This is a genomic window from Janthinobacterium sp. GL_088, assembly GCF_057837845.1.
This window is the reverse complement of sequence record NZ_CM174453.1, coordinates 5,820,660-5,877,560: the sequence shown is the minus strand read 5'-3', so window position 1 is coordinate 5,877,560 and position 56,901 is coordinate 5,820,660. Positions and strand designations below refer to the sequence as shown.

The following is a 56,901-nucleotide window of genomic DNA, read 5'->3' as shown; positions in this document are numbered from 1 at the left end:
GGCGTGGCGTTTTCCCGTCAGGCGCCAGACGCGCCGCACGCCATCGATGCATATGCGCACGCCTGGTCGCACGGGCAGCTGATCGTCGACGACGTGACCCTCGGCGATTTCCTGGCCGACCTGGCCCGCTACCGCCCCGGCGTGATTCATTGCGCGCCGGAGGTGGCCCAGCTGCGCCTGTCGGGCGTGTTCCCGCTGGCCGACACCCAGCGCATCCTGAACATGCTGCCCAACTCACTGCCGGTGCAGGTGCGCAGCCGCACGCGGTATTGGGTCAGCGTCGAACCGGCGCCGTAGTACCCACAAAATATATTTGCAGCCGGACTGCCCGTTTTTTGTTTTCGCGGCACCTACAGAGTAGGCGCCTGTTTTTTACCGTCTGATGACGCCACCACTATCAGGAACTTGCATGTCGCACGCTTTGCCTTTTGTCAGTTTGCCATCGTCTCACTCCGCACTGCGTCCGCTGGCGCAGGCCGCGGCGGCCTTGTGCCTGGCCGCCAGCCTGCCGGCGCTGGCGCAGCAGGCCGCGCCTGCCATCCCTGCTGCCGAACAGACCATGCTTGGCGTGTCCGTCACGGCAGGGCGCGATGCGACGACGGAAGGCAGCGGCTCCTATACGACGGGCGTGAGCAATACGGCAACCAAGCTGAACCTGTCGCTGCGCGAAACGCCGCAGTCGGTCAGCGTGCTGACGCGCCAGCAGATCGACGACCTGGGCATCACGACACTGGACGACGCCGTGCAGTCGATCACGGGCCTTGTCATGCAAAAGGGCAACTTTACGGGCGATTCAGGCAGTTTCAGCGCACGCGGCTTTCCAGTCGAGAACATCCTGTTCGATGGCTTGCCTACCAGCCTGGGCGCGAACGGCACCTTCAATGGCGACAATGACGACCTGGCCATCTATGACCGCATCGAAGTGGTGCGCGGCGCCACGGGCTTGATGACGGGCAGCGGCACGCCCAGCGCGGCCATCAATATGGTGCGCAAGCGCCCGACGGCCACGCCGCAAGCGTCATTCTCGGCCAGCGTCGGCAGCTGGAGCAACTACCGGCTGGAAGCGGATGCGGCCAACGCGCTCAACGAAGCGAAGACCCTGCGCGGACGCATCGTCGCGACGGTGCAGGACAAGAATGATTTTGTCGACGTGCTGCATGGCCGCAATCACCAGCTGTACGGCATCATCGAGGCCGATTTGCGCCCCGACACCACCTTGACCCTGGGCGCCCACTACCGCAAGACGGATAACGACGGCATCGCGACGGGCGTGGTGACGGCCGCCGACGGCAGCTTTTTGAACTTGCCCCGCTCGACCTACCTGGGCACCGACTTCGATGACTGGCGCCAGACCGATAAAACCATCTTCGCCGAGCTGGAGCACCGCTTCGCCAACGGCTGGAAGGCCAAGCTGGCCGCCACGCGCAAGACGCCCGAGATCGACACGACGTTTTCCGGCATCAACCGCCGCGGCGACACCCTGCGCTTCAATTCGCAAAGCTACCGCGCCGAGCTGGCCAACACCAGCTATGACGCGTATGCCAGCGGCAGCTACAGCCTGTTCGGCCGCGAACACGAGCTGACGGTCGGCGCCAGCCACCGCCGTTCGTCGAAAAACAGCTATGGCGGCTGGGCCCCGTACAGCTGGGGCGCGGCGGCGCCGGTGCTCGACCCGTTCAACTGGGATGCGGGCAGCGTGGCGCGTCCCGTCATCAATTACGCGCAGTGGCGCACGGCCAGCATCACCGAACAAAGCGGCGTGTATGCGGGCACGCGCATGCGCCTGGCCGAGCCGCTGTCACTGGTGCTGGGCGGGCGCGTGAGCTGGTACAAGGACGATGCCGGCTACTCGGTGGCGCGCGAATTCACGCCCTACGCCGGTGTCGTGTATGACCTCGACAAGCAGCATTCCGTGTACGCCAGCTGGACCGAGATCTTCCAGCCGCAAGCGTCCACCGACGCCAATGGGCAGCCCCTGAAGCCGGTCAGCGGCACCAACTATGAAGCGGGCGTGAAGGGCGAATACTTCGGCGGCGCCCTCAATGCCAGCGCGGCCGTGTTCCAGATCCGCCAGCAAAACCGCGGCGTGGACGACCTGGCCGGCCCGAATCCCTGCCCTGGCAGCACCTGGGGCTATTGCCAGCGCGCGTCGGGCGAAGTGCGCAGCGAAGGCGTGGAGCTGGACGTGGCGGGCGCGCTGACGCCCGACTGGCAGCTGTCGGCCGGTTTTACGTATGTGAAGGCGCAATTTACGCGCGACAGCGATCCGGCCAATATCGGCAAGGATTTCAACAGCCGCTATCCGCGCCAGCAGCTCAAGCTGGCCACCAGCTACCGCCTGTCCGGCGCAGCGCAGGGCTGGCGCATCGGCGCTTCGGTGTACGGGCAGGGCGCGACCGAGTCGAAGGAAGGCGCCTACCATCTGCGCCAGGGCCGCTACGCGATCGTGGGTCTGAACGCCGCGTGGCAGATCGACAGCCGCGCCGAGCTGCGCCTGAACGTGAACAATGCGCTCGACAAGCGCTACTACCAGAGCATCTACTCCGATGTGGTGGGCAACCTGGTGGGCACGCCGCGCAACCTGATGCTGACCTTGAACTACACATTGTAAATAACCGCTTTTGAATGATCTATCTTGATGAAGGATGCATGGCTTATGGAAGTGCAGTTGAATCTGGCCCGCGATGGCGCGCGCCAGCGTATGCCGCGGGGAGCGCCGCGATGATGAAATCGGCCCACATGATGTTGTTCTCGCGCGTGCTGGCCGCCGTCTTTGGCGGCTATGCGCTGACATCCGGCGTGGCCGTGCTGCTGGCCGCCGTGCTGCCGCTGTCGCGCGCCGAAGCCGTGCTGACGGCGACCCTGAGCGCCTTCGTCGTCTACACCTGCGCCGTGATCTGGGTCTTTGCCGTGCAAGACCTGCGCCGTGCCTGGCTCGGCATGCTGCTGCCGGCCATCGTCTGCGGCGGCATCGGCATGCTGCTGTCGCGAGGTGCCGCATGAACGCCGTCAAGGTAGACAAAGTGGTGAAAACGCCGCAGCAGGGCGGCTTGCGCCAGGCCATGGCCTGGCTGCATACGTGGAGCGGCCTGTGGATTTCCTGGCTACTGTTCGCCATTTTCCTGACCGGCACCCTGGCCGTCTTCGACGACCCGATCGGCCACTGGATGACGCCCGAACACGCGCTGGAAGAGGCGGCGCACGCGAACGATCCGCCGCTGCCGAAGGTCACGGACCGCGCGCACCGCCTGGAACTGGCGCTCGACTTCATGGCGAAGGAACACCCGAAGGCGGACATGTGGGAGATATGGCCCGTGCAGCGTCCCGGCCACGGCCTGTCCGCCTACTGGTTTCAGCCCAGCGGCGGCTATGGCTCGGCGGACCTCGATCCGCTGACGGGCGCCGTCATCGAGCATGCGCGCGAGGCAACGGAGCGCGACACCATCGGCGGCCACCATTTCGTCGATTTCCATTACGAGCTGCATGCGGGACGCATCGGCGTATGGATCGTCGCCATCACCACCATGATCATGCTGGTGGCGCTGGTCAGTGGCGTCATCACGCACAAGCGCATCTTCAAGGATTTCTTCACCTTCCGCCCGGCCAAGGGCCAGCGTTCGTGGCTCGACGCGCACAACGCGGTGGCCGTGCTGACGTTGCCGTTCCAGTTCATGATCGCCTACACGGGCCTGGCCTTCTTCAGCGATGACTATGTGCCGGCCCCCGTGGTGGCGCAATACGGCATGGATAATCCCAAGAAGGCCTTTTTGAGCGACTGGAACGATGCGGGCAAGCCTGCGCGCTCGGGCCAGCCGCTGGCCATTCCCGCGCTGGAATCGTTCGCGCTGCGCGCCGAGCAGGCCATCGGCCAGGAAATCCGCGCCGTGGTGCTGGACAATCCGAACGATGCCTCCATGCGCGTCTGCATGTATGGCTGGAACGAGGACGCGGATTTGCTGGAACGGATCAGCGCCAATTCGGGCCGGGCCTGCTATGCGCTGGCCACGGGCGAGCAGGTTGCCTTGCGCCTGCCGGGCGAGTCGGACACGGGCGGCGCGGGCCTGACGCGCTCCGTCATGTCGAACCTGCACATGGTCGGTTTCGGCGGCACGCCGATGCGCTGGCTGTACTTCTTCTGCGGCCTGGCCGGTACGGCCATGATGGGCACGGGGGCGATCCTGTTCATGGTCAAGCGCCGCCAGAAGTCCGGCGGCGAGTTCGGCGCCTACACGCAGCGCGTGTACCGGGTCATCACATGCCTGAACGTGGCGGCGATCGCCGGCTTGGCCATCGCCTGCGTGGGCTTTCTGTGGGCGAACCGTTTGATCCCCGTCGGCATCGAGCAGCGCGCCGGCTGGGAAGTGCGCGCCTTCTTCGGTGTGTGGTTTGTGATGCTGGTGCACGCCTGCCTGCGCGGGGAAAAGCGCGCGTGGATCGAGCAATTGGGCTTGCTTGCTGCCCTGTGCCTGCTGCTGCCTGTATTGAATGTCCTGAGTACGGGCGACAACCTGGCGGCGCAGATCGCGCGCGGCGATTGGGAAAGCGCCGGCGTGGAACTGGGCAGCATGGCTTTCGGCCTGCTGGCCGCCTGGGGCGCGTGGAAAGTCCACAAGCGCAAGGAAAAACCGCTCAAGAAGGCTGCACCCAAGGAAAACGCTGCGCCCACGGCCAGCCTGCAAGTCAATACGGAAGGACAGTCATGATCACTACCATCCTTTGCGCGCTGGGCCTGTCGTATGCGGGCATGGCCAGCCTGTCGCTGGCGATGGACCGCCACCATGGCCAGGTCTGGGGCAGGGACGCGGCGCCGAACGTGCGGCGCGCGCTGCAACTGGCCGGTACCGTCCTGCTGGCGCTGGCCATCTGGCCCTGCGTGGCTGGCTGGAGCGCCACCGTCGGCGTGGTTGCCTGGTTGGGATTCATCGGGGCCGGCGCGCTGCTGGTGGCCCTGCTGCTGCCATATGCCCCCCGCTTGCTGTTTCGTAGTTCCCTGCTGGCAGCCGTCGCCGCGCTGGCAGGTCTTGTGACGTTCCTGCGGTGATGTTCACCGCCATTTTCAAGGATAGACCGATGTACTTTTCACGCCTGGCGACACCGATTGATGTTTTGAATGTATTGAAAGTGGTTGCCTGATGGCGGCCCGTCTGCCTTCCCGCCGCGCCCGCATCCTGGGCGGCGTGGTCTTGCTGGCGCTGTTTGGCGCCGGCGCCCTGTGGGCCACGCGCGGCCCGGCCACCGTATTCGACACGGCGCCCGTCAAGCGCGGCAATATCGAAGCGAGCGTCACGGCCATCGGCACCTTGCAGCCGCAAACCTATGTCGACGTGGGCGCGCAAGTGTCGGGCCAGATCACGCGCCTGCACGTGCAGCCCGGCAGCGCCGTGGAAAAAGGCCAGTTGCTGGCCGAGATCGACCCCAGCGTGCAGCAAGCCACGGTCGATGCGGGTCGCGCCGCGCTGGCGGGCTTGCGTGCGCAGCTGGCCGACCAGCAGGCGCAGCACCGCCTGGCCGGCCAGCAGCATGGCCGCCAGAAGCAGATGGCCAAGTTCGACTCTACGCCCTTGGCTGACCTGGAAACGGCCGAAGCCACGCTGGCCTCGGCCGGCGCCAAGATCGACCACCTGAAGGCGCAGATCGACCAGACCCAGGCCAGCCTGAAGGCGGACGAGGCGCGCCTCGGCTATACGCGCATCTACGCGCCGATGGCCGGCAAGGTGGTGGGCCTGGACGCGAAGGAAGGACAAACCCTGAACGCCACGTACCAAACGCCGAACATCCTGCGCATCGCCGATCTGTCGGCCATGACGGTATGGACGGAAGTATCGGAAGCGGACGTGCGCCGCGTGCGCCCGGACATGCCCGTGTACTTCACCACCCTGGGCGGCGACCAGCGGCGCTGGAGCGGCAAGGTGCGGCAAGTGCTGCCGGCCCCGCCGGTGCCCGGTGGTGCTGCCGCCGGCACGGCCCTGGCGCCGTCGACCAGCAAGGTGATTTTATATACCGTGTTGTTCGACGTGGATAACGCCGATGGTGAACTGATGCCGCAGATGACGGCGCAAGTGGTGTTTGTCACGGCCGCGGCGAACAATGTGCTGGCCGTGCCCTTGCCGGCCCTGAAACCCTCGACGGAAGAAGGCGCCAAGCCGGGGCAGTTCACGGCCCGCGTGATGGATGCGGACGGCAAGGTCGATACGCGCGCCGTCACCGTAGGCGTGCGCAACCGCCTCAGCGCGGAAGTGCTGCAAGGCTTGCGCGAAGGCGAGTTGCTGGTCACGGGCGAGCAGCCGGCCGGCAACGGCAGCAGCAGGTTCCAGCTGTGAGCGCGATGAGTGAGGCCGCGTCGCTGGGGCAACCCGGGCAGCCGGAGCAGGCGGCGCCATTGATTGAGCTTGCCGGCATCCGCAAGCGCTACGGCGGCCATGACGGCGCGCCGGCCGTGGAAGTGCTGCGCGGCCTGACCCTGTCGATTGGCGCCGGCGAATTCGTCGCCATCGTCGGCGCCTCCGGTTCCGGCAAGTCGACCCTGATGCATTTGCTTGGCTGTCTTGACCGGCCCAGCGACGGCATTTACCGCTTCGCCGGCCAGGATGTGGCCAGCCTGAATCCCGATGAACTGGCGTGGCTGCGGCGCGAAGCGTTCGGCTTCGTCTTCCAGGGGTATCACCTGATCGCCACCGAATCGGCGCGCGAAAACGTGGAAGTGCCGGCCTTGTATGCGGGCATGCCGGCGGCCGCCCGCCACGCCCGTTCGGAAGCGCTGCTCAAGCGCCTGGGCCTGGGCGAGCGGCTCGATCACCGGCCGAACCAGTTGTCCGGCGGGCAGCAGCAGCGCGTGTCGATCGCGCGCGCGCTGATGAACGGCGGGCGCATCATCCTCGCCGATGAACCGACGGGGGCGCTCGACAGCAGCAGCGGCGCCGAAGTCATGGCCCTGTTGGGCGAACTGGCCGACGCGGGCCACACCATCATCCTGATCACGCATGATCGCAAGGTGGCGGCCCAGGCGCGCCGCGTGATCGAGATCAGCGATGGTGAAATCATCGCAGACTCGGGCGCCATCGCCATTCCCGCCACGTCGACGGCCTTGCCGCCGCTGGACATGGCGCGCGCCGCGCACGATACAGGTGCGTCGCTGGGCACGGAATTGCTCGACGCGGCGCGCGCCGCCTGGCGCGTGCTGTGGATCAACCGCTTCCGCACGGGCTTGACCTTGCTCGGCATCGTCATCGGCGTCGCCTCGGTCATCGTCATGCTGGCCATCGGCCTGGGCACGCGCCAGCAAGTGATGGCGCAACTGGGCGCCTTCGGCTCGAATCTGCTGTACATGGCGTCGCGCGGCGAAAGTTCGCGCATCCCGGGGCGCAGCATCACCCTGGCCGATCTCGATGCACTGAAAGACGTGCCGGGCATTACCCACGTGCTGCCGAATGTCACGGGCAACAAGGTGATCCGCCATGGCAACCTCGACGTGCAGACCTATGTGCGCGGCACGGGGCCGGCCTTGCCGCAGATCCAGACCTGGCCCGTGGCCAAGGGCGGCTTCTTTACCGAGGAAGACGAGCGCGAGATGGCCACCGTGGCCGTACTGGGTGCGCACCTGGCGGAAAAGCTGATGCCCGACGTGCCCAATCCCGTGGGGCAGAGCATCCTGATCGGCAATGTGCCGTTCCAGGTGATCGGCGTGATGAGCGCGAAGGGTGCACTGACGGGCGAGAAGGATGAAGACGACGTGCTGCTGCTGCCGTTTTCCACGGCCGGCATTCGTGTCTTCGGTCAGCGCGAGCCGACGTACACCGTCATGGCGGTGGCCGACGTCAAGCGCGTGACGGAGGTGGAGGCGGCGGTCGACGCCACCATGTTCGAGCGCCATCGCATCCGCGACTACGGCATCAGCAACGCGGCCGCGTCGATCGCCGCCGAAGCCAAGACGCAGGACAACATGACCATGATGCTCAGCCTGATCGCCGCCGTCTCGCTGGTGGTGGGCGGTATCGGCGTCATGAACGTGATGCTGATGACGGTGCGCGAGCGCACGCGCGAAATCGGCATCCGCATGGCGACGGGCGCGCGCCGGCGCGACATCCTGCGCCAGTTCCTCACCGAAGCCGTGCTGGTGTCGGTGGTGGGCGGCGTGGCCGGCATCGTGGTCGGCGTGACGGTGGCCGGCTTGCTGCTGGTATGGGACGTGCCGGTGATCTTTTCCCTGAGCGCCATCGCCGGCGCGTTTGCCTGCGCCGTGGTGACGGGGCTGGTGTTTGGCTTCATGCCGGCGCGCAAGGCGTCGGGCCTCGACCCCGTCGTGGCGCTGGCTGGCCAGTAAGGCCGGCTGTTGTAAAAACGCCGGCGCAATGCCTGCCATCGCGGCCAGGCATTGCGCCGGCGTTGTTGTTTCGGCTAAAATGAGAATAATTCTTATTTGCATTGGTGCCAGGCGCCTGACAGGAAAGGATGCCCATGTCGGCCGCCGACTTCGCCCTACAGCAAGACCACTCTTCTCCCACGCATGCCGCCCAGGCGCTGTACCAGCAGCACCACGGCTGGCTGCATGGCTGGTTGCGCTACAAGCTGGGCAATGCCGCCGACGCGGCCGACCTGGCGCACGACACCTTCATCCGCATCCTGGCGCGGCGCGACCTCGGCGCCATCAGCCAGCCGCGCGCCTACCTGACGACGGTGGCGCGCGGCATCCTGATCAACTGGTACCAGCGCCAGGCGCTCGAACGCGCCTATCTTGACGCCATCGCCCTGCTGCCCGAAGCGCAAGCGCCTTCATGCGAAGAGCAATTGCTGATCCTGGAAACCCTGCACCAGGTCGACGCCATGCTCGACTCCCTGCCGGCCGTGGTGCGGCGCGCCTTTCTGCTGTCGCAGCTGGAAGGGCTGACGTATGACGCCATTGCCGTACGGCTGGACGTGTCGCTGGCCAGCGTGAAGCGCTATATGAAGCAGGCGTTCCTGGCGTGCCTGCGGCTCGATGGCGACTAGCTTGGGGACCCGTGTCCCCATCGATCCGCGCGTGCTCGAGCAGGCGGCTGACTGGCTGATGCAACTGCACTCGGGCGCGGCCAGCGCGCAGCAGCGGCGCGAATGCGAACGCTGGCGCGCAAGCGACCCGGAACATGCGCGCGCCTGGCAGCGTGCCGAAGCGCTGCTGGGCAAGCTGGGTGGCCTGCCGCCGGAGTTGGCCATGCCGGCGCTGGACCGGTCCCGCGCATCGCGAACCTCGGCGCGCCGCGCCGCGCTGCTGAAACTGGCGGCCCTGCTGGCCGTGGTGCCCGGCGCCTGGCTGCTGATGGAGCAGCAGGGCTGGCGCCACGATTACCGGACGGCGACGGGCGAGCGGCGCAACATCGTGCTGGCCGATGGCAGCCGCATCAGCCTCAATACGGCCACCACCCTGGACGTGCAATTCGATGGCGCGCAGCGTCTGCTGACCCTGCGGCGCGGTGAAATCGCCGTGCAGACGTCGCCCGATCCACAAGGCCGTGCGTTTTTCGTCGCCACGGCCGAAGGCCGGCTCGAAGCGCTGGGCACGGTATTTTCCGTGCGCCAGGAGGAGGGCCGGACGGCGCTGGCCGTGCGGGAAAGCCGCGTGCGCGTGCTGGCGCACAGCGGTGCGCAGCACATCATTGCGGCGGGTTCGCAGGTGGCCTTCACAGCGGCGGCTATCGGCGAACCGCGAGCGCTGGACGCCGGAGAGCTGGCGTGGCAGCGCGGCATGCTGCTGGCCGACGCCATGCGCCTGCACGATTTTGCGCTGGAACTGGGCCGCTACCGGCCCGGCATCGTGCGCTGCGATCCCCGCGTGGCCAATGTGCGCGTCTCGGGGGCGTTTCCCATCACGGATACGGATGCGGCGCTGGTGATGCTGGTGTCGACCTATCCCGTGGCGGCGCGCACGCGCCTTGGCGGCTATTGGGTCACCCTGGATGCGCCTGAATAAATAGTTTTCAAAACCTGACACTTTTTTCGCGCCGGGCTGGCAAGGGGAAGAAGATCCCATTGCCATGTAAAGGAAACGTCATGCCCGCAGCTCCCTTCCGTTCCATCGTTTTTCTCTCCGTCCACCTTGCCATGCTGGCCATGGCGGCACCCGCCCATGCGGCGTCGCTCGACGCGCCCGTCGCGCGCAGCATCGAACTGCCGGCCGGTCCTTTGGGCCGCAACCTGTCCACCGTGGCCGTCGAAGCGGGCATCGCCCTGTCCTTCGATCCGGCCCTGACGGCGGGGTTGAACAGTCCCGCGCTGAGCGGCAGCTATACCCCGCGCGCAGCGCTTGCGCGCCTGCTGGCCGGCAGCGGCCTGGAAATCACCGGCCGCAGCGACGGCAGCTATACTTTGCAAAAAGTTGCGCCCGCGACACCTGCAGCCGCTGCTGCGGCTACCACCGCCAGCGCCGCCGGCGAGCAAACCCTGGCCGCGATCCGCGTGCGCGCGCGCCGCTCCAGCGATGGCAGCACGGAAGGCACGGGTTCCTACACGAGCCGCGTCACCAGCATCGCTTCCAAGGGCGACCAGTCGTTCCGCGAAATTCCCCAGTCGGTGTCCGTGGTGACGCGCCAGCAGCTCGATGACCAGGACGTCAAGGATATCGGCGGCGCCATGGCGCTGACGCCGGGCATCACCTCCAAGCGCGTGAACGGCCACGCCTACAATTTCTATTCGCGCGGCTTCCAGATCGACAGCATGCAGATCGATGGCGGCGCCCCCTTCAATATCGGCAGCTATACCGCGACGGCAATCCAGGATATGGCGATGTATGACAGGGTCGAGGTGATGCGCGGCGCGTCCGGCCTGCTGGCCGGTGCCGGTGATCCGGGCGGCATCATCAACCTGGCGCGCAAGAAGCCGCTCGAGCACCGGCAACTGACGGCTGCCTTGTCGGCGGGCAGCTGGAGCAATTATCGCGCCGACATCGACGCCACCGGGCCGCTCGCGTATGACGGCCGGCTGCGCGGCAGGGTGGTGGCCATGTATGAAAATGATGGCTCCTTCATGCGCCACTTCCGCACGGAAAAGGCGCTCGTGTACGGCGTGCTGGAAGCGGATCTGCCCGCGGGATCGCTGTTGACCGTGGGCGCTTCGCAGGCCAAGCGTGATACGACTGGCAGTGGTTCCGGCTTGCCCCGCTATGCGGACGGCGCCGATGTGCAGTTGCCGCGCTCGACCAACCTGAGCCAGCCCTGGGGTTATGTTGACAACGAGGTCACGGAACTGTTTGCCCAGCTCGAACACCGTTTTGCCGCTGGCTGGAAGCTGAAAATCAATGCCAGCCATGTCGAGCAGAGCTCCAAGGGGCGCGGCACGTTTACCACTGGCGCCGTGGAACCTGGCGGCAGTGATGGCGTCGTGTGGGCCGGCACGCGCAACAATGCCTGGAATCACCAGAATGTGCTGGACCTGAACCTGACGGGCAATTTCGGGCTGCTGGGACGCACGCATGAGTTGCTGCTGGGGGCAGACCGGCAGAAGGTCACGAGCTACTGGGATTCGGCCCGGCAGACGGGGGCCGGCACTACCCCGGCCAATCCCTTCGATCCCGATGCCACGCCCTGGACGGGTGGCGATAATGGCCCTGTCTGGTACCGTTTCCATCCATGGGAGCAGGAACAATATGGCGCTTACGGCACCGTGCGCCTGCATCCCAGCGACCAGCTACACGTGGTGCTGGGCGCGCGCCTGGCCCGCTACAAGTTCAAGCAATACGTGGCATCCCTGGACGGCGACACGGGAAGCTGGTCGCCCGATTCGGACAGCCGCTTCAGCGAGCCGACCAAGCTGACGCCGTATGGCGGCATCATTTACGACCTCAATCCACAGTGGTCGGCGTATGCCAGCTATTCCGCCATCTTCAAGCCGCAGGCGCTGTACAAGGCGGGGCCAGTGCCGGGCACCTCGCTCAAGCCCATCACGGGCAAGAGCTATGAAGGCGGCCTCAAGGGCGAATTGCTTGAGGGCCGCCTGAATGCCACCTTCAGCCTGTTCCATGTCGAACGCAGTGGCGAGGCCGTGCTGGACCCTGGCTATCCGGAAGAAACCGACCTGTATGCTGGCAATTGCTGCTATTTGCCGCAGGGCAAGGTGACCAGCCGCGGCGTGGATATGGAAGTGGGCGGCGAACTCTTGCCCGGCTTGCAGGCCGCCGCCGGCTATACCTTTAACCACAGCAAGAATAACAGCACGGGCTTGCCTTTCAGCAGCATCACGCCCAAGCATCTGTTCAAGCTGTCGACGGCGTACACCTTGCCTGGCGCCTGGTCGGCCTGGAAGGTGGGCGGCAATGTCGCCATCCAGAGCGCCAACTACACGAGCGGCACGGTGGTCACGCGCGATGGCGGCGAGCAGGACTTCCAGTTTACGCAGGGCGGCTATGCCGTCTGGAGCGCTCTGGCGCAGTACCGCATCGATCCCCGCTGGTCGCTGGCCCTGAACGTCAATAACGTCTTCGACAAGCGCTACTATGAAAAGACGGGCTACACGGGGGGCGGCAACTGGTATGGCGCGCCACGCAATGCGAGCCTGACCCTGCGCGCCACGTTTTAAGCAGGATGGGCTGGCTAGGGCAAAAAAATGTTGCCCTGGCTCCAACACGCGGTACTATCTCCTGATAATAAAAGCAGTGTTTCGCGTGCCCTTGCGGGCACACACCAACCACCACAGGAGAACCCGATGCAGAAAAAATCAACTTTGAAGACCGGTATCGCAGCCGCCCTCGTGCTGGCCTTCGGCATGGGCGCCGTGCAGGCGCAGGCGCAGGAAGTCGTACGCCTGGGCAATCTGAAATTCGCCCATTACGGCGCCGTGTCGTACATCAAGGAAATCGCGCCCAAGTGCGGCATCAAGGTCGAAGAGCATATCTTCGCCAAGGGCCTCGACGTGATGCAGGCGATTATCGCGGGCGAGCTGGACGTGGGGGCGACGGCGTCGGAAGCGGCCATTTCCGGCCGCGCCGGCGGTGCGCCGATCTATGTGGTGGCCGGTTTTGCCAAGGGCGGCGCGCGCCTGGTTGCGGGCGCCGGGCAAAAGATCGCCAGCGTCAAGGAACTCAAGGGCAAGCGCGTGGGCGTGACGCGCGGCGGCATCCAGGAAGTGTTGCTCTTGGCCGAGCTGTCGCAGGCGGGCCTGACGTATTCCGAAACCAAGGGCAAGGATGTGCAGCTGGTGTTCCTGGCCTACGCCGACTTGAACCAGGCGCTGATGGGCAAGAATATCGACGCCATGATGCAGTCGGAGCCGCAATCGTCGCAGGCCATCAACAAGGGTTTCGGCAGTGAAGTCATCAAACCGTACGACACGCCGATCGGCGAGCCCGTGCGCACCATGGTGATGACGGAAAAGTTCTACAAGGAACGCCGTCCCGTGGCGGAAAAATTCATGCGCTGCTTCGTCGAAGCCACCAAGACCTTTATCGACAACAAGGCGACGGCGGAAAAGTACGTGCGCGAAGTGGTGTTCCGCGGCCAGATCACGAAGGATGACTTCGACGACGCGATCAGCAATTCGCCGTATTCGTATGACATCTCGCCCGAGCATATCCAGATCACCACGGACGTGATGGTGAAAACGGGCGTGGGCCGCATGACGAAGCCGCCTGTGGCCAAGGACTGGGTCAAGACGGACTTGCTGGAACAGGCGAAAAAGAGCCTGAACGTGAAGTAAGCCGGATATTGGCAATACCCGATGGCCCGCTTAAGCGGGCCATCATTTTTTTGCGGCATACTAATATATATAAGCAGGCGGTGCGAAAGATTGCCGAAATCTTGAGGGTGCGCCACCCCGTCATGCCTCAGGCGCGATATCATGGCAGGCTTGCGGCATTGGTTGGCGGCGTCGTGCCTGTCACCGGGCTGTCGCCTGAATCGCGCTTGTCGGCTATGGTGTAAACTTAAACTATGCAGATCTATTTCTTTTTCATCGCCGCCCTGTTGTACGCGGTGTGCGCGGTGCTTCCCTCGTCTCGTGCCCGGCTCATTGCCGGCCTGACCGGCGTCGCCTGGCTGGCGCACGCCGCCACCCTGTGGTTCGACCTGATGGCGCCGGGCACTTTGCGCTTCGGTTTTTCCGCCATGCTGTCGGCCGCGCTGTGGGTCTCGGTGGGCGCCTACTGGATAGAGAACCGCAACTTCAGCCTGGACGGACTGCGCCGCATGGTCATGCCCAGCGCCGTCCTCGCCATCGGCCTGGCCTGGGCCTTTCCTGGCAGCCAGGTCAACATGGAAGGCAAGTCAGCCGTCTTCGGCTGGCATATCGCCGTCGCCGTGCTCGCCTACAGCACTTTGACGATTGCCGCCTTTCACGCCGTGCTGATGGCGCTGCAGGAATCGCGTCTGCATACGCGCAGCGAAAGCCGTGGCTTCATCGGCACGGCGCTGGACCAGTTGCCAGCCCTGCTGACGATGGAAAAGCTGCTGTTCCGCATGATCGGTCTGGGTTTTATTTTGCTCAGCCTGACTGTGCTGTCGGGCATCGTGTTTTCCGAGCAATTATTTGGCAAGGCGCTCAACTGGGATCACAAATCCGTGTTTACCATGCTGTCGTGGCTGCTGTTTGCCTCGCTGCTGGCAGGGCGCCGCTTCCGCGGCTGGCGCGGCAAGACGGCCCTGAGCTTTACCCTGGCCGGTTTCGCCACCTTGTTGCTGGCCTATGTCGGCAGCCGTTTTGTACTGGAAGTGGTTTTACACCGAGGATTCGCATGACACGTGTTTTATTCTGGCTGGCGCTGGTGTTTCTGGTGCTGTTTGCTATCCGCAGCAAGATTCGTGGCATGCAGCAACGGGCCCGTGCGCAACAGCAACAGCGGCCGAATCCGTTTACGCCACCGGTGCGGCCGCAGGAATTGCCGGATGCCGAGCTGATGCTGTGCTGCGCCCATTGCGGCGTGTACTACCCGGCCTCGGAAAACGTGCAGGCCAAGGGCCACGACTACTGCAGCCACGCGCACGCCACGGTGTAAGGGCGGGCCCGCAGGTTCGCGCGCGTTGCTCATCCGTATCGTAACGTCCTCCGGCATCCGTCCGGCGTAGCATCTGCAACAGGCGGTTCGCCGCCGCCATTGCAGAAAGGCGCGCCTCATGTCCCGTCCCAACCCCAGTCCGCATACCGCTGCCAGCATGCCGCCGGCGCCACAATTGAGCGGCAACTCGCTGCCCATGCAGGCGCTGCGCGCGCAGATCGGCCGCATCGCCCGCTGTGGCGCGCCGGTGGCCATCCGCGGCGAATCGGGCACGGGCAAGGAACTGGCGGCGCGCGCCATCCATGCGCAGGGCGCGCGCGCCAGCTTCCCGTTTATCGCCGTCAACTGCGGTGCCATTCCCGAAGCGCTGATGGAAGCGGAATTCTTCGGCTGCCGCCCGGGCGCCTATACGGGCGCGCTGCACGAACGCCAGGGCTTGTTCCAGGCGGCCCATGGCGGCAGCCTGCTGCTCGACGAAGTCGATGACCTGCCGCTGACCATGCAGGTAAAACTGTTGCGCGTGCTGCAAGAGCGCCGCGTGCGCAAGCTGGGCGGCAGCAGGGACGAGGCCGTCGACGTGCGCATCCTGTGCGCCAGCCAGCATGGCCTGGCGCGCGGCGTGGCCGCCGGCACGTTTCGCCAGGACCTGTTTTACCGCCTGCATGTGATCGAGCTGGCGCTGCCGCCGCTGCGCGAGCGGCGCGGCGATCTGCAGGTATTATGTGAGGTGATCCTCGCGCGCCTGTCGCCGCACCGGACCGTGAGCCTGGCGCCACCGGTGCTGGCGGCCCTGGCCGCGTACGCGTTTCCCGGTAATGTGCGCGAACTGGAAAACGTGCTGGAGCGGGCGCTGGCCTTTGCCGACGGCGGCGTGATCGCGCTCGACGGGCTGGCCTTGCCCTCCGCGGCGGGCAGCATGCCCTTGCGCGCGGCAGCGGCATTGCCGGATTTGCCGGAACGGCAACTGTGCCTGCCCGGCACGGCGGCGCATGGCGTGGCCAAGGTCCTGCCGCTGGACATGTATTTGCGCCAGGCCGAGCGCGACATGATCGTGCTGGCGCTGGTGCAGGCGCGCTACCACCGTGCGCGGGCGGCGCGCCAGCTGGGCCTGAGCGTGCGCCAGTTGCGTTACCGCATGCAGAAATTGACGATACAGGAAGCCCTATTTGATGAGCGCATGGATGATAGATGAAGACGGCTGGTGCGACGGCGCGTTGCGCTATGACTCGCCGTACCACGATGCGCGCCCGGACGGGGTGCATGTCGATTTGCTGGTGATCCATAACATCAGTTTGCCGGGTGGCCACTTTGGCGGACCGCATGTGTCGGACTTGTTTACGGGCCGGGTAGATTATAATGCCGATCCTTCTTTCGCCGACCTGCGTGGCTTGCAGGTGTCGGCGCACTTTTTTGTGCGGCGCGATGGTGCGCTGTTGCAATATGTTTCTACTGATCAACGTGCCTGGCATGCGGGCGCGTCCACCTTCGAGGGACGCCCGCAGTGCAATGGCTATTCCATCGGTATCGAAATGGAAGGCGCGGACGATGTGCCCTTCCAGCGGCGGCAATATCATGTGCTGGCGGCGCTGACGGCGGCACTGGTGGCGCGCTACGGTCTGTCCCAGGTGCGCGGCCACGAGCATATCGCGCCGGGAAGGAAGACGGATCCGGGGCCGTTTTTCGACTGGTATTTTTACCAAGAGTGCTGGCTGGAAACCTTGCGCGGGCAAGCTGCGTTAGCGCTTACTTCGCGGGGATTGGGCTTTCCATCCATGCCCTGAAAAGTCAACCGAAATCGTATATGAAAATACAAAAAATTACGCCCGCGGATGCCGGAAAACTATTGCATCCCCCTCCGATGGGCACTACAATTAGTGCAGAAGTTGGATGTAAAGACTATATGTAGTGCCATCACAGACGTTTTCAGAATTATTGTCAAAGCTACCCGGATTGCTGATAAAGCACTGGAACTGGCGGTTTATCACCCTTGATCGTGTTTTGCGCCAGCCGGGCAGTGCGGTGTGGCGAGATGGATACTGACCTGTTTTATGCATTATAAATTTACTATTTAGCAACAAATACCTGAAGAAACCCTGACCATCGGGCGTTCTATTCAACAACACACGCGGCAGCAAAACTGCAGGCTGACTTTAGCTGACAACGGGAGCTTCAATGCAATCACCACAAGATATTTCCATCCATCCAACGCCAGTATCGCCAGCGCCAGGCGCGGCCAACAGCGTAGCGAGCACGGGCGCGGCATTGGGCGACTATCGCATCATCCGCCGCAACGGCGCGGTGGTGGCATTTGAGCCTTCGAAGATCGCCATCGCCATGACCAAGGCGTTTTTGGCCGTTAACGGCGGCCAGGGCGCAGCCTCGGCACGCATCCGCGAACTGGTGGAACAACTGACCGACGGCGTGGTCGCCGCGCTGGTGCGCCGCCATCCGGGCGGCGGCACCTTCCATATCGAAGACGTGCAAGACCAGGTGGAACTGTCGCTGATGCGTTCGGGTGAGCACGACGTGGCGCGTGCCTACGTGCTGTACCGCGCCAAGCACATGGAAGAGCGCCGCCTGCAGAAGGAAGCGCAGGGCGCTTCCGCGCAAGTTTCCGCACCACAATTGAACGTGCTGGATAACGGCGTGCGCCGCCTGCTGGACATGCAGGAAGTGCGCGACCTGATCAACGCCGCCTGTGCCGGCCTGGAAAAGCACGTCGATGCCGACGCCATCCTCGCTGAAACCGTGAAAAACCTGTACGACGGCGTGCCTGTCGAAGAGCTGCACAAGTCGGCCATCCTGGCGGCGCGCGCGCTGATGGAAAAAGACCCGGCCTACAGCCAGGTCACGGCCCGCATCCTGCTGCACACGGTGCGCAAGGAAGTGTTCGGCAAGGAAGTGCCGCAAGCGGCCGCTGCCGCCGAATACCTGACGTATTTCCCGCAATACATCGCCAAGGGCATCGCCGCCGAGCTGCTGAACCCGGTACTCGCCAGTTTCGACCTGGAGCGTCTGGCAAAAGCCATCGTCGCCGACCGCGACTTGCAGTTCGGCTACATCGGCCTGCAAACCCTGTATGACCGCTACTTCCTGCACATCCAGGACGTGCGCATCGAAATGCCGCAGGCGTTCTACATGCGCGTGGCCATGGGCCTGGCGCTGAACGAAGCGGACCGCGAAGCGCGCGCCATCGAGTTCTACAGCCTGCTGTCCTCGTTCGACTTCATGAGCTCGACCCCGACCCTGTTCAACTCGGGCACCCTGCGTTCGCAGCTGTCGTCGTGCTACCTGAGCACCGTCTCGGATGACCTGGAAGGCATCTACGACGCCATCAAGGACAACGCGCTGCTGGCCAAGTTCGCCGGCGGCCTGGGTAACGACTGGACGCCAGTGCGCGCCCTGGGCGCCCACATCAAGGGTACCAACGGCAAGTCGCAAGGCGTGGTGCCGTTCCTGAAAGTAGTCAATGACACGGCCGTGGCGGTCAACCAGGGCGGCAAGCGCAAGGGCGCCGTCTGCGCCTACCTGGAAACCTGGCACATGGATATCGAGGAATTCCTCGACCTGCGCAAGAACACGGGCGACGACCGCCGCCGCACGCACGACATGAACACGGCGAACTGGATTCCCGACATGTTCATGAAGCGCGTCATGGAAAAAGGCGATTGGACCCTGTTCTCGCCGTCGGACACGCCAGACCTGCACGACAAGGTCGGCAAGGCCTTCGAACAGGCTTACCTGGGCTACGAAGCCAAGGCTGCCGCCGGCGAAATCCGCGTCTTCAAGAAGATCGCCGCGCTGGACCTGTGGCGCAAGATGCTGTCGATGCTGTTTGAAACGGGCCACCCATGGATCACGTTCAAGGATCCTTGCAACATCCGCAGCCCGCAGTCGCACGTCGGCGTCGTCCACAGCTCGAACCTGTGCACGGAAATCACGCTGAACACGGGACCTGACGAAATCGCCGTCTGCAACCTCGGCTCCGTCAACATGCCGGCGCACATGAAGGAAGGCAAGCTCGATCACGTCAAGCTGGCCAAGACCGTGCGCACCGCCATGCGCATGCTCGACAACGTCATCGACATCAATTACTACGCCGTCGAGAAGGCGCGCAATTCGAACATGCGCCACCGTCCGGTCGGCATGGGCGTGATGGGCTTCCAGGACTGCCTGCACATGATGCGCATCCCGTTCGCCTCGGACGCCGCCGTGTCGTTTGCCGACACCTCGATGGAAGCCGTCTGCTACTACGCCTACCTGGCGTCGACGGAACTGGCCGAAGAACGCGGCCGCTATGAATCGTACGCCGGTTCGCTGTGGGACCGTGGCATCCTGCCACAGGACTCGGTGAAACTGCTGGCCGAAGAGCGCGGCGGCTACCTGGAAGTCGATTCCTCGTCGGCCATGGACTGGACCCCGGTGCGCGAACGCATCGCCAAGTTCGGCATGCGCAACTCGAACTGCGTGGCGATCGCCCCGACGGCGACGATTTCGAACATCATCGGCGTCTCGGCCTGTATCGAGCCGACGTTCCAGAACCTGTACGTGAAATCGAACCTGTCGGGCGAATTCACCGAGATCAACGGCTACCTGGTGCGCGACCTGAAGGCACGCGACCTGTGGGATGAAGTCATGATCTCCGACCTGAAGTACTTCGACGGCTCGCTGGTGAAGATCGACCGCATCCCGCAAGACCTGCGCGATATCTACGCCACCGCCTTCGAAGTGTCGCCAAGCTGGCTGGTGGAAGCGGCTTCGCGTCGCCAGAAGTGGATCGACCAGGCCCAGTCGCTGAACATCTACATGGCTGGCGCCTCGGGCAAGAAACTGGACGAGACCTACAAGCTGGCATGGCTGCGTGGCCTGAAAACCACCTACTACCTGCGTACCATCGCCGCTACCCACATGGAGAAATCGACCTCCAAGACGGGCGCCCTGAACGCCGTGGCAGTCGACGGCGGCATGTCGGCCAGCGCGCAAAGCGCCCAGGCAGCCGTCGTGGCGGCAGCAGCGGTGGCCGTGGCGCCGGTAGTGGCAGCGGCAGCGGACGACGCCGATGGCGAAGCTTGCTACCTGCGTCCGGGTGATGACGGCTTTGAAGAGTGCGAAGCCTGCCAGTAAGATTTTAGTTGTCAGCCCGGCACGGTCGGGCTGATTCAATGTTGTCAATGTCCGCATTGTCCGATACAACGGGCCTGTTGCGGATCGCCGGCTCGCCGGCATGGAAAGGAAGAAGAATATGTCGTTGTCATGGGATGATGAAACCACGTCGGCAGCTGTGCCGCGTCCGGCGCAGCAAGCGCCACTGGGTAATACCGAATTGAACCTGCCGGCAGGTGCCGAGCCGTCCGAAGCGAACGCCGAGCAAGTGGCGCGCCGCGTGAATGCCGACGACAAGCGCATCATCAACGGCAAGACGGACGTCAACCAGCTGGTGCCGTTCAAGTACAAATGGGCCTGGGACAAATACCTGGCCGGCTGCGCCAACCACTGGATGCCGCAGGAAGTGAACATGCAGCGAGACATCGAGCTGTGGAAGAACCCGAACGGCCTGACGGACGACGAGCGTCGCCTGGTCAAGCGCAACCTGGGCTTCTTCGTGACGGCCGACTCGCTGGCCGCCAATAACATCGTGCTGGGCACCTACCGCCACATCACGGCGCCCGAGTGCCGCCAGTACCTGCTGCGCCAGGCGTTCGAGGAAGCGATCCACACGCACGCCTACCAGTACATCGTCGAATCGCTGGGCCTGGACGAAGGCGAGATCTTCAACGCCTACAACGAAGTCAAGTCGATCCGCGACAAGGATGAATTCCTGATCCCGTTCATCAACACCCTGACCGACCCTGCGTTCGTCACCGGCACGGTGGAAAACGACCAGAAGCTGTTGAAATCCCTGATCGTCTTTGCCTGCCTGATGGAAGGCCTGTTCTTCTACGTGGGCTTCACGCAGATCCTGGCGCTGGGCCGCCAGAACAAGATGATGGGCGCTGCCGAGCAGTACCAGTACATCCTGCGCGACGAATCGATGCACTGCAACTTCGGCATCGACTTGATCAACACGATCAAGATGGAAAACCCGCAGCTGTGGACGGCCGAATTCCGCGAAGAGATTAAAGTGTTGTTCATGCAGGCCGTGGAACTGGAATACGCATACGCGGAAGACACCATGCCGCGCGGCGTGCTGGGTTTGAACGCGCCGATGTTCAAGGGTTACCTGCGCTTCATCGCCAACCGCCGCGCGCAGCAGATCGGCATCGAGCCGCTGTTCGCCCAGGAAGAAAATCCATTCCCGTGGATGAGCGAAATGATCGACATGAAGAAGGAGCGTAACTTCTTCGAGACGCGCGTGACCGAGTACCAGACAGGTGGTGCGCTGAACTGGGAATAAGCCTTTTTCAGTCAACGCCAAAAAGCGCCGTCATCGTGACGGCGCTTTTTTTTCGCGTGCATGGCGGCGGCAAAATGCGTCCATCATCGGGCCATGCGACGCGGCTTGCGCCAGGATTTTCGGCTGCCGCAACTGGCCGCATCGCGGGCTCAAAAAATCATTTCCGGAGACGCTGGCGGCGGCATTTGCCACGCGATTGTGCGATAGCACGCGTAACGTGCAAAAAAGCGGGCGAAAACGTGTCGTGCCGGTTGCGCATTGACAAGGTTTTCGTGTACTTTATGAGATTGCAAATGCGAGCGTTAGAATGCGGGGTTTTTTAACCAGCGCGGTAGCGAAAAAACCTCGCAAAACAGGGATACAGATTTACACGGATATGCACAAAACCACACCGTTTTCGTCTGCCGCCGTGCCCGAATTTTTTCAGGCATGGCGGTTTTTTATTTGACGCATGGGTGTTGTGGCGAGCGCGATGCGAGGAGCGAAAAAACGCACGGCATCGAAAACGAATGACCGAATTCAGACTTTGCCACCAGCTGCGAGATAAAGCAGGGTGGCACCGACGATGGCTGAAGTGCTGCAAACGTGAGGAGTTGCAGCAGTTCAGCTGGTGCCGAATTCATTAGCGCAAACGACCGTTTGTGCCGATGAATAATTCGCCTGGCCTATCCCTGTGGTGGGTCGGACGGGTTTAAATCTTGTAGCTTAAATTTCTCATCTCAGATGAAGGAGAGACAAATGGCAACAGCCGCTAAGAAATCAGAAGTAAAGAAACCAGCCGCCAAGGCTGCTCCTGCCGCGAAGAAGCCGGCAGCCGCAGCAAAGACGGTTGCCGCTAAACCAGCTGCCAAAGCCGCAGCGAAACCAGCCGCAAAACCAGCCGCCAAAGCCGCAGTCAAGCCTGCAGCAAAAGTGGCTGCCAAGCCAGTAGCGAAAGCCGCAGCGAAACCAGCGGCCAAGGCAGCAGCAAAACCGGCAGCCAAGCCGGCAGTGAAAAAAGCTGCAGCGAAACCTGCAGCCAAGGCAGCAGCCAAGCCTGTCGCGAAAAAAGCCGCAGCCAAACCGGCAGCCAAGCCAGCAGCAAAAGCCGCAGCAAAACCAGCCGCCAAAGCAGCAGCGAAGCCAGCAGCAAAAGCTGTAGCCAAGCCAGCAGTGAAAAAAGCCGCAGCGAAACCTGCAGCCAAGGCAGCAGCGAAACCGGCCGCCAAGGCAGCAGTCAAGCCAGCAGCAAAAAAAGCCGCAGCAAAACCAGCAGCCAAGCCGGCCGCCAAAGCAGCAGCCAAGCCAGCAGCTAAGCCAGCAGCAAAAGCTGCAGCCAAGCCAGCAGTGAAAAAAGCCGCAGCGAAACCGGCCGCCAAAGCAGCTGCCAAGCCAGCAGCGAAAAAAGTCGTCGCCAAGCCAGCAGCAAAAGCTGCAGCGAAGCCAGCCGCCAAGCCAGCAGCCAAGCCAGCAACTAAGGCTGCCGCCAAGGTAGCAGCGAAGCCAGCAGCAAAAGCGGCAGCCAAGCCAGCGGCCAAGGCAGCAGCGAAGCCGGCAGCAAAAGCGGCAGCCAAGCCAGCGGTCAAGGTAGCAGCGAAGCCGGCAGCAAAAGCGGCAGCCAAGCCAGCGGCCAAGGTAGCAGCGAAGCCAGCAGCGAAAGCAGCAGCGAAACCTGCCGCCAAGGTCGCAGCAAAACCTGCAGCCAAGCCAGCGGCCAAAGTAGCAGCGAAGCCGGCTGCAAAAGTTGCAGCCAAGCCAGCTACCAAGGTAGCAGCGAAGCCGGCAGCGAAAGCAGCAGCGAAACCTGCCGCCAAGCCAGCCGCAGCGCCAGTTGTGGCAGCCGCACCAGCAGCAGCGCCGGCAGCAGCTCCAGCGGCACCAGCCGTCGTGGCAGCCAAGCCAGCCGCCAAGAAGGCCGCGCCTAAAAAGGCCGCACCGAAGAAGGCAGCTCCTGTCGCCAAGCCGTCGGCGCCTATCGCACCTGTAGCAAAAACCGTGTTGGCACCGGCTGCAGCCTGGCCATTCCCAACCAGCACCCGCCCATCGTAATTCCTGCGATACGGGTGCCTGGATGAGGCAACACGCCGCTGTGTGACTCAATCACACAGCGGTTTTTTTTTGGAGAATTAGTCGTGCTGATCGTTATCCTTACATTGATCGTTGATACCATCGCTACCTTGCTGGGCGGCGTGTTGCTGCTGCGCTTCTGGATGCAGGCGGTGCGCGTGCGGCCGCCCTCGTCGGTGGCGCAATTCACGTTTCAATTGTCCGACTGGCTGGTGCGCCCCCTGCGACGCGTGGTGCCGGGCGTGGGCGGGTATGACTGGGCCAGCCTGATCGGCGCCTTCCTGATCGTTCTGCTGGCCAGCTCGGTGCTGTTTATTGCCGGCCATCCCGTCGAAGTGGTGCTGCTCAAGTCGCTGCAACGCTTCCTGCAATGGATACTCTACGGTTTCATGGCCTTGCTGATCATCGAAGCCATCTTCAGCTGGGTCAACCCGCATGCGCCGCTGGCGCCGTTTGTACGGGCCCTGAACGAGCCGCTGCTGCGTCCGATACGCAAGGTGGTGCCGCTGGTCGGCAGCCTGGACCTGTCTTTGCTGGTGGCTTTGATCTTGCTGCAGATTGCGCAAGTGCTGGTGGGGATGATTATTGTACTGAGGTAAAGCGAGAAGGTCGGCTTGGCGCTTGGGTGCAAGCCGACCGGGTTACATATTAATAGCGGTAACCAAACGCCGCTTCAAACTGGTCGGCGATGCTCTCTGGCGTAAACACATGGTTTTGCGCGCCCTGGGTGGCGATCTTGATGGCGCCCAGCAGGCTGGCCAGGCGGCCGCTGGTTTCCCAGCCCAGGTCGTTGGTGATGCCGAACAGCAAGCCGGCACGGTAGGCGTCGCCGCAACCGGTCGGGTCCAGCACTTCTTTGGCGGTCACGACAGGAATGTCGATGCGCTTGCCGTCCGTATAGATTTCCGATCCTTTTTCGCCGCGCGTGACGATCAGCGCTTCCAGGCGGCTGGCGATGTCCGGCAGGGTCAATCCCGTGCGTTCCATCAACATTTCCATTTCATAATCGTTGGCCGACACATACGTGGCTTTGTTGATGAAGTCGATCAACTGTTCGCCGTTGAAACGTGGCAACTGTTGGCCTGGGTCGAACATGAAGGGGATGCCCAGCTCGGCCAGGTCGGCGGCGTGCTTGAGCATGCCCTGGTCGCCATCGGGCGAAATGATGGCGACCTTGGCCGGGCCCGCATTGGCGATCGGGTTTTCATGCGCAAACGCCATGGCGCCCGGGTGGAAGGCATTGATCTGGTTATTGTCCGCGTCGGCCGTGACGAAGCACTGCGCGTTGTAGCTGTCGGCCTTGATCAGGATGTTGGCGGTGGAAATGCCCAGCTTTTGCAGGCGCTCCAGGTAGGCGGCGCTATCTTGCCCCATGACGCCGACGATGCGCGGTTCGCCGCCCAGCATTTTCAGGCTGTAGGCGATGTTGCCCGAGCAGCCGCCGAACTCCGTGCGCATGGTGGGCACGAGGAAGGAGACGTTCACCTTGTGCAACTGGTCGGCCAGCAGGGATTCGCCGAAGCGGCCAGGGAATTGCATGATGGTGTCGGTGGCAAGCGAGCCGCAGATCAGCGATGTTTTGGTCATGATAGTGTCTGTTAAGGGTAAAAGATGGCGATATGGTAGCCAGACGCCGTGAGCTGGTCTAATGCAAAATACAGTTTGATGGTTTGTTCCGAGCGCGGCGCAAACCCCGCACTCACGTCGATCGTGGCCGGCAGGTAGTCGCGCGGCGCGATCACGCGGCGCAAGACCGGCTTGTCGTTGGCGTCGTTGAGTATCAGTTCGATGCTGGGCCAGGCTTGCACGCTGCGGCCCTGGTTGCGCAGCAGCGAGACGTACGAGAAGGTTTGGTCCTTCAAGGTCTGCAACTCGCCTTGCTCGATGGCCAGCGCCTCGATCTGTGCCGGCAAGTCGACCTGGCAGCCACTGAGCTTGCACAGCGCGACCAGGGTTGGCTTCCACTGCGGAAATTGCGCCGCCAGCGGATTGCGGAAGGTGGTCATTACTTGCAGGAATAGCAGCAAAAGCAGTACTGTCGAGCCGAGGGCCATGGCGACGCGCAAGGCCTTGCCGCTCTGTTCGCGGCGCCGGCCCAGGGTCACAAAGGCCGGTTCGTCGTCGGCTGGCGGCTGGACGGGGTCTTGCTGCTGCTCTGCCGCCTCCGGCGCAACGGGAGCGGCGGGCAACGGCGTGAAGGAATGGTCGGCCAGCGTGGGTTCCTGGCGCGCGGGCACGGGCTTGTCCAGACTGATCTTTTCGGCCGCAGGCATCACCGGTGCGGCGCCAGCTTCCAGATTCGGTTCGCGGCGGCTGTCGCGCAAATACGTGGCGAAGGCGGGCGCCTCATCGACCTGGCGGCGCTTGAAGGGCGCCATCGGCCGGGGTAACGGTGGTTCGGGCAGTGCTGCCGGTGCTTCTACCGGTGTTGCTTCAGGTTCAGGTATGTCGAGCGGTATGTCGAGTGGTGCGGCGGCCGGCGCCTCGTCGGGCAGGGCCACGTCGAGGTCCAGCTCGATGTGTTCGCCATCGTCTGCGTCGTCCTTGAGCTGCGCCGTTTCCGGCAGGATGCCGAACGGGTCGAACGAGGTGTCGAAGTCGAGGGAATAGATGGGTTCGTCGTCCGTGGCGGACGGCAGGCTGGCGTCAAGCGGGTAATCGGTCGGCAGCGGGGCGGCAATGCCGGGGGCGGAGGTTAAAAACGGCGATGCTGCGGCTGGATCGACCAGCGCGGCATTGCCGTCAAACACTTCCCTGCACGTGCCACAGCGCACGATGCCCCCACGTAACTTCAACTGGTCAGCAGCAACCCGAAATATCGTGTTGCAATGGGGGCATTTGGTGGCGAGGGCCATTGCTGTGCTTATGCACCTTCCGCGCGGGGCGCAGGCGCTTGCGTGGTGCCTAGGCGGCCATGCAGGGCCACCCAGCCGTCTTGCTCGGCCCACACACCCAGCTGGATGAATGGTGCATAGGCAGCGGCCACTTCTTCCGCCTGGCGTGCCAGCACGCCGGACAGGATCAGGGCGCCGCCGTCGGCGACACGGCCCGACAGCATCGGCGCCATCAGCTTCAATGGGCTCGACAGGATGTTGGCGACGACGATGTCAAACTTGGCCGTGGCGTGTGCCGAGGTGGCAAACGTGTCTGGCAAGAAATATTCGATGTCGCACTGGTTGCGTTCGGCATTATCGCGCGCCGATTCGATCGCCTGCGGGTCGATGTCGACGCCGGCCACCGTTTGCGCACCGAGTTTCTTGGCCACCATGGCCAGGATGCCGGAGCCGCAACCGTAGTCGAGCACGGTCTTGCCTGGAGCGGGGTTCGCTTCCAGCCATTCCATGCACAAACGCGTGGTCGGGTGGCTGCCCGTGCCGAAGGCCAGGCCTGGGTCCAGCTCCAGGATCAGGCCGTCAGGATCCGGTGCCTCGTGCCAGCTGGGTACGACCCAGATATTCTTGCCGATGTGAATCGGCGCGAATTGCGACTGGGTCAGGCGCACCCAGTCCTGCTCTTCCACGGGGCGCATGGTAAAGGCGGGAACTTCCGCCATGCCGACCGCTTGGGCGGCGGCGGCCACGATGGCGGCTTGGTCGGCGTCGACGTCCGTCAGCGCCACCACGCGGCTGCGTTCCCATGCCGCTTCCTTCGGTTCCATGCCGGGCTCGCCAAACAGGGGCTGCTCGGCATCCGTGCCTTCATCGGCGTCTTCCACCGACACCGACAGGGCGCCCGCTTCCATCAACGCGTCGGACATGGCCTCGGCGTTGTCACGGGCGATTTCGATGACGATTTCCGTCCAGCTCATGCGCCCGCCTTGATTTCGGATTTCTTGGCGATGCTGGGGCTGCCGCCATTCAGGTTCTTGCCCAGGTCCGGCATGTCGGCCAGTTTCTGTTCCAGATAGTGAATGTTGGTGCCGCCTTCGATGAAGCGCGCGTCGATCATCAGTTCGCGGTGCAGGGCGATATTCGTGTTGATGCCTTCGACCACCATTTCGGACAGGGCGATCTGCATGCGGCGGATCGCTTGCTCGCGCGTGGCGCCGTAAGCGATCACTTTGCCGATCATCGAGTCGTAGTGCGGCGGCACGTAGTAGCCGGCGTAAGCGTGCGAGTCGACGCGGATGCCAGGGCCGCCCGGTGCATGCCACGACACGATCTTGCCTGGCGATGGCGTGAACTTGAATGGATCTTCGGCGTTGATGCGGCACTCGATGGCGTGGCCCGACAGCAAGACGTCGCGCTGGCGGAAACGCAGTTTTTCGCCGGCGGCGATGCGGATCTGCTCTTGCACGATGTCGATGCCGGTGATCATCTCGGTGACGGGATGTTCCACTTGCACGCGGGTATTCATTTCAATGAAATAGAACTCACCGTTTTCGTACAGGAATTCAAACGTGCCGGCGCCGCGATAGCCGATCTTGCGGCAAGCTTCGGCGCAACGGTCGCCAATTTTCTCGATCAGTTTGCGCGGGATGCCCGGCGCTGGTGCTTCTTCGATCACTTTCTGGTGGCGGCGCTGCATGGAGCAGTCGCGCTCGCCAAGCCAGACGGCGTTCTTGTGTTCGTCGGCGAGGATCTGGATTTCCACGTGGCGCGGATTTTCCAGGTACTTCTCCATATACACTTCAGGGTTGCCGAAAGCCGTGCCGGCTTCCGTCTTGGTCATCGCCACGGCGTTGATCAGGGCCGCTTCCGTGTGCACCACGCGCATGCCACGTCCGCCACCGCCACCGGCGGCCTTGATGATGACCGGGTAGCCGATCTTGCGGGCAATTTGCACGATCGCTTTCGGATCGTCCGGCAACGCGCCTTCCGAGCCGGGGACGCACGGTACGCCAGCCTTGATCATGGTTTGCTTGGCCGACACTTTGTCGCCCATCAAACGGATCGATTCGGAGCGGGGGCCGATGAAGACGAAGCCCGATTTCTCGACGCGTTCGGCAAAGTCGGCATTTTCCGACAGGAAGCCATAGCCTGGGTGAATCGCTTGCGCATCCGTCACTTCAGCGGCGCTGATGATGGCGGGCATGTTCAGGTAGCTCAGGGACGACTGTGCCGGGCCAATACAAACGGATTCGTCGGCCAGCTTGACGTATTTTGCGTCCTTGTCGGCTTCGGAGTGGACTACAACCGTTTTAATGCCCATTTCGCGGCAGGCGCGCTGAATACGGAGGGCAATTTCACCACGGTTGGCAATCAGGATTTTTTCAAACATGGTAGGTTCGCGTATGTCTGTGAGAGCCGGCGAGCCGGCGAAACAACAAGTGTGAGGGGCTAAAACTGCAAACGGCCGTTGCCGGCCGTGTGGACTGGGTTTTAGCCGATCACAAACAAGGGTTGACCGAATTCGACCGGTTGGCCGTTTTCGACCAGAATCTGGGTCACGACACCGGCTTTATCGGAGTCGATTTCATTCAGGAGCTTCATCGCTTCGATGATGCACAGGGTATCACCTTCCTTGACAGTCGAGCCCACTTCAACATAGGCGGCGGTGCCAGGAGCGGAGGAGCGGTAGAAGGTACCGACCATCGGCGACTTGACCACATAGCCCGTTGGCTCGGCGGCGACCACGACGGCAGATGCCGCAGCGGGGGCGGCGGCTGGCGCGGCTGGCTGGTATTGGGCTTGCATGCCTTGCGGCTGCATCATGACCATCTGGTTTTGCGGCATGGCCGACGATTTGACGATGCGAACCTTGCTTTCGCCTTCGGTAACTTCCAGCTCTGCGATATCCGATTCGGCGACCAGGTCGATCAAGGTCTTGAGTTTTCGTAGATCCATGTAAAACCCCTAGGAATGTAGTTTGTTTTATGAGTGATGCGGTGATGTCCAGAACCTATCGCCGCGCTAAATGCGTGCAGATCGCGTAGATTAACGTTTTTTAAGCGCAAAGTCGATGGCAAACCGATATCCATCGATACCCAGGCCGCAGATCGTCCCCTGCGCGATCGCGCTGAGAAATGAGTGATGTCGAAACGTTTCGCGTTGATAAATATTCGAGATATGGACTTCCACGAACGGGATGGCGACCCCGGCCAGCGCATCGCGCAAGGCAACGCTGGTATGGGTCAGGCCGCCCGGATTGATGACAATGGCATCGATCCCTTCCGCTCGCGCGGCATGGATGCGGTCGATCAGCGCGCCTTCATGGTTGCTTTGAAAGCAAACCAGGTCGGCACCGGCCGCCATGGCTTGCGCCATTGCTGCCTGCTCGATATCGGCCAAGGTGCTGGCGCCGTAGACCTCAGGCTCGCGCGTTCCCAGCAAATTCAGGTTGGGACCGTTGAGCAGAAGGAGGTTTTTTGCCATGTATGGAAGACCGTTTTAGCGAAAGTTCCGCATTTTGCCGCCAAAGATACGCATTGGCAAGAGAAAAAAGCACGCTCCGAATTTACAATTTATCCAGATCGGCGCGCAACTGATCAAATTTCAAGCGGCCCAGATAGGTCTTTTTGACTTCGCCATCGGCGCCGATCAGCACCGTAAAGGGCAAACCGCCCGTGGCATTGCCAAAATGACGCGACAGGTCGGTACCGCTCATGCCGGACACATACACGGGATAGGCGATCTTGACCTTGCTGGCAAAAGTGGCAATATTGCTGGCCGAATCGATACCGATGCCGATCACCTGCAGGTTTTTCGACCCGTAGTGAGCTTGCACTTCGGATAACTCCGGCATTTCTTCCACGCAAGGAGGGCACCACGGTGCCCAGAAATTGACCAGCACATTCTTGCCTTTCCATTGCGACAACGCCTGCGTGGCACCGGCCGCGTCGGGCAGGGACAGCGCATACAGCTCGTTGACGGGACCCGTCGCGCCTGGCGCGATGGCAGTCGTCTGCGGTCCCGCTTCCTTCGCTTTTTCCTTGCTCAAACCGACGTATGCACCCATGCCGCCAAACATCAGCGCCACGATGGCGCAGGCGATCCAATTCTTTTTTGTCATAACTTTATCTATATCAATGTTAGTCGGCAGCCGGCACGCCATCGGCGAGGCTGGCGGCCAGCAGGCTGCGCAGCCCGGCGATATCGGTGCGCAGCACCTTGCCGTCCGCCTTGGCTTTCAGCGCGCCGCGCATATCGTCGAGCTCATACATGGCCGCGTGCACGCCTTCGTTTTTCCACAAGAAACTGGCTGTCTCGACCGCATCATAACGCGCTCCCTTGAAATGCGGGCTTTCCGACATGTCGAGCACGACATTTTTATTCAGCAGGAAGATGTGAATTTCCTTGGCGCTCTCGGCAAACAGCTGCAAATAGATCTCGTCATGGGGGCCGGCCGTGCCGTTCAGCACGGGGCCGCTGAGCAGGGGATGAAATTGTTGCAAGGCTTCCATCACCTGCAGCGCAATCGTGCGCAGCTGGAACAATCGCGCCGGCTGGCTGTCGGCCAGGAACAGGGCATTGTATTGCCGCACCTGTTCTTCGATCATCTCGTTGTCAGGCAGTATATTGGGCCGATTCGTGGGCCGGTTCGGTGCGTCGCCGAGGACTTGCCGCGCCGCCTTGCGCTTGGCGCTGCCATAGTCGGCGCCATCCTGCGCCACGAGGCGCGCGGCAGCGGCAGCGATTTCCAGGCGCAACTGCGCGCTATCGTCAAATGCATCGTTTGTCATGAGCGAGATGATACTCCGAAGCGGAAAAAGTCATGGCGTCAGGTAAAATCCTGCACTTGCTGTTTTTTATCTCACCGTCTTACTTACTTAAGCGTGCACCTTTCGCACTGATCACATGCATATTCATATTCTCGGCATTTGCGGTACCTTCATGGGCGGCCTGGCTGTCCTGGCCAAGGAAGCCGGCCATAAAGTCACCGGTTGCGATGCCAACGTATATCCGCCGATGAGCACCCAGCTGGAATCGCAGGGAATCGAACTGATCCAGGGCTTTGATCCGGAACAAACCAAACTGAACCCGGATTTGTATGTGATTGGCAATGTGGTCTCGCGCGGCAACCCGCTGGTGGAAGAAATCCTCAACCGCAGCCTGCCGTATGTATCCGGCCCGCAGTGGATCGGCGAACATATCTTGCGCAACAAGTGGGTACTGGCCGTGGCTGGCACGCATGGCAAGACGACAACATCGGCCATGCTGGCCTGGATACTCGAAGACGCGGGCTACGCGCCGGGCTTCCTGATCGGTGGCGTGCCGATGAACTTTGGCATTTCCGCCCGCCTCAGCGGCAAGATTGACGGCAAGAGCGCCGAGTCGGACTTCTTCGTCATCGAAGCCGATGAGTACGACACGGCCTTCTTCGACAAGCGCAGCAAGTTCGTGCATTACCACGCGAAGACGGCCATCATGAATAACCTGGAATATGATCACGCCGACATCTTCCCCGATCTGCACGCGATCGAGACGCAATTCCATCACCTGGTGCGCACGGTGCCCGGCATTGGCCGCCTCGTGTTCAACGGCGACGAAGCGTCGTTGCAGCGCGTGCTGGCGCGCGGTTGCTGGAGCGAAAAAGAAAGTTTTGGTCAAGATGCTAATTGGCAACTGCAAGAGCAGGCCGATGGCAGCTTCGACGTGTTCTTCAATGGAAAGCAGGAAGGCCAGGTGGCGTGGGCCCTGACGGGCAAGCACAACCGCAGCAATGCGCTGGCAGCCATCGCCGCCGCGCGTCACGTGGGGGTGCCGATTGGCCAGGCGTGCGCTTCGCTGGCCACGTTCGAGAGCGTCAAGCGCCGCATGGAAGTGCGTGGCGTGGTCAACGGCATGACCGTGTACGACGATTTCGCGCATCACCCGACGGCCATTGCCACCACCGTGGGCGGCCTGCGCCAGAAGATAGGCAACACCGGCCGCATCCTGGCCGTGCTGGAACCGCGGTCGAACACCATGAAGCTGGGCGCCATGAAAGATGCGCTGCCGGGCAGCCTCAAGGATGCGGACCTGGTCTTCGGTTTCGGCAGCCATGCCGCGCTGGGCTGGAGCCTGGGCGACGCGCTGGCGCCGCTGGGCAAGATTGCCAGCGCTTATGAAGACATCGATACCCTGGTGGCGGCCGTGGCGGCAAGCGCCCGTCCCGGCGACCAGATCGTGGTCATGAGCAACGGCGGCTTTGGCGGCGTGCACCAGAAGTTGCTGGAGGCGCTGGGCCGATGATTCTGTACCTGCATGGATTTCGCTCGTCGCCCCTGTCGATGAAGTCGCGCTTGCTGGTCGCGCAGATGCAGGCGCTGGGCCGCGAAGCACAGTGGCTGTGCCCGCAATTGCCGGCCTCGCCCAAGCTGGCCATTGAGTTAGCCTTGTCATTGGTCAAGGATGTGGCGCCGACCGAGCTGACGATTATCGGCTCCTCGCTGGGCGGCTATTACGCCACCTGGCTGGCCGAGCAGCTCGGTTGCCGCGCCGTATTGCTCAACCCCGCCATCGTGCCCTTGATCGACCTGGAACAGCATGTGGGCGTGACGACCGAGTTCCATTCGGACAAGCCATTCGAGTTCAAGCGTGAATACATCGATGAGCTGCGCGCGTTTTCCGTAGAGAAAATTACTGAGCCGCAACGCTATTTCCTGATTGCCGCCACGGGCGATGAAGTGCTCGACTACCGCGACATGGTGGCGCATTATCAGGGGGCGCGGCAGTTGGTCATCGATGGCAGCGACCATGGCATCAGCGAATTTGCCGACTACCTGGCGCCCGTGCTGGCCTTTTGCGGCATCGATGCGGACGCGGCCAAGTGAGGCCGGGTTCGCTGCGGCAGGCGCAATGGCATGCGCACGTGAATGCCGTCAATGCGCCGCCGGCCTTGCGTCACTGGCTCACGGGTGGCGGCTCGCTGACGGCCAAGCTGAAAGCGCACAGCAGCGCGTTTCGCGTGCAATGTTTGCATCAGGAAACATCGCGCTGTTTGACCGATGAGTCTGCCATCATCGGTTTGCACCGCGCAGGCCGGGTGTGGGAACGCGAAGTGCTGTTGCGCTGCGATAACAAACCGGCCGTGTTTGGCCATACCGTCGTGCCCATGCAGGCGACGGCCACGGACTGGCCCTTGTTTTCCGCGCTGGGCGAGCGTTCGCTGGGCACGACCTTGTTTGGCGACCGCATGGTACGGCGCGGGGAACTGGAATTTGCCCGCTTGCGTGCCGGGCACCCGCTGGTGCAGCGGGCGCAGGCGGCGCTGGCAGGGGATGGGAGGCGCGCCGACGAGCAGGCGCTGTTTTTTGCCCGCCGCTGCCTGTATCAGCGTCACCAGGGATTGCTGCTGGTAACCGAAGTATTTTTGCCGGCGGTGCTGGAGTTGACGTCCGTCACTCGCACTGTTGCAACCGACACATTAATAAACAAAGCATAACAATGAATCTATTTTTTGAAGAATCCGGCGATTTCAAGGTCGGCACGGTCCTGTCGCAAGCGGGTGAAGCGTACCAGGTCGAAATGGCCAGCGGCAAGCGCACCAAAGTCAAGGTCAAGGACGTGCTGCTGCAGTACGAAAAGCCGGCCCCGGCCGAGCTGCTGGAGCAAGCCAAGGCGGTTGCTGCCGAGATCGATCTCGATTTCCTGTGGGAAGTGGCGGGCGAAGACGAGTTCGGCTTTGCCGAGCTGGGCGCCGAATATTTCGGCCACGCCCCGTTGCCGCCGGAAGCGGCCGGCCTGATCCTGGCTCTGCATTCGGCACCCGTGTATTTCTACAAGAAGGGCCGTGGCCGCTACAAGGCGGCGCCGGAAGCGTCGCTGAAGGCGGCATTGGCCGGCATTGAAAAGAAAAAGCAGCAGGCGCTGGTGCAAGCCGCCTATGTGGAAGAGCTGAAACAGAACCGCTTGCCCGCCTCGATGCAGCCCATGGTGCTGCAACTGCTGTTCAAGCCCGACAAGAACACGATCGAATACAAGGCGCTGGAAGCGGCGTGCACGGAATTGCACACGACGCCGCCGCGTTTGATGCTGGCTGTCGGCGGTATTGCTTCACCGAAAGACTTGCACTTGTCGAAATTCCTCTTCGAGAATTTCCCGAAAGGCGCCGGTTTTCCGAACGTGCCCGTGCCCGCCGTGACGGCCAAGCTGCCGCTGGCCGACGTGGCCGCCTTCTCGATCGACGACGTGACCACCACCGAGATCGACGATGCCTTCTCCGTGCAGCCTTTGCCGGACGGCACCGTGACAGTGGGTATTCACATCGCCGCGCCGGGCCTGGGCATCCGTCCGGAAGACGTGATCGACAAGATGGCGCGCCAGCGCATGTCGACCGTCTACATGCCGGGCGACAAGATCACCATGCTGCCGGACGAAATCGTGAATGCTTTCACGCTCGCGGAAGGCACGACGTGCCCGGCCCTGTCGCTGTACGCGACCCTCGACCCGAAAGCGGACTGGGCGGTGGTCAGCACGCAGACGCGCGCCGAGCTGGTGCCGATCGCCAGCAATTTGCGCCATAACCAGCTCGACGACCTGGTCAACGAGGAAACCCTGGCCAGCGGTGAAGGCGAGTATCCTCACAAGGCCGATTTTGCCGTGCTGTGGCAATGGGCGCAGCAGCTGGAACAGGGCCGCATGAAGAAACGCGAAGCGTTTGGCCTGAAGCCGGAACAGAATAACCGTGTCGATTTCAATTTCTATGTGGAAAATGACATCGTCACCGTGGCGCGCCGCAAGCGTGGCGCTCCGCTCGACAAGATCGTCGCCGAACTGATGATTTTTGCAAACAGCACGTGGGGCAAGATGCTGCACGACCATGGCGTGCCGGGCATTTACCGCAGCCAGGGCGGCGGCAGTGGCAATAGCTGGGCGGCAAAGATGCAGGTGCGCATGGTTACCCATGCGGCGCCGCACCAGGGCCTGGGCGTGGATCAATACGCGTGGAGCACCTCGCCCTTGCGCCGCTATACCGATCTGGTCAATCAGTGGCAAATCATCGCCTGCGCCGAGCATGGCGTGACGGCGCCGCTGGTGGCCCCGTTCAAGCCGCGCGACGCGAATTTGTTCGCCATCGTCTCGGCCTTCGATGCTGCATATGCCGCGTATGGCGATTTCCAGTCGAACATGGAACGCTACTGGTGCTTGCGCTGGCTGCACCAGGAAAACGCGCGCCAGGTCGATGCCGTCGTGCTGAAAGACGAGATTTTGCGCCTGGTCGACATTCCGCTGGTCATCAAGCTGCCGGGCATGCCATCGGTGGCGCGCGGCGCCCAGGTGAAACTGGACTTGCTGCGCTGGGATGAAGTTGACCTGAGCATTGAAGCGCGCCTGCTGGAAATCGCCGCCGTGCCGGACGCTGCGGCCGATGCCGAGCTGGACTATGAGGAAGAGTCGGGCGACGAAGGCGCGGAAGAGGGTGACATGGCGCCGGAAGCGGCAAACCAGGTCGGCGACGCCGAGGCGGAAGTGGCGGAGCTGGCCAGCGAAGACGTGGTCAGCGAACCCGAGGTCAAGTAAGGCCGTCGTCACGCCATCAAGGAGGTGCTGAAAACTGTTGCCGGCACCGCCCTTTGACGTAGAATTCAGCCATCTTGTATGGTGTGCTTGTTGCGAACTGGGTTGCGCGTGAAGTCTTTCCGAGAGAATCGTTTTCTGATGATAGCCGTGGCGGTATCGCTGCTGGCGCACGGCGCCTTGCTGGCGATGCATTTTGTCGCCCCGGCCCCGCAGCGGGCCGTCGCCACGGATCCCGGCCTGGAAGTGATACTGGTCAATGCCAAGCATGCCAACAAGCCGCTGAAGGCCGAGGCCCTGGCGCAAGCTAACCTCGACGGTGGTGGACAGGCCGACAAGGGCCGCGCCAAGTCGCCCTTGCCCGACATGCGCAAGGTGGAAGAGGGCGACAGCGTCAAGGCCAGCGCCCGGCGCATTGCCGAACTGGAACAAAGACAGCAGGAATTGCTGACGCAGGCGGCCAAGCCGACGCCTTACAGCGCCGCGCCCGTCACTGAAAAAGACAAGCCCAATCCCCTGGCCAGCGGCTCAGACTTGATGGAAAGCAGCAAGGCCATCGCGCGTATGGCGGCCGAGATCAGCCAGACCGTGGAAGACCAAAATAAACGTCCGCGCAAGACTTTCATTACGCCCAGCACGCAGGAAGTCGGCTACGCCATGTATTACAAGACCCTGCAAAAGCGCATCGAGGAAATCGGCACCCTGAATTTCCCGCAAAAGAATGGCCGCAAGATGTATGGCGAGCTGGTCGTCTACATCCCCATCTTCCAGGACGGCACGATTTACCAGAAAGAGGGCGGCGCCCGCGTGGAGAAAAGCTCGGGCAATCCGGCACTGGATGCGGCGGCCCTGGCCATCGTGCGCCGCGCGGCGCCGTTTGGCCGTTTCCCACCGAACATGTTGTCGAGTGACAAGGATGACCTGTGGGTCGTCATCACCCGCTTCAAATTTACGCGCGAAGAAAAAATGGAAGCTAACCTGACTGGCGGCAGCAATTGAACAAGCAAGAAATGAATCCTGATCAATATTGTGTCTTCGGCAATCCCATCGCCCACAGCAAGTCCCCCCTGATCCACGCCGCCTTTGCCCTGCAGACAGGCCAGGCCATGGTCTATGATCGCCGGCTGGCGCCGCTGGACGGCTTTGCCCTGGCGACCCGTACGTTTGCCGCCGAGGGCGGCAAGGGTGCAAACGTGACGGTGCCCTTTAAACTGGACGCGTGCGCGCTGGCCACCGAGTTGACGCCGCGGGCTAGGGCCGCCGGCGCCGTCAATACCCTGCGTTTCGATGGCGACACCATTCTTGGCGACAATACCGATGGCGCGGGCCTGGTGGCGGACATCGTGCGCAACGCGGGCGTGAGCGTCGCCGGCAAGCGCGTCCTGCTGTTGGGCGCGGGCGGCGCGGCGCGCGGCGTCGTGCTGCCCTTGCTGGAACAGGGACCGCAGGAAATCTTCATTGCCAACCGCACTGTGGCCACGGCCGAGGCGCTGGTGGCGCAGTTTGCGGATGCGGCGAGTCACGCTGCTCAGCTGCGCGCCGGCGGCTACACGCAGCCCGAGGGCGTTTTTGATATCGTCATCAATGCCACCTCGGCCAGCCTGGCGGGCGATTTGCCGCCCGTGCCGCCGGGTATCTTCGGCGATCACACGCTGGCGCTGGACATGATGTATGGCGCCCAGCCCACCGTCTTCATGGACTTTGCCGCGCAGCATGGCGCGCAGGTGCGCGACGGCCTGGGCATGCTGGTGGAGCAGGCGGCCGAAGCGTTTTACGTGTGGCGCGGCGTGCGGCCGCAGACGCAGGATTTGCTGGCGCAATTGCGCGGTGCCCTGTGAGCGGCGGCAAGAAGGGCGCGCGCAAGGGCGCCAGCCGCTACGGCTGGATCAAGTGGCTGTTCATCGTGCCCGTGCTGGCCTTTATCGTCGTGCAACTGTATTTCTTCCTGCAAATCTGGTGGTGGGTCGATCATAACCCGTCCAGCACGGCGTTCATGCGCGAACAATTGTCTGTCTTGCAGGACAAGAATCCCAACGCCACCATCAAGCAGACGTGGGTGCCGTACAACCGCATCTCGAACAATCTGAAACGGGCCATCATCGCCTCGGAAGACGCGAATTTTTCCGAGCACGAAGGCGTGGATTGGGAAGCCTTGCAAAAAGCATATGAAAAAAACAGCAAGAAGCAAAAGGTGGTGGCGGGCGGCTCCACCATCACGCAGCAGCTGGCGAAGAATCTGTTCCTGTCCGGTTCGCGCAGCTATGTGCGCAAGGGCCAGGAACTGATCATCACGTATATGCTGGAAAACCTGATGGAAAAGCAGCGCATTTTCGAGATTTATCTGAACGTGGTGGAGTTTGGCACGGGCATCTTTGGCGCCGAAGCGGCGGGGCGCCACTATTACCGGGTCAGCGCAGCGGGCCTGAGCGCCGGACAGGCGGCGAAACTGGCCGTGATGCTGCCGAATCCCCGCTTTTATGACCGTCACCGTGATACGGGCTACCTGAACCGGCGTACCAGTGTCATCCTGCGCCGCATGGGGGCGGCGGAGCTGCCTTGAGGGCAGCGGGCTTTCTTTGCATAAAATCAAAGCTGCTTGATTGGCACTATTGCGGCGCAGTATCTTAATCGGCCCCGGTTGGTGCAACGCCGCACTTTTTCCGTGAAAAAGCGGTGCCGGGGGTGGTCGTGAAAAGGCCTTTGCGGGTACACTTGCGCTGTTTTCATTTTTGGCGCCAGCGCCAGCACATCACGATAACCCCACATCCGGCTGAGAGCGCGCATGATCAATGTCTTTGTATTACAGAATGGCCGGCTCAACCAGGTGCCGATCGACAGCCGCGCAGACCTCGAAAATGCCGAACCGGTGTGGGTCGACCTGACCGACCCCACCGATGATGAACGGGCCTGGGTCAAGGCCATCTACAACGTCACCCTGCCGGGCGAAGATGAAGTCAAGGATATTGAAGCGTCGGCCCGCTATTACGAAGCGGAAAACGGCGACTTGCACCTGCGCACGGACTTCCTGCGTGAAGAGGACGACGGTCCCTCGCGCGTCATTACGGTAGCCTTTATTCTTGCCCGCAAGATTTTGTTTTCCATGCATACGGACGACCTGCCCGTGTTCCGCCTGGTGCGCATGCGCGCCCGCTCGCGGCCAGGTTCGATTGCCGACTACATGGACGTGCTGCTCGACCTGTACGCCACCGATGCCGAATATTCGGCTGACGTGCTCGAAGGCATCTACCAGAACCTGGAAGAAGTCAGCACGCGCGTATTGCAAAAGGAATTTACCGATGCGCACGCGGCCGAAGCACTGAATGCCATTGCCCACGAGGAAGATTTGAATGGCCGTATCCGTCGCAACATGATGGATACGCGCCGCGCCGTGAGTTTCCTGATGCGCGGCCGCTTATTGAATTCGGAGCAGTTCGAGGAAGCGCGGCAGATTTTGCGCGACATCGAATCGCTGGACGGCCATACGTCTTTCCTGTTTGATAAGATCAACTTCCTGATGGATGCCACCGTCGGTTTCATTAACATCAACCAGAACAAGATCATCAAGATCTTCTCGGTGGCCAGCGTGGCCTTCTTGCCGCCGACCCTGATCGCCAGCGTATACGGCATGAACTTCAAGTTGATGCCGGAACTGGAATGGTCGTTCGGCTATCCATGGGCCTGGGGCTTGATGATTACCAGCGCCATCGCGCCCTTCCTGTATTTCCGCCACCGTGGCTGGCTGAAATAAGCCGCAGCGCAGCATCGCCGGGGCGCTTCCGCGTCCCGGTTTCAAGACGAACGCAGCAATTTCAAAAATCAGCGATAATCACTGGTATTGCGTGGTATTGAATTGGTATTTGTTCGTCGCCGCCTGCCTGGCGCCCGATTCTTTCCCCCGCTGGCTGCCTGTGGCAGAAAAGTATCGTCATTCAGACGTTTTCTGCGTGGTAGCGTCCGCCTGTTCCACCTATGATCGTTGCGATGCCAGCCTTGGCTGGCTGGCCGCCGCATTTCCCGTCACTGTTGCCTTCTGGAGAGTCCATGCCTGATACCGCCACTACCCCACCGCGCTTCACCCACCTGATCAGCGACTGCGATGGCGTGCTGATCGACAGCGAAGCCGTGGCCCTGCAAGCGCTGCTGGAATTGCTGGGGCCGCGCCTGCAGAACCTGCCTGAGGGCATCACCCTGCAAGGTTTGATCGAGCCGCGCCTGGGGCAGCGCCTGGTGCCGCTGATGCAGGATATCTACAAGGAGCTGGGCTTGCCGCAATTGCCGGCCGATGACATCATGGCCATCGGCAACGCGGTCGATGCGGCCTGCGACGCGCAATTGCGCGCCGTGCCCGGCGTGGCGCAAGCGCTGGCCGCCATTCCCCTGCCCAAGGCCGTGGCCTCGAACAGCGTCAGCGCGCGCGTGCTGTCGGCGCTCGAGCGGACTAGCATGGCGCCGTTGTTCGATCAGCGTGTATTCACGCCGGACCTGGTGGGCCATGCCAAGCCGCATCCGGGCCTGTACCTGGCAGCGGCGGCCGCTTTCGGCGTGTCACCGGGCCAGTGCCTGGTGCTGGAAGACAGCGTCACGGGCGTGACGGCTGCCGTGGCGGCAGGCATGACGGTCTTGGGCTTTATCGGCGGCGGGCATATTGCCGCCGGCCAGGAAGCGCGCCTGAAGGCGGCTGGCGCGCATGTCGTGTTCAGCGACATGGCCAGCCTGCCGGCGCTGGTGGCGGTCCTGCTGCAGCCGGCCACCGAGCCGCAAGTTGCTTAATTGCAAGTGATTTAGCGGCAGGTATAGCCGCCATCGATCGGCAGGCTGACGCCGCTGATCATGGCGGCGGCGTCGCTGAGCAGGAACAAAATGGGGCTCGCTACCTCTTCCGGGGTGGCGAAACGGCGCAGCGGAATGGCCGCCAGCATGGGAGCGCTTTTTACCGGGTCGCTCCAGTCCCTTTCCGCCATCGGCGTCAGGGTCACGGTCGGGTTGACGCTGTTGACGCGGATGCCGTGCGGCCCCAGTTCCAGACACAGGCTGCGGGTGATCGCATCCATGGCCGCCTTCGAAGCGCAATACGCCAGATGATGTTCGAGCGCCACCAGCGCCGCCTGGCTCGAAACGTTCACGATGCTGCCCTTGTGTCCTTCGCGCAGCATGCCTTGCGCCACATGGCGCGCCATCATGGCCGCGCTGCGCGCATTGACCACCATCACGCGGTCAAAGCTGGCCGCGTCGACTTCCAAACTGGGCCCCAGCTGCGAGATGCCGGAGCAATTGACGAGGCCATCGATGTTGCGCAGCGGCGCCAGCGCAGCAGCCATGGCGTCGCTGTCGCTGATGTCGAGCTGCAGCGGCTCGCAACCGGTTTCGTCGGCCAGTGCGGCCAGCCGTTCGGCGTTTTGTCCGATGGCAATGACGCGCGCGCCGGCCGCGCTGAGCATGCGCGCCGTGACGAGGCCGATGCCGCTGGAAGCGCCCGTGACGATGAATTTCTTGTGGCGGAAATCGAATAGCATGGTATTCCTCAGGTCTGGTTGTCGTTATTGATGCGGTGCATCAGGGGCCGCAAGGCGGGATAGGCATCGCGGTACAGGGCAAAGGTGCGGCGGTACACCTCGCTGGCCTCCGCTTGTGGCTTGCTGCGCGGCACCAAGGTGACCCAGCCCCGCTGGGCCGCTTCCTTGGTGACGAGGCCGGTACCCAGCGCCGCCAGCAAGGCTGCGCCCAGCGCCGCCTCGACGTTTTCCGCGATGGTGTAGACGGGATAGCCCGTGATGTCGGCAATGATCTGCATCCATAGGGGCGAGTGCGCGGCGCCGCCGACGACGATCAGCTTGTCGTCGAGCGCCACCGTGCCGGTACCTTTGGCGCCCGCCTCGATATTGTGTTTCAGGGCAAAGCTCACGCCTTCGAGCACGGCGCGGTACAGATGGGCGCGGCTGTGGTACAGGCTCAGGCCCAGGAAGGCGCCGCTGGCCCTGGCATCCCAGATGGGGCTGCGCTCCCCCATCAGATAGGGCAGGAACAGCACGCCTTCCGCGCCGGGCGGTACCGCTTGCGCCTGCTCTTCCATCAACTGGTGCGCATCGGCATGGCCCAGCCGTCTGGCCGCCTCCACGTCGGCCTGGCAAAACTCGTCGCGGAACCAGCTGACGGACGCGCCGGCCGTGATGGCGCCGCCAAACACATACAGGTCGCACTGGCTGTTGAACACGTGCGGCATGCTGATCAGGCCGTGGCGCGCATCGACTTGCTGGTGGATATAGCCCCAGCACATGCTGGTCCCGATCATCGCCACATGCTGGCCCGCGCGGCTGGCGCCGGCGGCGAAGGTGGCCACGGCCGCATCGACGCCGCCGGCGATGACGGGCGTGCCTGCCAGCAAGCCCAGCTGCTGGGCCGCCAGCGGCAGCAGGGCGCCCACCACCTCGGACGAGTCGACCAGGCGCTCCGGCATCATGCGCGCGGGGATGCCGAGTTCCTCCAGCATAGGGGCCGACCAGCTGCGTGCGGCCAGGTCGTACACGCCGCCGATATTGCCGGCCGAACTATGGTCGACGGCCACTTCCCCCGTCAGCAGATAGTTGATGTAGCTGTTCGGCGGCAGGAAGTAGCGCGTGCGGTCCCACACTTCGGGACGGTGGCACTTGAGCCACAGCATCTTGGTATAGCCGTAATAGCTGTCGACGCCGTTGCCGGTCGTCGCGTACAGGCGTTCCAGGTCGACGTGCTGATTGACCCATTCCACCTCGTCGGTGGCGCGCCGATCCATCCAGATCAGGCACGGGTGCAGCGGCTGCATGGCGGCATCGACGGGAATGCCGGAACCGCCATACAGGCTGCTCACGCAGAGGGCCTTGACGCTCGCGGCCGGCACGCCGCTGGCATGCAGCACTTGCCGCACGCACGCCACCACGGCGTCGTACCACACGGCTGGCCATTGCTCGGCCCACAGTGGCCGGGGCGTGTCGACCTGGTAACCGTGCGCATGCTGGGCCACGAGGGCGCCGTCGCTGGTGACGAGCAGGGCCTTGGTGCTTTGCGTGCCGATATCGACACCGATGACGTAATCCATGCCGGTTTCCCCGTTAATGTTGTGGTTGTGCCGGTTTCAGCAAGACCTTGATGGAATCGAGCGAGTTGGCCAGTGCGAACGCCTGTTCCCAGTCTTCCAGCGGAAAGTCGTGCGTGACGATGCCTTTCGAGGTGACCAGGCCCCGTTCCAGCAGGTCGATGGCGACCGGGTAGCAATACGGTCCCAGGTGGGCGCCGCGCACGTCGAGTTCCTTGCGGTCGCCGATGATGGACCAGTCGGCGCTGGTTTCCTTGCCGAACACGCTGAATTCGACGAAGCGGCCCAGCTTGCGGATCAGGTTCAAGCCCTGCGTCACGCCGGCCGGCACGCCCGTCGTCTCGATATACACATCGCAGCCGTAGCCGTCCGTCAAGCCGTGGATGATGGCCAGCGCGTCGTCGGTGGCGGGATTGATGGTGATGTGGGCGCCATATTCGCGCGCCAGCGCCAGGCGTTCCGGCACCATGTCGATCACTACCAGTTTTTTTGGCGTCTTCAGGGCGGCGATCTGCGCCATCATCAGGCCCAGCGGCCCGGCCCCGGCGATCACCACCACGTCGTCGAGCTGCACTTCGGCGCGGTTGACCGTATGGATGGCGCACGCCATCGGCTCGATGATGGCGGCGTCTTCCAGCGAAATGCTCTCGGGAATTTTATGCACGAGGGCCGTGGGCGGAATGCGCATGTATTCGGCCATGCCGCCATCGGCCACTTCGCGCTGGAAGCCGAAGATGTTGTGCACTTCGCACATCCAATATTTGCCCGATTTGCAAAAACGGCACTTGCCGCAAGGCACGATCTGCTCGGCAATGATGCGGTCGCCCACTTTCACGCCGAAGTGTTCCTCGCCGTTTTCTCCCGCCTCGACCACGTAGCCGAAGAATTCGTGGCCGGGGATCACGGGCGGCTTGACCCATGACGGCTGGCCGTCGCCGCCCCAGAACATGGCGGCGCCCGAGTGGCATTTGCAGTCGCTGGCGCAGATGCCGCAGGCGGCGATGCGGATCAGCAACTCGTTCAGGCGTGGCTTGGGGCGGGTGATCTTTTTCAGGCGGTAATCTTTCGGACCGTGGCAAACGACGGCTTGCATCTCGACTTCGGTGTACTTCATGGGAGGCTCCAGGTGATAAAGGTGGTGGTCAGGCGCGCTTGCTGCTGTTGCGGCTGATGTAAATGGCGAGCAGGATGATCACGCCCTTGATGATGTTTTGCAGGTAGGGCGAGACGCCCATCATGTTCAGGCCGTTATTCAGTACGCCGAGCATGACGGCGCCGATCAGCGTGCCGACGATGGAACCGCGTCCGCCCGTGATGGCCGTGCCGCCCATGACGACGGCGGCGATGGCGTCCAGTTCGAAGCCGATGCCGGCGTTCGGCTGGCCGCTCATCAGGCGCGACGTCAGCACCAGGCCCGCGATGGCGGCCGTGCCGCCGCTGATGGCATATACCAGCAGCTTGTAGCGCGCCACGCGCACGCCGCTCAGGCGCGTCGCTTCCTCGTTGCCGCCGATGGCGTAGATATAGCGGCCCAGCGGCGTATGGTCGAGCAGCACATAGGCGACGAGGAAGACCAGCAGCATGGTCAGGATCGGCGTCTGCACCCCCAGCACCGTGCCGCGGCCAAAGAATTCGAACCAGTCCGGCAAGTCGTTGATCGGGTAGCCGCCCGTGTACAGCAGGGCCAGCCCGCGCGCGATGCCCATGGTGGCCAGGGTGACGATAATTGGCGGCATCCTGGCGTAGGCGACAAAGAAACCATTGCCCACGCCAAAGGCGATACCCACGGCCAGGCCGGCCGCGATGGCCAGCCCGGGCGGCAGGCCCGCCACCATCAGGCCCGCCGTCAAGGTACCCGTCAGCGCCATGACGGAGCCGACGGACAGGTCGATGCCGCCGCTGAGGATGGCGCACGTCATGCCGACGGCGATGATGGCGTTGATCGACACTTGCCGGGCGATATTGACCAGGTTATCGCTGGAAAAGAAATGGTCGGTGGTGGCCGCCATTGCCGCCGACACCAGCAGCAGGCCCAGCAGCGGCAGGAAGGCGGACGACTGTTTCAGCATGGCCGACAGCCGCCTGGCTGACAGGGGAGGGGCGGCGCGGCGTGGCGCCGCGAGGGGTTCAGTGTTGACCGGCTGTTGCATGGCGCATTACCTCGCTGGAGTGAATGGACGTGCCTTCCAGCATGGCCACGATGGCGCCCTGCTTGAACACGGCGACCCGGTCGCACATGCCGGTGATTTCCGGCAGTTCCGATGAAATCAGAATGATGGAATAGCCATCGCTGGTGAGGGCGCGCATCAGGCGGTAGATCTCCGCCTTGGCGCCCACGTCGATGCCGCGCGTGGGCTCGTCAAAGATGAGGATCTTGCAGTGATGGTTGAGCCATCGGGCGATCACCACTTTCTGCTGGTTGCCGCCGCTCAGGGTGCCCACGCGCGTGCCGGGACCGGGCGCCTTGACGCCCACCTTGGCCATCATGGCCCGCGTGGCGGCCAGCTCGGCCGGGCGGCGTATCAGGCCCGCACCCGTGTATTTCCCCAGGTTATTGATGGACATGTTTTCCCTGATGTCGAAATCGAGGATCAGTCCTTCGGTCTTGCGGCTTTCCGGCAACAGGCCTATGCCGTGCCGCAAGGCATCGGCCGGATCGCGCAGGCTGGCGCGTTTGCCGTGGATGCGGATGTCCTTGTGCCAGGCCGGATGGGCGCCCATCACGGCCAGCGCCAGTTCCGTGCGGCCGGAGCCGACGAGGCCGGCAAAGCCGAGGATTTCGCCCTGCCGCAGCTCGAAGCTGTTGACTGGGCCATCCCTGGACAGGCGCACGTCGCGGGCCTCGAGCACGATGGCGGGCGAGGCGGGAGGCGCCGGCTTGGCGGGGAAGTTGGCTTCCAGCTTGCGCCCCACCATCATCTCCACCAACTGGCCGATATCGGTGGCGGCCACGTCCGTCATGCCCACGTATTGGCCATCGCGCAGGACGGTGATGCGATCGCACACGTCGAAGATCTCTTCCATGTGATGCGAAATGAAGATCATCGCCACGCCTTGCTGGCGCAGTTCGCGCATGATGGCGAACAGGTGCCCTGCTTCGCTGGGCGTCAGGGTGGCCGTCGGTTCGTCGAGAATCAGAATGCGGGCATTGAGCGAGAGGGCCTTGCCGATTTCCACGAATTGCTGCTGGGCAATGCTGAGCTGGCGGACCTCGGCCGACAGGTCAATCTCGATGTTCAGGCGCGCGAAGATGGCTGCCGCTTCCTGCCGCATGGCTTTTTTCGACAGCAGGCCCAGGGCATTCGTCCGCTCGCGTCCCAGGAAGATGTTTTCCACCGCATTCAGGTAGGGAACCAGGGAAAACTCCTGGAAGATGATGGCGATGCCGGCGGCGATGGCATCGTTGTAGCTGTGAAAATAGCAGGGCTGGCCATCGACCACGATGCTGCCCGCATCGGGCCGGTAGATGCCGCTGAGAATTTTCATCAGTGTCGACTTGCCGGCGCCATTTTCACCGAGCAAGGCGTGGATTTCGCCCTGGCGGATGCTCAGGTTAATGTCGTTCAAGGCCTTCACGCCGGGGAAACCCTTGGTGATGTTTTGTAGCTGCAAGATCGTCTGCATGATGGGATCCGGAATAACGGTGAAGCTCCCGCAGCCAGGCCGCGGGAGTGGGCAAGCACGGTGGCTGCGACGCTTACCAGCTGAAGGACTTGGCGCCGGCCTTGTCCACCAGCTTGACGTCGACCGGCACCTGCGCCGGCACGTTGGCGCCCCATTTCTTTGCCATGGCGATGGCCAGCGCCAGGCGCACCTGGTCGCGCGGGTACTGGGCGGCCGTGGCGATGAACCTGGAATTGGGCTTGAGCATCGCCTTGATGGCTTCCGGCGCGCCGTCGACGCTGGTCAGTTTCACGTCCTTGCCGCTCGCCTCGATGGCTGACAGCGCGCCCATGGCGCCGCCATCGTTGACGCTGAAAATGCCTTTCAGTTTGGGCTGCGCCTGCAGGATGTTTTCCGTGACCGTCAAGGCCTGGTCGCGTTCCTGCTTGCCGTTCTGGGTGCTGACGATCTTGATGCCAGGAAAGGCTGCCAGCGCATCCTTGCAGCCGCGCACCCGTTCCAGGATGGGCACGACGGGGATGCCGTCGAGGATCGCCACGTCGCCCTTGCCGTCCAAACTCTTGGCCAGGTAGGTGCAGGCCAGCTGGCCCGCATTGAAATTTTTCGAGCCGACAAAAGAATCGACGGGGCCGTTGGCATTCGCATCGACGGCGATGACGATCACGCCAGCTGCCTTGGCCGCCTTGACGGCCGACTGGATGCCGACCGAATCGGTGGGGTTGAGCAGCAGGATGTCGATCTTTTTCTGGATCATGTCTTCCACGTCGCTCGTCTGCTTGGCCACGTCGTGGCGCGCATCGGTGATCACCACCGTGGCGCCGATGCTGGCGGCCGCCTCTTCCAGCGCCTTTTTCATGGTGATGAAATAAGGATTATTCAGTTCCTGGAAGGACATGCCGATCTTCAGCGGCGCGGCGCTGGCGCTCACGGACAGGCTGGCGGCGCACAGGGCGGTCGTGGACAGGGCCAGCAATTTTCTTTTCAACATCATCGTCTCCTGATTTTTAGTATGGATTTTGGGTGTCGTGGCAGCCTTGCCTTGCCTGCTGCCGGGGCATGAAGCGGGAAGAAGCGAACTCAATTGCCTGGCGCCGCCGTTTTGAGGCCGTCGTAGCGGCGGAATTTCGACGGGGAAATGCCCTTGTGCGCGAGGAACTGGCGGTTGAAATTGGACAGATTGTTAAAGCCGACCTGGTAGCAGATGTCCGTGATGCTCAAGGCGCTGTTGCTGAGCATTTCGCAGGACAGTTTGATGCGCAGCAAGTTCACGTATTGCACAAAGGAAATTCCCGTGTGCTTGCTGAACGAGCGCGAGAAGGAGCTGACGTTTTGTCCGATCAGTTCGGCCAGTTCCGATTCGCGCAGGTCGGTCGACAGGTTCTTGCCGATATAGGCCAGCGCCAGGTTGATCTTCGACGCCATATAGCTGTGCGGATCGGGCAGGTAGCTGGGGCTGGACAGTTTGCGGCGCTCGCTGTCGTGCAGCAGCAGTTCCAGCAGCGACAGGAACAGCATGACCCGGCGGCAGCCGCGCGCTTCCAGCAAGGCTTGCATCAGGGGCAGCGCGGCGGCGCCTGCCTCCGGCGTAAACAACAGGCCGCTGCGCGATTCGGCCAGCAGGGTGGTGACTGGCTGCAATTCCGGGAAGGCGGCGATGGCCTTGGCCATGAATTCGGCCGTGAATTGCAGGATCAGGCAACGCTGCGGCACCGGCTGGTTATCGGGCAGCTCGCTGACCCAGTTATGCGGCAGGTTGGGGCCGGACATGACCAGGTTGCCCGGCTCGAAATCGCCGATATAGTCGCCGACGAAGTACTTGCCGCTGGTGTCGGTGATCAGCTGGATTTCATATTCGGGATGAAAGTGCCAGCGCACGGTACGGTAGGGGTAGCCGTGCGACCAGGCTGTAAACGATTCATCGGCGGGCACGCAGACGACTTCGAGATCGGGATGCATGGCGGGCTCCGCGCGGGTCAGGCGAGGCGGGGAACAGCACGGCAGGAACGGGGCGTGGCGGCAAGGCGGATGCGTGTCATGGCGTGTCTCCTGCTGGGTTACCGTGCGCTCCAGCCATGTTGCCGGCTGGGCGGGTTATTGGTTTATGTCCCCATTCTATGCAGGCGAGCGCGGCAGGGCTACCGATTACATGTGCTGAAACCGATACTTTTTTTGCATTTGCATGGCCGGAGGCGGTCCAGGGTCAAATTTTGTGCATTGCGTCAAATGATTATGAGCAATAACGCGGCAGGGGGATGGCAGGGCGGGGAGGCGCGCAGCGGCCAGGCGGGCCGCTGCGTGGTCAGGCAGACAGGTGCAGCTTAATGATGCAGCTTAGGCCAGCGTGGCAAACACCTTGCGCGCGGCAGCGATGGTGGCGTCGATGACGGCATCGTCGTGCTGCGCCGAGACGAAGCCCGCCTCGAAGGCGGCTGGCGCGAAGTACACGCCTTCGTCCAGCATGGCGTGGAAGAAGGCGTTGAACTTGCTGCGGTCGCCCGCCATCATTTCCGCGTAGCTGGTCGGTGGCGTGGCGCTGAAATAAATGCCGAACATGCCGCCGATGTAGTCGGCGCAGAAAACCACGCCCGCTTCCCTGGCGGCGGCGGTCAGGCCTTCGGCCAGGCGCTTGGCCGTGGCGCCCAGCTGCTCGTAGAAGCCGGGCTGCTGAATCAGTTTCAATGTCGCCATGCCGGCCGCCACGGCGACCGGGTTGCCGGACAAGGTGCCGGCCTGGTAGACGGCGCCCAGCGGCGCCATGTGGTGCATCAGCGCCGCGCTGCCGCCGAAGGCCGCCACCGGCATGCCGCCGCCGATCACCTTGCCCAGCGCCGTGAGATCGGGCTTGATGCCGTACAGCGCCTGCGCGCCGCCCAAGGCCACGCGCAAGCCGCACATGACTTCATCGAAAATGAGCAGGGCACCGTGCTGCGTGCACAGTTCGCGCATCGCCTGCAGGAATGCCGGCGTGGCTTTGACCAGGTTCATGTTGCCGGCCACCGGTTCGACGATCACGCAGGCGATTTCCGCGCCGAAGCTGTCGAAGGCGTCTTTCAGCTGTTCCACATTGTTATAGTCGAGCACCAGGGTGTGCTTCACGAAATCTTCCGGCACGCCGGCCGACGTCGGGTTGCCGAAGGTGAGCAGGCCGCTGCCCGCTTTCACCAGCAGCGAATCGGCGTGGCCGTGGTAGCAGCCTTCGAACTTGACGATCTTGTCGCGCCCCGTGGCGCCGCGCGCCAGGCGCAGGGCGCTCATGGTCGCTTCCGTGCCCGACGAGACCAGGCGCACCTGTTCGATCGACGGCACCAGGCGCGTGATTTCCTCGGCCATCAGCACTTCGCCTTCCGTCGGCGCGCCGAACGACAGGCCCAGCGCGGCCGCATCCTGCACCGCTTTCACCACTTCCGGGTGGGCATGGCCGACGATGGCCGGGCCCCAGGAACCGATGTAGTCGATATAGCGCTTGCCGTCCGCGTCCCAGAAGTACGGGCCTTCGGCGCGCGTGATGAAGCGCGGCGTGCCGCCCACGGAGCGGAAGGCGCGCACGGGCGAATTGACGCCGCCTGGCGTGGTTTTTTGTGCGCGGGCAAACAGGATGTCGTTCTGTGAAGTCGTCGTCATGATAATCGTGCCTTGAAAGTGGATCGTTGTCTGTGTCGTGATTACTGTGCGCCCGCCAGGCGCCGGAACAGCCGGTTCGGCACCAGCTTGCCCATGCCGTGGCGCTGCGCGTGGGCCAGCGCGCCGGCCGTGAATTCCTGCGCCGCCACGACTATCTGCGGCACATCGTCTTCGTTTTCCGCCAGGGCCAGCAGGGCGGTGGCCGCGGCCGACAGGGTGCTGCCGGCGCCGTTGAAGATACCGGGCAGGTGCTGCCATTCGTCGTGGCGCACCACGCCGTCTTCGCCGAACAGGGTATTGGCGCGCAGCTTTCCTTCGGCCGTGCCGGACTTGCTGGCGTCGGCCGGCATGCCGGTGACGAGCACGTATTCGCAGCCCAGCGCCACCAGGTAGTCGACGTCGTTTTGTAATGTGTCGTCCGGGTCGGCGTCGCGCCAGGTCTCGGCCAGGCGTTCCAGCTCCACCGGCGAGAGCACCAGCAGGGTCGTTTGCGGGATCAGCAGCTGGCGCACGGCCGTGAGGATGTCTTCGTCGTCCATGCCCTGTTCCGGCAGCGCCGAAATGAAGGGATCGAGGATCAGCGGCACGTTCGGATAGTCGGAGACGATTTCGGCGATGGCCGTGACGTTTTCCACGCTGCCTAGCGCGCCGATCTTGATGGCAGCCACGGACATGTCTTCCAGCAGCACGCGCGCCTGGTCGGAAACCCAGTCCGGGTCGACCGCCTGCACGTCTTCCACGCGCGCCGTATCGCTGATCAACAGGCCCGTAGTGACGGACAGGCCATGGCAGCCGAAGGCTGAAAAGGTGGCCAGGTCGGCCTGGATGCCGATCGCGCCGACCGGATCGGACACGCCGAAGCTTAATATGAGGGGAGAAGTTTGGTTTTGCACGGCGGGTAGATTAAGATACCTAATTCAGCATTTTACTTGATTGAAGGGTGGCAGAACGTGAGTAGCAACGAAACAACGCAGCAATTCCAAACGTGGATGTGTCTTATTTGCGGCTGGGTTTATGATGAAGCGGCCGGTCTGCCCGACGAAGACATCGCTCCCGGCACGCGTTGGGCCGATGTTCCGATGAACTGGACCTGTCCTGAATGCGGTGCGCGCAAGGATGATTTCGAGATGGTGGCGCTGTAATTAATCGAAGGCCATGGGATGCCGCTGCCGCACGCAGGTATCGCGGCTGCCTGTGCTATGGTATGAAAGATTGTCGAATAATCACATGACGCGTCCCTTTTTGCCCGAGGCGCCGTCCGATGCCGTGACGATACTCGTCATCGACGACAGCGCGACGATACGCAGCGCCGCCGCGAAGATACTCGGCGAGGCCGGTTATCGCGTGGTGGTGGCGGAAAACGGCTTCGAGGCCCTGGCCAAGATCGCCGACTGCCAGCCAGCGCTGATCGTGTGCGACATTGTGATGCCGCGCCTGGACGGCTACCGCACCTGCGCGCTGATCAAGGCCAGTGCGGCTTTCCACGCCACGCCGGTGCTGATGCTGTCGTCGAAGGAGGGCCTGTTCGACCGCGCGCGCGGCGCCATGGCAGGCGCCAGCGCCTGCCTGGCCAAGCCGCTGGCGCGCGAGGCGCTGCTGGAGGCCGTGCGGCGGCACCTGGCCGGGCATTTTGACTAAGTGGTTTTATTGATTGACAACGCAGCAAGGAAGCAGATGGCCATACACACAATTCTGATCGTCGATGACTCGCCGACAGAACGCTATTACCTGAGCGAGATCCTGGTGCGTGCCGGTTACGCTGTCCTCACGGCGCAGGACGGCGCCGACGCGCTGGCGCAACTGAAGCAGGCCAGGCCCGACCTGATCCTGATGGACGTGGTGATGCCCGGTGCGAATGGCTTCCAGATCACGCGGGCGATCGCGCGCGATCCCGAACTGCAGGACGTGCCGGTGATTATCTGCTCCAGCAAGAGCCAGGAAACGGACCGCATCTGGGGCTTGCGCCAGGGCGCGCGCGATTACCTGGTCAAGCCGGTGGTCGAAGCCGATCTTCTGGCCAAGATCGCCGCGATTTCCTGAGCATGCACACGATGCCAGGTCACGGCGTGTCCACTGCGGCCTTTTCGCCTGCCGCCGCCATGCCATCCTTCGAGACGGGCGCGCGGCAGGGCCGCTTGCGCCAGTATCAGCTGCAATTGATCGAGCGGATACAGGCCGCGCGCAGTGGCGCGCTGGCCGCGCGCAAGGAACTGGGCGTGATGCTCGGTGGCCGGCCGTGCCTGCTCGACCTGACGCAGCTCGGTGAAATCGTCATTGCCGCCGGTGTGCAGATCCAGGGCGTGCCGCTGGCGCAGGACTGGTACCTGGGCCTGGCGGCCATGCGCGGACGCCTGACGGGGGTCGTCGACCTGGCCCGCTACATGGGCGAACCGGCTTGCGCGCCGGGCAATCACTGCCGCATCATCACCTTTTCTCCCCGCCTTGGCCTCAATTGCGCCTTGCTGGTCGAGCGCGTGCTGGGCTTGCGCCAGTTGCGCGCGATGCAATCCGTGCCCGTTCACGAGGCGGCGCCGGGCGTGCTCCCATCGTGGGCCGCGCAGGCGCTGCGCGACAGCGAAGGGCAGCAGTGGCTGCGCCTGGACCTGGCGCAGCTGGCGCAAGCGGAACGCTTTCTCGATGCCGGCTTTGGCGGCTTCCCCATGCACAAGGACATTTGCTGATGGGCGCCCATTCCCCCATTCTGGCGGCCGGCATGCCCGAAGCGCAGCACGCGCCCGGGGACCCGGCATCGGCGGCCGACCTGCCGCTGCGCCTGCGCGACGCGCTGGGACGGCGCAAGTCGCTGGCCAGCGCACCTGCCGGGGACTGGAAGCTGCCACTGATTGGCCACTTTCCGCTGCAAAAACAATTGAGCATCCTGTCGACGGTGATGGCCCTGAGCCTGGCCGCCAGCCTGCTGTTCGTCGGGCTGAACACGCGCAGCGGCAATATCGCCTCGGCACAGACGCAGCTGGCCAGCGATGCGCTGATGCATTCGCAGCGCATCGGCAAGGCCGCGCCGAATGCCGTGCAAGGCAATCCGGAAGCCTTCCGCCAGCTCGAGGAAAGCCGCAATGAACTGAATCAGGATTTTCGACTGATGCTGCGCGGCGGGACGTACCACGGACGCGATATCGGCGAGTCGCGTTCCGCCCTGCTGGCGGCGGTGGCCGATGCGCGTAAAAAATGGGCCAGCAGCGACCGCGCGGCCAGCACGATCTTGCGCCTGAAGCCGGAGCTGGGCGAATTCGACAAGACCTTGCAGCAATTGAACGCGCTGTCGCCGGCGCTGCTGGCGCAGGCCGAGGAAATCGCGGCCCTGAAGGTGCAGCGTGGCGGCAATGCGCGCGATCTGGCCGTCATCGGCCGCCTGATGATGCTGAGCCAGCGCATGAGCCGCAGCGCCAGCGAGTTCCTGTCGTCTGGCAGCATCAGCTCGGAAACGGCGTTTTCGCTGGGGCGCGACACGACGTATTTCCGCACCGCCGTCGAAGGCTTGCTCAATGGCAGCGTGTCGCTGCAACTGGCGCCCACGCGCGACGCCGAACTGCGCGACCGGCTGGTGGCGCTGAAAGCCAGTTTCGACACTTACCAGAAGCTGGTCTCGTCGATACTCGACCGGCTCGATAAATTCAGTTCGGCGAAAAGCGCGGAACAGCTGATCTTCAACGAGAACGAAGACCTGCGCCAGCGTTTGACCTTGCTGCAGAAGATGTACCACGTGAACCAGGAAACCCTCGGCATCGCCTTCTGGATGATGGTCGGCGGCGTGTTGCTGACCCTGATCGCGGCGGCCGGCATCGGCAGGGTGCTGCTGCAGGACTCCGTCAACCGCACGCGCGATGCCGAGCGGCGGCGCCAGGAAGCGGAAATCCTGCGCCTCCAGTCGCAGGGAAAAGAGGAAGAGGCGAAGGCCAGGAATGAGCAGAACCAGGCGGCCATCCTGCGCCTGATGAATGAATTGCAGAAGGTCGCCGACGGCGACCTGACGGTGCAGGCCACCGTATCGGAAGACATCACGGGCGCCATCGCCGATTCCGTCAACTACACGGTCGAGGAATTGCGCGGCCTGGTGGGACGAGTGACGGCGACGGCGGAACAGGTCAACCGGGCCTCGACGCAGGCGCAAAGCATTTCCAGCAAGCTGCTGATCGCGTCGCAGCAGCAGTCGCGCGAGATCCAGGGCGTCAGCGCCACCGTGGTCAAGATGGCCAATGCGATTACCGACGTGTCGAAGTCGGCCAGCGTCTCGGCCGACGTGGCACGCCAGTCGGTGGCGGCCGCGCAGCAGGGTTCGACGGCGGTGGAAAACGCCATCAAGGGCATGCATGAAATCCGCGAGCAGATCCAGGATACGTCCAAGCGCATCAAGCGCCTGGGCGAATCGTCGCAGGAAATCGGCGAGATCACCGAGCTTATTTCCGACATCACCGAGCAGACCAACGTGCTGGCGCTGAACGCCGCCATCCAGGCCGCCTCGGCCGGCGAGGCGGGGCGCGGCTTCTCGGTCGTGGCCGAGGAAGTGCAGCGCCTGGCCGAGCGCTCGGCCGCCGCCGCCAAGCAGATCGGCGCGCTGGTGCGCACCATCCAGGCCGATACCCAGGATGCGACGCGGGCGATGGAAACGTCCACGCAGGGCGTGGTCGAGGGCGCACGCCTGTCCGACGCGGCCGGCGCGGCCTTGAACGACATCAGCCAGGTGTCGAAACACCTGGCTGAACTGATCCAGGGCATCTCGTTCGCCACCGGCACGCAGGCCGGTTCGGCCAGCGGCGTGGCCTTGAATATCCAGCATATCCTGAGCGTGACGGAGCAGACGCAGGATGGCACGCAGCAAACGGCGCAGTCGATCCATAAATTGTCGATGCTGGCGCAGGAACTGAAAAATTCGGTGTCGCGCTTCCGCGTCGCCGCCTGAACGCCGCGCCAGTCCAGGCGATTTCCTTACCGAGGCATGCATGAGCACACCAGATAGTCCACAGCAGTCCAAGCCGTTCGACAGCGAACCTTTGTCGTGGGTGATGGTGGAAATCCGCGAAGCGCTGGGCCGCTCGAAAACAGCCCTGTTCGAGGCGGGTGGCCGCGAGCGCGAGGAACGCGCCACGGCCCTGCAGCATGCGCGCTCGCATCTGCACCAGGCGCATGGCGCACTGGTGATGGTGGACGTGGCCGGCGCCAGCTTGCTGACGGACGGCGCGGAACAGGCGCTGGCGCGTTTTCGCGACGGCAGCCTCGAATACACGCTGGACCATGCGCAAGTTGTCGCCGAACTGTATCAGGCCCTGACCGAATACCTGGAAGACCTGGTGGCCGGCACGCCGCCGCAGCCGACGCGTTTGTTTCCCTATTACCGCGATCTGCAAACCATGCTGGGCGCCGGGCGTATCCACCCGGCCGACCTGTTTTTCCCGCCCGCGTCGACGCTGGAAGGGCATGCCATCGCGCTGGCCGACGCGCCGCCGGCGGCTGACTATCCGGCCTGGCGCGGGCGCTTCGAAAAGTCTTTGTTGCCCTTCCTGAAGGCGCAGGATGACGCAACGCGGCGCCAGCATGCGGGCGACTTGCACGCCACCTTGACCCTGGTGGCCGATGCGCAGCAGGAAGCGCCTGCGCGCACCTTCTGGTTCGCCATGCAGGCGTTTTCCGGGCTGGAGGCCAGCGGCGAAGGCATGGGCACGCTTAACGTCAAACAGTTGTTCGGCCTGATCAACCTGCAATTGCGCCGCCTGGCGCAGGGCACGGCCAGCCTGCCCGAAGCGATGCTGCGCGACGCCCTGTTTTTCATCGCTGCGGCACACGAGCCCACATCTGAGGCGCGCCAGCTGCGTGCCGCTTTCGTGCTGGAGGGGCAGGTGCCCGCCGACGTGGAAACGCGGCGCTACGGCCAGGTCGACCAGGATGCCTTGCAAGGCGCCCGCACGGCCCTGGCGCAGGCGCGCGCCTGCTGGAATCGCCTGGCGCAAGCCGACCTCGATCCTGCCCTGGGTACGGAGTTTGAAGCGTCGCTGCAACAGGTGGCGACACATGTGGAGTCCCTGAAACAGCCGGCCCTGGCCAGCCTGCTGTGCGAATGCGCGGCCGTGGCGCGGCAAGCCGTGGCCAGCGGACGCAGTGCGGCCCTGGAAAATGAAATCGGCATGGCGCTGCTGTTTGCCGACACGGGCCTGGAGCAGCTGCGCCGCCTGCCAGACGATTTCGCCGGCAATGCGGAAACCATCGCCGCGCGCCTGCAGGCGCTGCTGGCTGGCGAAGCGCCGCCGCCCGTCACGGCGGGGGAGCTGTCGCGTCAGATCGAACAGGGCCAGACGGTGGCCACGCTGGCCGAGGAAATGAAGACGGGCCTGCGCCAGGTGGAAAAGGTGCTCAACGCGTATTACGCGGATGCAGCGGGGACGGGGACGGGAACCCTCGACCGCGTCGCGCCCGTCCTGGAACAGTTGCAGCAGCAGCTGGCCGGGTTGGGACAGGAAGACGCGCGCGCCGCCGTGCTGCACGTCGATGCGGCCGTGCGGCAGCTGGCCGGTGGCGACGCCAAGGCGGAAGCCAATGCGGATGCGCGCGCCGGGGCGCTCGACGAGATCGCGCAAAATGTCAGCGCACTGGGCTTTTTTGTCGATATGCTGGGCCGCAACGCGCAGGCGGCCAGCGGGCGTTTCCATTTCGATGCCGCCGCCGGCACCTTCCGCGCCCTGCCATTTGAAAAAGTCGCCGCCGCCGGCGCCGTGCCCGTGCCCTTGCTCGACCAGGCCCTGGCGCCCGCCGCGCCGGCCGGCATGGATACCGCGTCGGCCGCGACCGATGTCGATGCGGAGAT

General features: G+C 63.3%; 51 protein-coding genes (2 of these 51 running past the window's edge). 33 read left to right on the top strand and 18 right to left on the bottom strand.

Going from position 1 to position 56,901, the window contains the following annotated elements; translation table 11 throughout:
- The 17 genes from AC3IQ7_RS26245 to AC3IQ7_RS26165 form a co-directional block, all read left to right on the top strand.
- Positions 1-297 carry the 3' end of a FecR domain-containing protein gene (locus tag AC3IQ7_RS26245; RefSeq protein WP_489207731.1) on the top strand. It extends 696 nt beyond the left edge of the window, so the window shows 297 of its 993 coding nt (coding positions 697-993); the start codon falls outside the window, past its left edge; its stop codon occupies positions 295-297.
- A 112-nt stretch (positions 298-409) separates the two neighbouring features.
- A complete protein-coding gene (locus AC3IQ7_RS26240) occupies positions 410-2,611 on the top strand; it encodes a TonB-dependent siderophore receptor (protein WP_489207730.1) in 2,202 nt (733 codons plus the stop codon).
- Between the two features lie 110 nt (positions 2,612-2,721).
- Positions 2,722-3,003 carry a hypothetical protein gene (locus AC3IQ7_RS26235; RefSeq protein ID WP_489207729.1) on the top strand — a complete coding sequence of 94 codons (282 nt, stop codon included), beginning with the start codon at positions 2,722-2,724 and terminating at the stop codon, positions 3,001-3,003.
- Positions 3,000-4,703: a PepSY-associated TM helix domain-containing protein gene (locus AC3IQ7_RS26230; RefSeq protein WP_489207728.1), complete on the top strand. Its 1,704-nt coding sequence runs from the start codon at positions 3,000-3,002 to the stop codon at positions 4,701-4,703. The genes AC3IQ7_RS26235 and AC3IQ7_RS26230 overlap by 4 nt, the downstream gene beginning before the upstream one ends.
- Entirely contained in the window at positions 4,700-5,041 is a 342-nt protein-coding gene (locus AC3IQ7_RS26225) for a DUF3325 domain-containing protein (protein ID WP_099376521.1), read from the top strand. The genes AC3IQ7_RS26230 and AC3IQ7_RS26225 overlap by 4 nt, the downstream gene beginning before the upstream one ends.
- Positions 5,042-5,132: 91 nt before the next feature.
- Entirely contained in the window at positions 5,133-6,320 is a 1,188-nt protein-coding gene (locus AC3IQ7_RS26220; RefSeq protein ID WP_489207727.1) for an efflux RND transporter periplasmic adaptor subunit, read from the top strand.
- 5 nt (positions 6,321-6,325) lie between these two features.
- Positions 6,326-8,320: a MacB family efflux pump subunit gene (locus AC3IQ7_RS26215; protein WP_489210528.1), complete on the top strand. Its 1,995-nt coding sequence runs from the start codon at positions 6,326-6,328 to the stop codon at positions 8,318-8,320.
- Between the two features lie 134 nt (positions 8,321-8,454).
- Entirely contained in the window at positions 8,455-8,985 is a 531-nt protein-coding gene (locus AC3IQ7_RS26210; RefSeq protein ID WP_489207726.1) for a sigma-70 family RNA polymerase sigma factor, read from the top strand.
- Between the two features lies 1 nt (position 8,986).
- On the top strand, positions 8,987-9,943 hold the full coding sequence (locus AC3IQ7_RS26205; RefSeq protein WP_489207725.1) for a FecR domain-containing protein: 957 nt from the start codon (positions 8,987-8,989) through the stop codon (positions 9,941-9,943).
- Between the two features lie 80 nt (positions 9,944-10,023).
- Positions 10,024-12,543: a TonB-dependent siderophore receptor gene (locus AC3IQ7_RS26200; protein ID WP_489207724.1), complete on the top strand. Its 2,520-nt coding sequence runs from the start codon at positions 10,024-10,026 to the stop codon at positions 12,541-12,543.
- A gap of 186 nt (positions 12,544-12,729) precedes the next feature.
- Positions 12,730-13,659, top strand: coding sequence for an ABC transporter substrate-binding protein (locus tag AC3IQ7_RS26195; RefSeq protein ID WP_099376700.1), 930 nt, complete (start codon positions 12,730-12,732; stop codon positions 13,657-13,659).
- A 233-nt stretch (positions 13,660-13,892) separates the two neighbouring features.
- The gene (locus AC3IQ7_RS26190) at positions 13,893-14,696 is read left to right on the top strand and encodes a cytochrome C assembly family protein (protein WP_322426128.1); all 804 of its coding nucleotides are present in this window, start codon (positions 13,893-13,895) and stop codon (positions 14,694-14,696) included.
- Positions 14,693-14,953, top strand: a complete 261-nt coding sequence (locus AC3IQ7_RS26185) for a PP0621 family protein (RefSeq protein WP_099376528.1) — start codon at positions 14,693-14,695, stop codon at positions 14,951-14,953. The genes AC3IQ7_RS26190 and AC3IQ7_RS26185 overlap by 4 nt, the downstream gene beginning before the upstream one ends.
- Positions 14,954-15,071: 118 nt before the next feature.
- The gene (locus AC3IQ7_RS26180) at positions 15,072-16,145 is read left to right on the top strand and encodes a sigma 54-interacting transcriptional regulator (protein WP_489207723.1); all 1,074 of its coding nucleotides are present in this window, start codon (positions 15,072-15,074) and stop codon (positions 16,143-16,145) included.
- Positions 16,123-16,734, top strand: coding sequence for a 1,6-anhydro-N-acetylmuramyl-L-alanine amidase AmpD (gene ampD / locus AC3IQ7_RS26175; protein WP_489207722.1), 612 nt, complete (start codon positions 16,123-16,125; stop codon positions 16,732-16,734). Before AC3IQ7_RS26180 ends, ampD begins: the two co-directional genes overlap by 23 nt.
- 391 nt (positions 16,735-17,125) lie before the next feature.
- Positions 17,126-20,077 (top strand): ribonucleoside-diphosphate reductase subunit alpha, encoded by a 2,952-nt coding sequence (locus tag AC3IQ7_RS26170; protein WP_099376531.1) that lies wholly within the window; start codon positions 17,126-17,128, stop codon positions 20,075-20,077.
- Between the two features lie 118 nt (positions 20,078-20,195).
- Positions 20,196-21,347 (top strand): ribonucleotide-diphosphate reductase subunit beta, encoded by a 1,152-nt coding sequence (locus AC3IQ7_RS26165; RefSeq protein WP_034746600.1) that lies wholly within the window; start codon positions 20,196-20,198, stop codon positions 21,345-21,347.
- A 719-nt stretch (positions 21,348-22,066) separates the two neighbouring features.
- Here the strand turns inward: AC3IQ7_RS26165 and AC3IQ7_RS26160 are convergent.
- Entirely contained in the window at positions 22,067-23,140 is a 1,074-nt protein-coding gene (locus AC3IQ7_RS26160; RefSeq protein WP_489207720.1) for a hypothetical protein, read from the bottom strand.
- 318 nt (positions 23,141-23,458) lie between these two features.
- Here AC3IQ7_RS26160 and AC3IQ7_RS26155 point away from each other — a divergent pair, with 318 nt between their 5' ends.
- On the top strand, positions 23,459-23,992 hold the full coding sequence (locus tag AC3IQ7_RS26155) for a YggT family protein (protein WP_233515999.1): 534 nt from the start codon (positions 23,459-23,461) through the stop codon (positions 23,990-23,992).
- Between the two features lie 49 nt (positions 23,993-24,041).
- Here the strand turns inward: AC3IQ7_RS26155 and AC3IQ7_RS26150 are convergent, their stop codons facing one another.
- The 8 genes from AC3IQ7_RS26150 to AC3IQ7_RS26115 form a co-directional block, all read right to left on the bottom strand.
- A complete protein-coding gene (locus AC3IQ7_RS26150) occupies positions 24,042-24,980 on the bottom strand; it encodes a carbohydrate kinase family protein (RefSeq protein WP_489207719.1) in 939 nt (312 codons plus the stop codon).
- 11 nt (positions 24,981-24,991) lie between these two features.
- Positions 24,992-26,248, bottom strand: a complete 1,257-nt coding sequence (locus AC3IQ7_RS26145; RefSeq protein WP_489207718.1) for a DUF3426 domain-containing protein — start codon at positions 26,246-26,248, stop codon at positions 24,992-24,994.
- Positions 26,249-26,256: 8 nt separating this feature from the next.
- The gene (prmA, locus tag AC3IQ7_RS26140) at positions 26,257-27,201 is read right to left on the bottom strand and encodes a 50S ribosomal protein L11 methyltransferase (protein ID WP_099376536.1); all 945 of its coding nucleotides are present in this window, start codon (positions 27,199-27,201) and stop codon (positions 26,257-26,259) included.
- A complete protein-coding gene (gene accC, locus AC3IQ7_RS26135) occupies positions 27,198-28,613 on the bottom strand; it encodes an acetyl-CoA carboxylase biotin carboxylase subunit (protein ID WP_034746622.1) in 1,416 nt (471 codons plus the stop codon). The genes prmA and accC overlap by 4 nt, the downstream gene beginning before the upstream one ends.
- Positions 28,614-28,714: 101 nt before the next feature.
- Positions 28,715-29,179, bottom strand: coding sequence for an acetyl-CoA carboxylase biotin carboxyl carrier protein (gene accB / locus AC3IQ7_RS26130; protein WP_489207717.1), 465 nt, complete (start codon positions 29,177-29,179; stop codon positions 28,715-28,717).
- 90 nt (positions 29,180-29,269) lie between these two features.
- Positions 29,270-29,707, bottom strand: a complete 438-nt coding sequence (gene aroQ, locus AC3IQ7_RS26125; protein WP_034746628.1) for a type II 3-dehydroquinate dehydratase — start codon at positions 29,705-29,707, stop codon at positions 29,270-29,272.
- A gap of 82 nt (positions 29,708-29,789) precedes the next feature.
- Positions 29,790-30,344 (bottom strand): TlpA family protein disulfide reductase, encoded by a 555-nt coding sequence (locus AC3IQ7_RS26120; protein ID WP_322426134.1) that lies wholly within the window; start codon positions 30,342-30,344, stop codon positions 29,790-29,792.
- A 19-nt stretch (positions 30,345-30,363) separates the two neighbouring features.
- A complete protein-coding gene (locus tag AC3IQ7_RS26115) occupies positions 30,364-31,014 on the bottom strand; it encodes a hypothetical protein (RefSeq protein ID WP_489207716.1) in 651 nt (216 codons plus the stop codon).
- 115 nt (positions 31,015-31,129) lie between these two features.
- Between AC3IQ7_RS26115 and mpl the strand changes: the two genes are divergently transcribed.
- The 9 genes from mpl to AC3IQ7_RS26070 all read left to right on the top strand — a co-directional run bounded on the left by mpl (position 31,130) and on the right by AC3IQ7_RS26070 (position 40,543).
- The gene (gene mpl, locus AC3IQ7_RS26110) at positions 31,130-32,506 is read left to right on the top strand and encodes a UDP-N-acetylmuramate:L-alanyl-gamma-D-glutamyl-meso-diaminopimelate ligase (RefSeq protein ID WP_489207715.1); all 1,377 of its coding nucleotides are present in this window, start codon (positions 31,130-31,132) and stop codon (positions 32,504-32,506) included.
- Positions 32,503-33,087 (top strand): YqiA/YcfP family alpha/beta fold hydrolase, encoded by a 585-nt coding sequence (locus AC3IQ7_RS26105; protein WP_489207714.1) that lies wholly within the window; start codon positions 32,503-32,505, stop codon positions 33,085-33,087. Before mpl ends, AC3IQ7_RS26105 begins: the two co-directional genes overlap by 4 nt.
- A complete protein-coding gene (locus AC3IQ7_RS26100) occupies positions 33,084-33,698 on the top strand; it encodes a chorismate--pyruvate lyase family protein (protein WP_489207713.1) in 615 nt (204 codons plus the stop codon). Before AC3IQ7_RS26105 ends, AC3IQ7_RS26100 begins: the two co-directional genes overlap by 4 nt.
- A 2-nt stretch (positions 33,699-33,700) precedes the next feature.
- A complete protein-coding gene (locus AC3IQ7_RS26095; protein ID WP_489207712.1) occupies positions 33,701-35,776 on the top strand; it encodes a ribonuclease catalytic domain-containing protein in 2,076 nt (691 codons plus the stop codon).
- Positions 35,777-35,914: 138 nt separating this feature from the next.
- Entirely contained in the window at positions 35,915-36,772 is an 858-nt protein-coding gene (locus tag AC3IQ7_RS26090) for an energy transducer TonB family protein (protein WP_322426138.1), read from the top strand.
- 11 nt (positions 36,773-36,783) lie between these two features.
- Entirely contained in the window at positions 36,784-37,611 is an 828-nt protein-coding gene (gene aroE, locus AC3IQ7_RS26085; protein WP_489207711.1) for a shikimate dehydrogenase, read from the top strand.
- Positions 37,608-38,333, top strand: a complete 726-nt coding sequence (mtgA, locus tag AC3IQ7_RS26080; RefSeq protein ID WP_099376544.1) for a monofunctional biosynthetic peptidoglycan transglycosylase — start codon at positions 37,608-37,610, stop codon at positions 38,331-38,333. Before aroE ends, mtgA begins: the two co-directional genes overlap by 4 nt.
- A 222-nt stretch (positions 38,334-38,555) precedes the next feature.
- Positions 38,556-39,521, top strand: a complete 966-nt coding sequence (corA, locus tag AC3IQ7_RS26075; protein WP_034746658.1) for a magnesium/cobalt transporter CorA — start codon at positions 38,556-38,558, stop codon at positions 39,519-39,521.
- A 293-nt stretch (positions 39,522-39,814) separates the two neighbouring features.
- Positions 39,815-40,543, top strand: coding sequence for an HAD family hydrolase (locus tag AC3IQ7_RS26070; protein WP_489207710.1), 729 nt, complete (start codon positions 39,815-39,817; stop codon positions 40,541-40,543).
- Positions 40,544-40,554: 11 nt separating this feature from the next.
- On the opposite strand, the gene AC3IQ7_RS26065 is transcribed toward AC3IQ7_RS26070, so the two are convergent.
- The 9 genes from AC3IQ7_RS26065 to thiD all read right to left on the bottom strand — a co-directional run bounded on the left by AC3IQ7_RS26065 (position 40,555) and on the right by thiD (position 50,980).
- Positions 40,555-41,286 (bottom strand): SDR family oxidoreductase, encoded by a 732-nt coding sequence (locus AC3IQ7_RS26065; RefSeq protein WP_099376546.1) that lies wholly within the window; start codon positions 41,284-41,286, stop codon positions 40,555-40,557.
- Positions 41,287-41,294: 8 nt separating this feature from the next.
- Positions 41,295-42,845, bottom strand: a complete 1,551-nt coding sequence (locus AC3IQ7_RS26060; RefSeq protein WP_489207709.1) for an FGGY-family carbohydrate kinase — start codon at positions 42,843-42,845, stop codon at positions 41,295-41,297.
- Between the two features lie 13 nt (positions 42,846-42,858).
- Positions 42,859-43,956 (bottom strand): alcohol dehydrogenase catalytic domain-containing protein, encoded by a 1,098-nt coding sequence (locus AC3IQ7_RS26055; RefSeq protein ID WP_489207708.1) that lies wholly within the window; start codon positions 43,954-43,956, stop codon positions 42,859-42,861.
- A gap of 28 nt (positions 43,957-43,984) precedes the next feature.
- Positions 43,985-44,992 (bottom strand): ABC transporter permease, encoded by a 1,008-nt coding sequence (locus AC3IQ7_RS26050; protein WP_489207707.1) that lies wholly within the window; start codon positions 44,990-44,992, stop codon positions 43,985-43,987.
- Positions 44,970-46,466, bottom strand: a complete 1,497-nt coding sequence (locus AC3IQ7_RS26045; protein WP_489207706.1) for a sugar ABC transporter ATP-binding protein — start codon at positions 46,464-46,466, stop codon at positions 44,970-44,972. The genes AC3IQ7_RS26050 and AC3IQ7_RS26045 overlap by 23 nt, the downstream gene beginning before the upstream one ends.
- A 73-nt stretch (positions 46,467-46,539) precedes the next feature.
- Positions 46,540-47,457, bottom strand: a complete 918-nt coding sequence (locus AC3IQ7_RS26040; RefSeq protein WP_322426143.1) for an ABC transporter substrate-binding protein — start codon at positions 47,455-47,457, stop codon at positions 46,540-46,542.
- An 86-nt stretch (positions 47,458-47,543) separates the two neighbouring features.
- Entirely contained in the window at positions 47,544-48,422 is an 879-nt protein-coding gene (locus AC3IQ7_RS26035; protein WP_489207705.1) for a helix-turn-helix domain-containing protein, read from the bottom strand.
- 375 nt (positions 48,423-48,797) lie between these two features.
- Positions 48,798-50,087: a glutamate-1-semialdehyde 2,1-aminomutase gene (hemL, locus tag AC3IQ7_RS26030; RefSeq protein ID WP_099376553.1), complete on the bottom strand. Its 1,290-nt coding sequence runs from the start codon at positions 50,085-50,087 to the stop codon at positions 48,798-48,800.
- A 41-nt stretch (positions 50,088-50,128) separates the two neighbouring features.
- A complete protein-coding gene (gene thiD / locus AC3IQ7_RS26025; protein WP_099376554.1) occupies positions 50,129-50,980 on the bottom strand; it encodes a bifunctional hydroxymethylpyrimidine kinase/phosphomethylpyrimidine kinase in 852 nt (283 codons plus the stop codon).
- A gap of 96 nt (positions 50,981-51,076) precedes the next feature.
- Between thiD and AC3IQ7_RS26020 the strand changes: the two genes are divergently transcribed.
- From AC3IQ7_RS26020 to AC3IQ7_RS25995, 6 genes are all read left to right on the top strand, one after another.
- Positions 51,077-51,229: a rubredoxin gene (locus tag AC3IQ7_RS26020; RefSeq protein ID WP_010401308.1), complete on the top strand. Its 153-nt coding sequence runs from the start codon at positions 51,077-51,079 to the stop codon at positions 51,227-51,229.
- An 85-nt stretch (positions 51,230-51,314) separates the two neighbouring features.
- A complete protein-coding gene (locus AC3IQ7_RS26015) occupies positions 51,315-51,725 on the top strand; it encodes a response regulator (protein WP_099376555.1) in 411 nt (136 codons plus the stop codon).
- Between the two features lie 36 nt (positions 51,726-51,761).
- Positions 51,762-52,127: a response regulator gene (locus tag AC3IQ7_RS26010; RefSeq protein ID WP_099376556.1), complete on the top strand. Its 366-nt coding sequence runs from the start codon at positions 51,762-51,764 to the stop codon at positions 52,125-52,127.
- 2 nt (positions 52,128-52,129) lie between these two features.
- Positions 52,130-52,768, top strand: a complete 639-nt coding sequence (locus AC3IQ7_RS26005; RefSeq protein WP_099376557.1) for a chemotaxis protein CheW — start codon at positions 52,130-52,132, stop codon at positions 52,766-52,768.
- Positions 52,768-55,005, top strand: coding sequence for a methyl-accepting chemotaxis protein (locus AC3IQ7_RS26000; protein ID WP_099376558.1), 2,238 nt, complete (start codon positions 52,768-52,770; stop codon positions 55,003-55,005). Before AC3IQ7_RS26005 ends, AC3IQ7_RS26000 begins: the two co-directional genes overlap by 1 nt.
- Before the next feature lie 40 nt (positions 55,006-55,045).
- On the top strand, positions 55,046-56,901 hold the 5' end (the start) of the coding sequence (locus tag AC3IQ7_RS25995) for a hybrid sensor histidine kinase/response regulator (protein WP_489207704.1). It continues 3,466 nt past the right edge of the window; the window shows 1,856 of its 5,322 coding nt (coding positions 1-1,856); its start codon is at positions 55,046-55,048; the stop codon falls past the right edge of the window.

Bases quoted from the DNA above. Each gene is read 5' to 3' on its own strand.
- AC3IQ7_RS26240 (WP_489207730.1), top strand. From the start codon at position 410: ATGTCGCACGCTTTGCCTTTTGTCAGTTTGCCATCGTCTCACTCCGCA.
- AC3IQ7_RS26235 (WP_489207729.1), top strand. From the start codon at position 2,722: ATGATGAAATCGGCCCACATGATGTTGTTCTCGCGCGTGCTGGCCGCC.
- AC3IQ7_RS26230 (WP_489207728.1), top strand. From the start codon at position 3,000: ATGAACGCCGTCAAGGTAGACAAAGTGGTGAAAACGCCGCAGCAGGGC.
- AC3IQ7_RS26225 (WP_099376521.1), top strand. From the start codon at position 4,700: ATGATCACTACCATCCTTTGCGCGCTGGGCCTGTCGTATGCGGGCATG.
- AC3IQ7_RS26220 (WP_489207727.1), top strand. From the start codon at position 5,133: ATGGCGGCCCGTCTGCCTTCCCGCCGCGCCCGCATCCTGGGCGGCGTG.
- AC3IQ7_RS26215 (WP_489210528.1), top strand. From the start codon at position 6,326: ATGAGTGAGGCCGCGTCGCTGGGGCAACCCGGGCAGCCGGAGCAGGCG.
- AC3IQ7_RS26210 (WP_489207726.1), top strand. From the start codon at position 8,455: ATGTCGGCCGCCGACTTCGCCCTACAGCAAGACCACTCTTCTCCCACG.
- AC3IQ7_RS26200 (WP_489207724.1), top strand. From the start codon at position 10,024: ATGCCCGCAGCTCCCTTCCGTTCCATCGTTTTTCTCTCCGTCCACCTT.
- AC3IQ7_RS26195 (WP_099376700.1), top strand. From the start codon at position 12,730: ATGGGCGCCGTGCAGGCGCAGGCGCAGGAAGTCGTACGCCTGGGCAAT.
- AC3IQ7_RS26190 (WP_322426128.1), top strand. From the start codon at position 13,893: ATGCAGATCTATTTCTTTTTCATCGCCGCCCTGTTGTACGCGGTGTGC.
- AC3IQ7_RS26185 (WP_099376528.1), top strand. From the start codon at position 14,693: ATGACACGTGTTTTATTCTGGCTGGCGCTGGTGTTTCTGGTGCTGTTT.
- AC3IQ7_RS26180 (WP_489207723.1), top strand. From the start codon at position 15,072: ATGTCCCGTCCCAACCCCAGTCCGCATACCGCTGCCAGCATGCCGCCG.
- ampD (WP_489207722.1), top strand. From the start codon at position 16,123: ATGAGCGCATGGATGATAGATGAAGACGGCTGGTGCGACGGCGCGTTG.
- AC3IQ7_RS26170 (WP_099376531.1), top strand. From the start codon at position 17,126: ATGCAATCACCACAAGATATTTCCATCCATCCAACGCCAGTATCGCCA.
- AC3IQ7_RS26165 (WP_034746600.1), top strand. From the start codon at position 20,196: ATGTCGTTGTCATGGGATGATGAAACCACGTCGGCAGCTGTGCCGCGT.
- AC3IQ7_RS26150 (WP_489207719.1), bottom strand. From the start codon at position 24,980: ATGACCAAAACATCGCTGATCTGCGGCTCGCTTGCCACCGACACCATC.
- AC3IQ7_RS26145 (WP_489207718.1), bottom strand. From the start codon at position 26,248: ATGGCCCTCGCCACCAAATGCCCCCATTGCAACACGATATTTCGGGTT.
- prmA (WP_099376536.1), bottom strand. From the start codon at position 27,201: ATGAGCTGGACGGAAATCGTCATCGAAATCGCCCGTGACAACGCCGAG.
- accC (WP_034746622.1), bottom strand. From the start codon at position 28,613: ATGTTTGAAAAAATCCTGATTGCCAACCGTGGTGAAATTGCCCTCCGT.
- accB (WP_489207717.1), bottom strand. From the start codon at position 29,179: ATGGATCTACGAAAACTCAAGACCTTGATCGACCTGGTCGCCGAATCG.
- aroQ (WP_034746628.1), bottom strand. From the start codon at position 29,707: ATGGCAAAAAACCTCCTTCTGCTCAACGGTCCCAACCTGAATTTGCTG.
- AC3IQ7_RS26120 (WP_322426134.1), bottom strand. From the start codon at position 30,344: ATGACAAAAAAGAATTGGATCGCCTGCGCCATCGTGGCGCTGATGTTT.
- AC3IQ7_RS26115 (WP_489207716.1), bottom strand. From the start codon at position 31,014: ATGACAAACGATGCATTTGACGATAGCGCGCAGTTGCGCCTGGAAATC.
- mpl (WP_489207715.1), top strand. From the start codon at position 31,130: ATGCATATTCATATTCTCGGCATTTGCGGTACCTTCATGGGCGGCCTG.
- AC3IQ7_RS26105 (WP_489207714.1), top strand. From the start codon at position 32,503: ATGATTCTGTACCTGCATGGATTTCGCTCGTCGCCCCTGTCGATGAAG.
- AC3IQ7_RS26095 (WP_489207712.1), top strand. From the start codon at position 33,701: ATGAATCTATTTTTTGAAGAATCCGGCGATTTCAAGGTCGGCACGGTC.
- AC3IQ7_RS26090 (WP_322426138.1), top strand. From the start codon at position 35,915: ATGATAGCCGTGGCGGTATCGCTGCTGGCGCACGGCGCCTTGCTGGCG.
- aroE (WP_489207711.1), top strand. From the start codon at position 36,784: ATGAATCCTGATCAATATTGTGTCTTCGGCAATCCCATCGCCCACAGC.
- corA (WP_034746658.1), top strand. From the start codon at position 38,556: ATGATCAATGTCTTTGTATTACAGAATGGCCGGCTCAACCAGGTGCCG.
- AC3IQ7_RS26070 (WP_489207710.1), top strand. From the start codon at position 39,815: ATGCCTGATACCGCCACTACCCCACCGCGCTTCACCCACCTGATCAGC.
- AC3IQ7_RS26065 (WP_099376546.1), bottom strand. From the start codon at position 41,286: ATGCTATTCGATTTCCGCCACAAGAAATTCATCGTCACGGGCGCTTCC.
- AC3IQ7_RS26060 (WP_489207709.1), bottom strand. From the start codon at position 42,845: ATGGATTACGTCATCGGTGTCGATATCGGCACGCAAAGCACCAAGGCC.
- AC3IQ7_RS26055 (WP_489207708.1), bottom strand. From the start codon at position 43,956: ATGAAGTACACCGAAGTCGAGATGCAAGCCGTCGTTTGCCACGGTCCG.
- AC3IQ7_RS26050 (WP_489207707.1), bottom strand. From the start codon at position 44,992: ATGCAACAGCCGGTCAACACTGAACCCCTCGCGGCGCCACGCCGCGCC.
- AC3IQ7_RS26045 (WP_489207706.1), bottom strand. From the start codon at position 46,466: ATGCAGACGATCTTGCAGCTACAAAACATCACCAAGGGTTTCCCCGGC.
- AC3IQ7_RS26040 (WP_322426143.1), bottom strand. From the start codon at position 47,457: ATGATGTTGAAAAGAAAATTGCTGGCCCTGTCCACGACCGCCCTGTGC.
- AC3IQ7_RS26035 (WP_489207705.1), bottom strand. From the start codon at position 48,422: ATGCATCCCGATCTCGAAGTCGTCTGCGTGCCCGCCGATGAATCGTTT.
- hemL (WP_099376553.1), bottom strand. From the start codon at position 50,087: ATGACGACGACTTCACAGAACGACATCCTGTTTGCCCGCGCACAAAAA.
- AC3IQ7_RS26020 (WP_010401308.1), top strand. From the start codon at position 51,077: ATGTGTCTTATTTGCGGCTGGGTTTATGATGAAGCGGCCGGTCTGCCC.
- AC3IQ7_RS26015 (WP_099376555.1), top strand. From the start codon at position 51,315: ATGACGCGTCCCTTTTTGCCCGAGGCGCCGTCCGATGCCGTGACGATA.
- AC3IQ7_RS26010 (WP_099376556.1), top strand. From the start codon at position 51,762: ATGGCCATACACACAATTCTGATCGTCGATGACTCGCCGACAGAACGC.
- AC3IQ7_RS26005 (WP_099376557.1), top strand. From the start codon at position 52,130: ATGCACACGATGCCAGGTCACGGCGTGTCCACTGCGGCCTTTTCGCCT.
- AC3IQ7_RS26000 (WP_099376558.1), top strand. From the start codon at position 52,768: ATGGGCGCCCATTCCCCCATTCTGGCGGCCGGCATGCCCGAAGCGCAG.